This is a genomic window from Pseudomonas sp. BN414, from assembly GCF_029871275.1.
GTDB classification, from domain to species: domain Bacteria; phylum Pseudomonadota; class Gammaproteobacteria; order Pseudomonadales; family Pseudomonadaceae; genus Metapseudomonas; species Metapseudomonas resinovorans_C.
Genome location: NZ_SSOL01000067.1, coordinates 1 through 55,186 on the forward strand (window position 1 = coordinate 1; position 55,186 = coordinate 55,186).

The 55,186-nt window shown below is 64.8% G+C and carries 56 protein-coding genes (1 of these 56 cut by a window edge); 28 read left to right on the forward strand and 28 right to left on the reverse strand.

The window, feature by feature from the left end; translation table 11 throughout:
• Position 1: 1 nt before the first annotated feature.
• A complete protein-coding gene (locus E8E95_RS15915) occupies positions 2 to 1,495 on the reverse strand; it encodes an aldehyde dehydrogenase (RefSeq protein ID WP_280351763.1) in 1,494 nt (497 codons plus the stop codon).
• A gap of 229 nt (positions 1,496 to 1,724) precedes the next feature.
• On the opposite strand from E8E95_RS15915, the gene E8E95_RS15920 reads away from it, so the two are divergent.
• A complete protein-coding gene (locus E8E95_RS15920) occupies positions 1,725 to 3,065 on the forward strand; it encodes an aspartate aminotransferase family protein (RefSeq protein WP_280351766.1) in 1,341 nt (446 codons plus the stop codon).
• 14 nt (positions 3,066 to 3,079) lie between these two features.
• Entirely contained in the window at positions 3,080 to 3,445 is a 366-nt protein-coding gene (locus E8E95_RS15925) for a cupin domain-containing protein (RefSeq protein WP_280351768.1), read from the forward strand.
• 193 nt (positions 3,446 to 3,638) lie between these two features.
• Here the strand turns inward: E8E95_RS15925 and rpmG are convergent, their stop codons facing one another.
• Both rpmG and rpmB read right to left on the reverse strand, forming a co-directional pair.
• The gene (gene rpmG / locus E8E95_RS15930) at positions 3,639 to 3,794 is read right to left on the reverse strand and encodes a 50S ribosomal protein L33 (protein WP_003464575.1); all 156 of its coding nucleotides are present in this window, start codon (positions 3,792 to 3,794) and stop codon (positions 3,639 to 3,641) included.
• Positions 3,795 to 3,804: 10 nt separating this feature from the next.
• The gene (gene rpmB, locus E8E95_RS15935; RefSeq protein WP_077525540.1) at positions 3,805 to 4,041 is read right to left on the reverse strand and encodes a 50S ribosomal protein L28; all 237 of its coding nucleotides are present in this window, start codon (positions 4,039 to 4,041) and stop codon (positions 3,805 to 3,807) included.
• A gap of 358 nt (positions 4,042 to 4,399) precedes the next feature.
• Here rpmB and E8E95_RS15940 point away from each other — a divergent pair, with 358 nt between their 5' ends.
• Complete coding sequence (locus tag E8E95_RS15940; RefSeq protein WP_280351770.1) at positions 4,400 to 5,974, forward strand: ABC transporter substrate-binding protein; 1,575 nt, start codon at positions 4,400 to 4,402, stop codon at positions 5,972 to 5,974.
• On the opposite strand, the gene radC is transcribed toward E8E95_RS15940, so the two are convergent.
• Entirely contained in the window at positions 5,971 to 6,645 is a 675-nt protein-coding gene (gene radC / locus E8E95_RS15945; protein WP_280351772.1) for a DNA repair protein RadC, read from the reverse strand. The two genes, E8E95_RS15940 and radC, sit on opposite strands and share 4 nt — an antisense overlap.
• A gap of 135 nt (positions 6,646 to 6,780) precedes the next feature.
• Between radC and coaBC the strand changes: the two genes are divergently transcribed.
• The 5 genes from coaBC (at position 6,781) to E8E95_RS15970 (ending at position 12,514) form a co-directional block, all read left to right on the forward strand.
• Entirely contained in the window at positions 6,781 to 7,989 is a 1,209-nt protein-coding gene (coaBC, locus tag E8E95_RS15950) for a bifunctional phosphopantothenoylcysteine decarboxylase/phosphopantothenate--cysteine ligase CoaBC (protein WP_280351774.1), read from the forward strand.
• A gap of 6 nt (positions 7,990 to 7,995) precedes the next feature.
• The gene (gene dut, locus E8E95_RS15955) at positions 7,996 to 8,451 is read left to right on the forward strand and encodes a dUTP diphosphatase (protein WP_280351776.1); all 456 of its coding nucleotides are present in this window, start codon (positions 7,996 to 7,998) and stop codon (positions 8,449 to 8,451) included.
• A gap of 89 nt (positions 8,452 to 8,540) precedes the next feature.
• Positions 8,541 to 11,084 carry a phosphomannomutase/phosphoglucomutase gene (locus E8E95_RS30545; protein WP_348532580.1) on the forward strand — a complete coding sequence of 848 codons (2,544 nt, stop codon included), beginning with the start codon at positions 8,541 to 8,543 and terminating at the stop codon, positions 11,082 to 11,084.
• A gap of 21 nt (positions 11,085 to 11,105) precedes the next feature.
• Positions 11,106 to 12,011, forward strand: a complete 906-nt coding sequence (gene argB / locus E8E95_RS15965) for an acetylglutamate kinase (protein ID WP_028626893.1) — start codon at positions 11,106 to 11,108, stop codon at positions 12,009 to 12,011.
• A 59-nt stretch (positions 12,012 to 12,070) separates the two neighbouring features.
• The gene (locus E8E95_RS15970; RefSeq protein WP_280351778.1) at positions 12,071 to 12,514 is read left to right on the forward strand and encodes a thioesterase family protein; all 444 of its coding nucleotides are present in this window, start codon (positions 12,071 to 12,073) and stop codon (positions 12,512 to 12,514) included.
• Positions 12,515 to 12,520: 6 nt separating this feature from the next.
• Here the strand turns inward: E8E95_RS15970 and E8E95_RS15975 are convergent, their stop codons facing one another.
• Positions 12,521 to 13,114: a DUF4124 domain-containing protein gene (locus tag E8E95_RS15975; protein ID WP_280351780.1), complete on the reverse strand. Its 594-nt coding sequence runs from the start codon at positions 13,112 to 13,114 to the stop codon at positions 12,521 to 12,523.
• A gap of 22 nt (positions 13,115 to 13,136) precedes the next feature.
• Positions 13,137 to 13,778 carry an orotate phosphoribosyltransferase gene (gene pyrE, locus E8E95_RS15980; RefSeq protein ID WP_280351782.1) on the reverse strand — a complete coding sequence of 214 codons (642 nt, stop codon included), beginning with the start codon at positions 13,776 to 13,778 and terminating at the stop codon, positions 13,137 to 13,139.
• 80 nt (positions 13,779 to 13,858) lie between these two features.
• Here pyrE and E8E95_RS15985 point away from each other — a divergent pair, with 80 nt between their 5' ends.
• Entirely contained in the window at positions 13,859 to 14,638 is a 780-nt protein-coding gene (locus tag E8E95_RS15985; protein ID WP_069086259.1) for an exodeoxyribonuclease III, read from the forward strand.
• A gap of 55 nt (positions 14,639 to 14,693) precedes the next feature.
• Here E8E95_RS15985 and E8E95_RS15990 read toward each other — a convergent pair whose 3' ends face one another.
• Together E8E95_RS15990 and rph are read right to left on the reverse strand one after the other, a co-directional pair.
• Positions 14,694 to 15,059 carry a DUF4870 domain-containing protein gene (locus tag E8E95_RS15990; protein WP_028626898.1) on the reverse strand — a complete coding sequence of 122 codons (366 nt, stop codon included), beginning with the start codon at positions 15,057 to 15,059 and terminating at the stop codon, positions 14,694 to 14,696.
• A 28-nt stretch (positions 15,060 to 15,087) separates the two neighbouring features.
• Positions 15,088 to 15,807: a ribonuclease PH gene (rph, locus tag E8E95_RS15995; RefSeq protein ID WP_179061337.1), complete on the reverse strand. Its 720-nt coding sequence runs from the start codon at positions 15,805 to 15,807 to the stop codon at positions 15,088 to 15,090.
• 137 nt (positions 15,808 to 15,944) lie between these two features.
• Here rph and E8E95_RS16000 point away from each other — a divergent pair, with 137 nt between their 5' ends.
• From E8E95_RS16000 to E8E95_RS16025, 6 genes are all read left to right on the forward strand, one after another.
• Complete coding sequence (locus tag E8E95_RS16000; protein ID WP_280351788.1) at positions 15,945 to 16,808, forward strand: YicC/YloC family endoribonuclease; 864 nt, start codon at positions 15,945 to 15,947, stop codon at positions 16,806 to 16,808.
• 12 nt (positions 16,809 to 16,820) lie between these two features.
• Positions 16,821 to 17,441, forward strand: a complete 621-nt coding sequence (gmk, locus tag E8E95_RS16005) for a guanylate kinase (protein ID WP_077524921.1) — start codon at positions 16,821 to 16,823, stop codon at positions 17,439 to 17,441.
• 177 nt (positions 17,442 to 17,618) lie between these two features.
• Positions 17,619 to 17,882 carry a DNA-directed RNA polymerase subunit omega gene (gene rpoZ, locus E8E95_RS16010; protein WP_120653931.1) on the forward strand — a complete coding sequence of 88 codons (264 nt, stop codon included), beginning with the start codon at positions 17,619 to 17,621 and terminating at the stop codon, positions 17,880 to 17,882.
• A gap of 60 nt (positions 17,883 to 17,942) precedes the next feature.
• Complete coding sequence (spoT, locus tag E8E95_RS16015) at positions 17,943 to 20,051, forward strand: bifunctional GTP diphosphokinase/guanosine-3',5'-bis pyrophosphate 3'-pyrophosphohydrolase (RefSeq protein ID WP_179061340.1); 2,109 nt, start codon at positions 17,943 to 17,945, stop codon at positions 20,049 to 20,051.
• 28 nt (positions 20,052 to 20,079) lie between these two features.
• Positions 20,080 to 20,460, forward strand: coding sequence for a RidA family protein (locus E8E95_RS16020; protein WP_077524919.1), 381 nt, complete (start codon positions 20,080 to 20,082; stop codon positions 20,458 to 20,460).
• A gap of 57 nt (positions 20,461 to 20,517) precedes the next feature.
• A complete protein-coding gene (locus E8E95_RS16025; protein ID WP_280351793.1) occupies positions 20,518 to 21,252 on the forward strand; it encodes a hypothetical protein in 735 nt (244 codons plus the stop codon).
• Positions 21,253 to 21,330: 78 nt separating this feature from the next.
• On the opposite strand, the gene E8E95_RS16030 is transcribed toward E8E95_RS16025, so the two are convergent.
• The 3 genes from E8E95_RS16030 to E8E95_RS16040 form a co-directional block, all read right to left on the reverse strand.
• Entirely contained in the window at positions 21,331 to 21,945 is a 615-nt protein-coding gene (locus tag E8E95_RS16030; RefSeq protein ID WP_280351795.1) for a LysE family translocator, read from the reverse strand.
• 229 nt (positions 21,946 to 22,174) lie between these two features.
• Positions 22,175 to 22,975 (reverse strand): AraC family transcriptional regulator, encoded by an 801-nt coding sequence (locus tag E8E95_RS16035; protein ID WP_280351797.1) that lies wholly within the window; start codon positions 22,973 to 22,975, stop codon positions 22,175 to 22,177.
• Between the two features lie 2 nt (positions 22,976 to 22,977).
• Positions 22,978 to 23,829: an SDR family oxidoreductase gene (locus E8E95_RS16040; RefSeq protein ID WP_280351799.1), complete on the reverse strand. Its 852-nt coding sequence runs from the start codon at positions 23,827 to 23,829 to the stop codon at positions 22,978 to 22,980.
• Between the two features lie 213 nt (positions 23,830 to 24,042).
• On the opposite strand from E8E95_RS16040, the gene exbB reads away from it, so the two are divergent.
• From exbB to E8E95_RS16070, 6 genes are all read left to right on the forward strand, one after another.
• The gene (gene exbB / locus E8E95_RS16045; RefSeq protein ID WP_280351801.1) at positions 24,043 to 25,029 is read left to right on the forward strand and encodes a tonB-system energizer ExbB; all 987 of its coding nucleotides are present in this window, start codon (positions 24,043 to 24,045) and stop codon (positions 25,027 to 25,029) included.
• Between the two features lie 3 nt (positions 25,030 to 25,032).
• A complete protein-coding gene (exbD, locus tag E8E95_RS16050) occupies positions 25,033 to 25,458 on the forward strand; it encodes a TonB system transport protein ExbD (RefSeq protein ID WP_280351803.1) in 426 nt (141 codons plus the stop codon).
• Positions 25,455 to 26,189: a TonB family protein gene (locus E8E95_RS16055; RefSeq protein ID WP_280351805.1), complete on the forward strand. Its 735-nt coding sequence runs from the start codon at positions 25,455 to 25,457 to the stop codon at positions 26,187 to 26,189. Before exbD ends, E8E95_RS16055 begins: the two co-directional genes overlap by 4 nt.
• Positions 26,190 to 26,275: 86 nt before the next feature.
• A complete protein-coding gene (locus tag E8E95_RS16060) occupies positions 26,276 to 27,214 on the forward strand; it encodes a hydrogen peroxide-inducible genes activator (RefSeq protein ID WP_280351807.1) in 939 nt (312 codons plus the stop codon).
• A complete protein-coding gene (recG, locus tag E8E95_RS16065) occupies positions 27,211 to 29,286 on the forward strand; it encodes an ATP-dependent DNA helicase RecG (RefSeq protein ID WP_280351809.1) in 2,076 nt (691 codons plus the stop codon). The genes E8E95_RS16060 and recG overlap by 4 nt, the downstream gene beginning before the upstream one ends.
• Positions 29,287 to 29,376: 90 nt before the next feature.
• Positions 29,377 to 30,783 carry an aminoacyl-tRNA deacylase and HDOD domain-containing protein gene (locus E8E95_RS16070; protein ID WP_280351811.1) on the forward strand — a complete coding sequence of 469 codons (1,407 nt, stop codon included), beginning with the start codon at positions 29,377 to 29,379 and terminating at the stop codon, positions 30,781 to 30,783.
• 112 nt (positions 30,784 to 30,895) lie between these two features.
• On the opposite strand, the gene E8E95_RS16075 is transcribed toward E8E95_RS16070, so the two are convergent.
• From E8E95_RS16075 to E8E95_RS16095, 5 genes are all read right to left on the reverse strand, one after another.
• Positions 30,896 to 31,288 carry a helicase gene (locus E8E95_RS16075; protein WP_179061350.1) on the reverse strand — a complete coding sequence of 131 codons (393 nt, stop codon included), beginning with the start codon at positions 31,286 to 31,288 and terminating at the stop codon, positions 30,896 to 30,898.
• Between the two features lie 136 nt (positions 31,289 to 31,424).
• On the reverse strand, positions 31,425 to 31,793 hold the full coding sequence (locus tag E8E95_RS16080) for an HU family DNA-binding protein (RefSeq protein ID WP_280351814.1): 369 nt from the start codon (positions 31,791 to 31,793) through the stop codon (positions 31,425 to 31,427).
• 92 nt (positions 31,794 to 31,885) lie between these two features.
• Positions 31,886 to 33,034: an FAD-dependent oxidoreductase gene (locus E8E95_RS16085; RefSeq protein ID WP_280351816.1), complete on the reverse strand. Its 1,149-nt coding sequence runs from the start codon at positions 33,032 to 33,034 to the stop codon at positions 31,886 to 31,888.
• Between the two features lie 71 nt (positions 33,035 to 33,105).
• Positions 33,106 to 33,273, reverse strand: a complete 168-nt coding sequence (locus E8E95_RS16090) for a rubredoxin (RefSeq protein ID WP_077524853.1) — start codon at positions 33,271 to 33,273, stop codon at positions 33,106 to 33,108.
• A gap of 149 nt (positions 33,274 to 33,422) precedes the next feature.
• Complete coding sequence (locus E8E95_RS16095) at positions 33,423 to 33,590, reverse strand: rubredoxin (protein ID WP_077524852.1); 168 nt, start codon at positions 33,588 to 33,590, stop codon at positions 33,423 to 33,425.
• A gap of 167 nt (positions 33,591 to 33,757) precedes the next feature.
• Between E8E95_RS16095 and E8E95_RS16100 the strand changes: the two genes are divergently transcribed.
• Together E8E95_RS16100 and ubiA are read left to right on the forward strand one after the other, a co-directional pair.
• Entirely contained in the window at positions 33,758 to 34,312 is a 555-nt protein-coding gene (locus tag E8E95_RS16100; protein ID WP_280351819.1) for a chorismate lyase, read from the forward strand.
• Positions 34,313 to 34,347: 35 nt separating this feature from the next.
• Positions 34,348 to 35,238, forward strand: a complete 891-nt coding sequence (gene ubiA, locus E8E95_RS16105) for a 4-hydroxybenzoate octaprenyltransferase (protein ID WP_280351821.1) — start codon at positions 34,348 to 34,350, stop codon at positions 35,236 to 35,238.
• 63 nt (positions 35,239 to 35,301) lie between these two features.
• On the opposite strand, the gene E8E95_RS16110 is transcribed toward ubiA, so the two are convergent.
• Positions 35,302 to 35,688, reverse strand: coding sequence for a hypothetical protein (locus E8E95_RS16110; protein WP_077524849.1), 387 nt, complete (start codon positions 35,686 to 35,688; stop codon positions 35,302 to 35,304).
• A 318-nt stretch (positions 35,689 to 36,006) separates the two neighbouring features.
• Here E8E95_RS16110 and phoB point away from each other — a divergent pair, with 318 nt between their 5' ends.
• The 3 genes from phoB (at position 36,007) to E8E95_RS16125 (ending at position 39,446) form a co-directional block, all read left to right on the forward strand.
• Entirely contained in the window at positions 36,007 to 36,696 is a 690-nt protein-coding gene (phoB, locus tag E8E95_RS16115; RefSeq protein ID WP_077524848.1) for a phosphate regulon transcriptional regulator PhoB, read from the forward strand.
• A gap of 27 nt (positions 36,697 to 36,723) precedes the next feature.
• A complete protein-coding gene (phoR, locus tag E8E95_RS16120; RefSeq protein ID WP_280351824.1) occupies positions 36,724 to 38,028 on the forward strand; it encodes a phosphate regulon sensor histidine kinase PhoR in 1,305 nt (434 codons plus the stop codon).
• A gap of 77 nt (positions 38,029 to 38,105) precedes the next feature.
• The gene (locus E8E95_RS16125; protein WP_179061356.1) at positions 38,106 to 39,446 is read left to right on the forward strand and encodes a hemolysin family protein; all 1,341 of its coding nucleotides are present in this window, start codon (positions 38,106 to 38,108) and stop codon (positions 39,444 to 39,446) included.
• A gap of 330 nt (positions 39,447 to 39,776) precedes the next feature.
• Here E8E95_RS16125 and E8E95_RS16130 read toward each other — a convergent pair whose 3' ends face one another.
• The 7 genes from E8E95_RS16130 to E8E95_RS16160 all read right to left on the reverse strand — a co-directional run bounded on the left by E8E95_RS16130 (position 39,777) and on the right by E8E95_RS16160 (position 48,992).
• Positions 39,777 to 40,673 carry a peptidoglycan DD-metalloendopeptidase family protein gene (locus E8E95_RS16130; protein WP_280351827.1) on the reverse strand — a complete coding sequence of 299 codons (897 nt, stop codon included), beginning with the start codon at positions 40,671 to 40,673 and terminating at the stop codon, positions 39,777 to 39,779.
• Positions 40,674 to 40,778: 105 nt separating this feature from the next.
• The gene (locus tag E8E95_RS16135; protein WP_280351829.1) at positions 40,779 to 41,690 is read right to left on the reverse strand and encodes a response regulator; all 912 of its coding nucleotides are present in this window, start codon (positions 41,688 to 41,690) and stop codon (positions 40,779 to 40,781) included.
• Positions 41,691 to 41,851: 161 nt separating this feature from the next.
• On the reverse strand, positions 41,852 to 42,604 hold the full coding sequence (gene phoU, locus E8E95_RS16140) for a phosphate signaling complex protein PhoU (RefSeq protein WP_077527877.1): 753 nt from the start codon (positions 42,602 to 42,604) through the stop codon (positions 41,852 to 41,854).
• 145 nt (positions 42,605 to 42,749) lie between these two features.
• Entirely contained in the window at positions 42,750 to 43,583 is an 834-nt protein-coding gene (pstB, locus tag E8E95_RS16145; protein WP_280351832.1) for a phosphate ABC transporter ATP-binding protein PstB, read from the reverse strand.
• A 69-nt stretch (positions 43,584 to 43,652) separates the two neighbouring features.
• Positions 43,653 to 45,323 (reverse strand): phosphate ABC transporter permease PstA, encoded by a 1,671-nt coding sequence (gene pstA, locus E8E95_RS16150; protein ID WP_280351834.1) that lies wholly within the window; start codon positions 45,321 to 45,323, stop codon positions 43,653 to 43,655.
• A gap of 193 nt (positions 45,324 to 45,516) precedes the next feature.
• Positions 45,517 to 47,502 (reverse strand): ABC transporter permease subunit, encoded by a 1,986-nt coding sequence (locus E8E95_RS16155; RefSeq protein WP_280351879.1) that lies wholly within the window; start codon positions 47,500 to 47,502, stop codon positions 45,517 to 45,519.
• A gap of 518 nt (positions 47,503 to 48,020) precedes the next feature.
• On the reverse strand, positions 48,021 to 48,992 hold the full coding sequence (locus tag E8E95_RS16160; RefSeq protein WP_179061361.1) for a phosphate ABC transporter substrate-binding protein PstS family protein: 972 nt from the start codon (positions 48,990 to 48,992) through the stop codon (positions 48,021 to 48,023).
• Between the two features lie 159 nt (positions 48,993 to 49,151).
• Between E8E95_RS16160 and E8E95_RS16165 the strand changes: the two genes are divergently transcribed.
• Positions 49,152 to 50,456 carry a sorbosone dehydrogenase family protein gene (locus E8E95_RS16165; protein ID WP_179061362.1) on the forward strand — a complete coding sequence of 435 codons (1,305 nt, stop codon included), beginning with the start codon at positions 49,152 to 49,154 and terminating at the stop codon, positions 50,454 to 50,456.
• A 102-nt stretch (positions 50,457 to 50,558) separates the two neighbouring features.
• On the opposite strand, the gene E8E95_RS16170 is transcribed toward E8E95_RS16165, so the two are convergent.
• Positions 50,559 to 51,848 (reverse strand): MFS transporter, encoded by a 1,290-nt coding sequence (locus E8E95_RS16170; RefSeq protein ID WP_280351838.1) that lies wholly within the window; start codon positions 51,846 to 51,848, stop codon positions 50,559 to 50,561.
• 272 nt (positions 51,849 to 52,120) lie between these two features.
• Between E8E95_RS16170 and E8E95_RS16175 the strand changes: the two genes are divergently transcribed.
• On the forward strand, positions 52,121 to 52,531 hold the full coding sequence (locus E8E95_RS16175) for an acyl-CoA thioesterase (protein WP_179061364.1): 411 nt from the start codon (positions 52,121 to 52,123) through the stop codon (positions 52,529 to 52,531).
• Positions 52,532 to 52,690: 159 nt separating this feature from the next.
• Here the strand turns inward: E8E95_RS16175 and E8E95_RS16180 are convergent, their stop codons facing one another.
• The 3 genes in view from E8E95_RS16180 to E8E95_RS16190 are tightly spaced (each overlapping or abutting the next) and all read right to left on the reverse strand, a layout consistent with a single transcriptional unit that may run on beyond the window.
• Positions 52,691 to 53,887: an ABC transporter permease gene (locus E8E95_RS16180; RefSeq protein WP_280351841.1), complete on the reverse strand. Its 1,197-nt coding sequence runs from the start codon at positions 53,885 to 53,887 to the stop codon at positions 52,691 to 52,693.
• A complete protein-coding gene (locus tag E8E95_RS16185; RefSeq protein WP_280351843.1) occupies positions 53,887 to 55,098 on the reverse strand; it encodes an ABC transporter permease in 1,212 nt (403 codons plus the stop codon). The genes E8E95_RS16180 and E8E95_RS16185 overlap by 1 nt, the downstream gene beginning before the upstream one ends.
• Positions 55,098 to 55,186, reverse strand: partial view of an ABC transporter ATP-binding protein gene (locus tag E8E95_RS16190; RefSeq protein ID WP_179061578.1) — the 3' portion only. The gene runs 589 nt beyond the window's last position; the window shows 89 of its 678 coding nt (coding positions 590-678); the start codon falls outside the window, past its right edge — the gene reads right to left on this strand; its stop codon occupies positions 55,098 to 55,100. The genes E8E95_RS16185 and E8E95_RS16190 overlap by 1 nt, the downstream gene beginning before the upstream one ends.

The following is a 55,186-nucleotide window of genomic DNA, read 5'->3' on the forward strand; positions in this document are numbered from 1 at the left end:
GTCAGAGCTTGATCCAGGTGGCTTTCAGCTCGGTGTACTTGTCGAAGGCATGCAGCGACTTGTCGCGGCCGTTGCCGGACTGCTTGAAGCCGCCGAAGGGCGCGGTCATGTCGCCGCCGTCGTACTGGTTGATCCACACGCTGCCGGCGCGCAGGGCCTTGCCGATCAGGTGAGCGCGGGACAGATTGCTGGTCCATACCGCTGCGGCCAGGCCATAGATGGTGTCGTTGGCGATGGCGACGGCTTCTTCTTCGCTGTCGAAGGCGATGACCGAGAGCACCGGGCCGAAGATCTCTTCCTTGGCGATGCGCATGGCGTTGCTCACGCCGTCGAAGATGGTCGGCTCGACGTAGGTGCCGCCGGTCTCTTCCAGCACGCGCTTGCCACCGGCCACCAGCTTGGCGCCGTCGTCATGGCCAGCCTGGATGTAGGACAGAACGTTGTTCATCTGGGTGGTATCCACCAGGGCACCGACGTTGGTCGCCGGGTCCAGCGGGTTGCCCGGTTTCCAGGCCTTGATCGCCTCGACCACCATGGGCACGAACGTGTCCTTGATGGAGCGCTCCACCAGCAGGCGCGAACCTGCGGTGCAGACTTCACCCTGGTTGAAGGCGATGGCGCCAGCAGCGGCTTCGGCCGCGGCCTGCAGGTCAGGGGCGTCGGCGAAGACGATGTTCGGGCTCTTGCCGCCGGCTTCCAGCCAGACGCGCTTCATGTTGGATTCGCCGGCGTAGATCATCAGTTGCTTGGCGATCTTGGTGGAGCCGGTGAACACCAGGGTGTCGACATCCATGTGCAGGGCCAGGGCCTTGCCCACGGTGTGGCCGAAGCCCGGCAGTACGTTCAGCACGCCCGCCGGGATACCGGCTTCGATGGCCAGCTGGGCCAGGCGAATGGCGGTCAGCGGCGACTTCTCGGAGGGTTTCAGCACCAGCGAGTTGCCGGTGGACAGCGCCGGGCCGAGTTTCCAGCAGGTCATCAGCAGCGGGAAGTTCCACGGCACGATGGCCGCGACAACGCCTACCGGCTCGCGGGTCACCAGGCCCAGTTCGTTGTGGGGGGTGGCCGCCACTTCGTCGTAGATCTTGTCGATGGCCTCGCCGCTCCAACGGATGGCGCGGGATGCGGACGGGACGTCGACGCTCAGGGAGTCACTGATCGGCTTGCCCATGTCCAGGGTTTCCAGCAGGGCCAGCTCTTCGGCGTGGGCGTCGATCAGGTCGGCGAAACGAATCATCACTTCTTTGCGCTTGACCGGCGCCAGGCGCGACCACACACCGGACTCGAACACGGCGCGGGCATCCTTCACTGCCAGCTCGGCGTCGGCGAGATCGCAGCTGGCGACCTTGCCCAGCAGACGACCATCGACCGGGCTGATGCAATCGAAGGTCTCGCCGGAAACGGCGTTGGTGTATTCGCCATGGATAAAGGCGCGGGTCTCGATCTGCACGGACTTGGCGCGTTGTTCCCAGTCTGCACGGGTCAGGGTGGTCATCGGAGCTTTCCTCTTATTAGAAGAGTGCCGCCAGCTCAGGCATGCACTGTCAAAAATTCTGCAAGGCCGACCTACATCTGGCCATCCTCGCAACCCTAAACCAGGGAGACTGGCCTTTTCAATATATTTTACAGTTGCCGGCCAAACGACCTTGTCATGTTCGTTATATTAAACATAGACTCCGCCAAAATCACTACAACACCTCACCTCGCCTTCCCTGGTGGTCACAATGACAAACGCCGTCGCACCTCAACCGGGCAGAATATCCAACAGCCTGGACGACTTCTGGATGCCCTTCACCGCCAACCGCCAGTTCAAGGCCAAACCGCGCCTGCTGGAAAGTGCCGAAGGGATGTACTTCACCAGCACCGATGGCCACCAGGTCCTTGATGGTACCGCCGGGCTCTGGTGCTGCAACGCCGGTCACGGTCGCCGCGAGATCACCGAGGCGGTGAGCAAGCAGATCGCCAAGCTGGATTTCGCACCGACCTTCCAGATGGGGCATCCCCTGCCCTTCGAGCTGGCAGAACGCCTGGCCGACATCGCCCCCAAAGGTCTCAACAAGGTGTTCTTCACCAACTCCGGTTCGGAGTCGGCGGATACGGCGCTGAAGATCGCCCTCGCCTACCAGCGCGCCATCGGCCAGGGCACCCGCACCCGCCTGATCGGCCGCGAGCTGGGTTACCACGGCGTAGGATTCGGCGGCATTTCGGTGGGTGGCATGGTCAACAACCGCAAGGCGTTCCCCGCCCTGCTGCCTAATATCGATCACCTGCCGCACACCCTGGACATCCAGCGCAATGCCTTCAGCCGCGGCCTGCCGGAGTTCGGCATCGAGAAGGCCGACGAACTGGAACGCCTGGTGACCCTGCATGGCGCCGAGAACATCGCCGCCGTGATCGTCGAGCCCATGTCCGGCTCGGCTGGCGTGATCCTGCCCCCGGTGGGCTACCTGCAGCGGCTGCGTGACATCACCCGCAAGCACGGCATCCTGTTGATCTTCGACGAAGTCATCACCGGCTTCGGCCGCGTCGGCCAAGCCTTCGCCGCCCAGCGCTGGGGCGTCACCCCGGACATCATCACCTGCGCCAAAGGCCTGACCAACGGCGCCATTCCCATGGGCGCAGTGTTCGTCGCCGAGGAGATTTACCAGGCCTTCATGCACGGCCCGGAAAGTGCCATCGAGTTCTTCCACGGCTATACCTACTCCGGCCACCCGGTGGCTTGCGCCGCCGCCCTGGCAACCCTGGACATCTACCAGGGTGAGCGCCTGTTCGAGCGCACCGTCGAGCTAGAGAGCTACTGGCAGGACGCGCTGCTCAGCCTGCGCGACCTGCCCAACGTGATCGACATTCGCGCCGTCGGCCTGGTCGGCGGCGTCCAGCTTGCACCGAGCGCCGAAGGCGTCGGCAAACGCGGCTTCCAGGTATTCGAACAATGCTTCCATGACGGCGTGATGGTGCGCGTCACCGGCGACACCATCGCCATGTCGCCGCCGCTGATCGTGGAAAAGGAACAGATCGACATTCTCGTCGGCAAGCTCGCCGACTCCATCCGCAAGGCCGTCTGAACAAGGACCGCACAATGAACATCCAGCAGATCGTCGACTTCGCCCAGGCCACCACCGCACCGGAGCATTACCGCCCGGCCCCCGAGAAGATCCTCAAGGGCGATCCCGAGCAGAGCGTGCGCAACCACTACGGCAGCCCCTGTGGCCAGTTCAACGTAGGGATCTGGGAAGGCGCCGCCGGCCACTGGACCGTGAGCTACAGCGAGCACGAATACTGCGAGATTCTCCAGGGCGTGTCGGTCATCCGCGATGCGGACGGCAACGCCAAGACCGTGCGGGCCGGCGATCGCTTCGTCATCCCGGCCGGCTTCTCGGGCACCTGGGAGGTGCTCGAGCCTTGCCGCAAGGTCTATGTGATCTTCGAGCAGGCTGCCGGCTAAGCCTGCCCTGCCCTGCCCTGCCCAATGCTTGTCACCCTTCAGCCCGCCATTGGCGGGCTTTTTTATGGGCAAAACCGAAGGGCTGCTTTTTCTCCACAAGGCAAGTCCGTAGCCCGGGACCATCAATCGGCAGAAAATCGCAGACATGAAAAAGCCCGCACTAGGCGGGCTTTCTCGACAAGGGCCGGATCAATTACTTGATCTTGGCTTCCTTGTACATCACATGCTTACGCACGACCGGATCGAATTTCTTGATTTCGATCTTGTCGGGAGTGGTGCGCTTGTTCTTGTCGGTGGTGTAGAAGTGGCCGGTACCGGCACTGGACACCAAACGGATCAGTTCACGCATGATTAGCTCCTTAAACCTTTTCGCCGCGAGCGCGCAGTTCAGACAGAACTACGTCGATGCCGCGCTTGTCGATGACACGCATACCCTTGGCGGAAACGCGCAGACGTACAAAGCGCTTCTCGGACTCGACCCAGAAGCGATGGTGCTGCAGGTTCGGCAGGAAACGACGACGGGTTTTGTTGTTTGCGTGGGAAATGTTGTTCCCAGTAGCCGGACCCTTACCGGTTACTTGACAGACTCTCGACATGACTCAGCCCTCTAAACCACATGCCCAACCCGGCATGGGTTGGCCGCTTGAACTCTCACATTTTTGGGCGCTTGAACGCCCGTCTCGTCGGGGTCTTACCGGCCGCATTGTGACTGCGAAAGACCGGGCCCCCAGAAAAGAGCGCTGCTTTATATCAGAAAGGCCCTAGTGCAGCAAGGGACGTAGCGTTTTACCCACAGGCCCCGAGAAGCCGCAATCATACCCGCGCCGCCGCACCAAGGGGGCTCCGGAGAGGTAACCGCTCGTCGCCCTCGCGCATTGTCCGCCGCCCTGGCTTGGTCTAGGGTAAGGCCTTTGGCCCGCCGCGGGCCCGCCCTCCCATGCAAAGGAGCTTGCCATGCGTTTCGCCGCCCTCCCGCTGCTGTTCGCCCCGCTATTTGCCCAGGCCGCCACATTGAGCGTCTGCACCGAGGCCAGCCCCGAGGGGTTCGACGTGGTGCAGTACAACTCCCTGACCACCACCAATGCCTCGGCCGATGTGCTGATGAACCGACTGGTGGAGTTCGACGCGCAGGCCAGCAAACTGGTGCCGGGGCTGGCTGAACGCTGGGATGTCTCCGCCGATGGACTGACTTACACCTTCCAGCTACGCCAGGGCGTGGCCTTCCATTCGACCGACTACTTCAAGCCGAGCCGCCCGCTGGCGGCTGACGACGTGGTGTTCAGCTTCCAGCGCATGCTCGACCCGGCCAACCCCTGGCACAAGGTTGCGCAAAGCGGGTTCCCCCATGCCCAATCCATGCAACTGCCCGGCCTCATCAAGAGCATCGACAAACTGGATGACCGGCAGGTGCGCTTCACCCTCAACAAGCCGGACTCCACCTTCCTCGCCACCCTGAGCATGGGCTTCGCTTCCATCTATTCGGCCGAATATGCCGACCAGCTGATGAAGGCAGGCACACCCGAGAAGCTCAATGCCCAGCCCATCGGCACCGGCCCGTTCGTCTTCCGTCGCTTCCAGAAGGACGCTGCTGTTCGCTACGCCGCCAACCCCGACTACTTCGGCGGCAAACCGGGCGTCGATGGCCTGGTTTTCGCCATCACCCCCGACGCCAATGTGCGCCTGCAGAAGCTGCGTCGCGGCGAATGCCAGGTCGCCCTGTCGCCCAAACCCCTGGATGTGCAGTCGGCAGCCAGCGACAAGAGCATCAAGGTGATCCAGACCCCCGCGTTCATGACTGCCTTCGTCGGCATCAACAGCCAGCATCCGCCGCTGGACAAGCCCGAAGTCCGCCAGGCGATCAACCTCGCCTTCGACAAGCCGAGCTACATCAAGGCCGTGTTCGAAGGCAGCGCCACCGCAGCCGACGGCCCGTACCCGCCGAACACCTGGAGCTACGCCAAGGACCTGCCGGCTTACCCGCACGACCTGCAGAAAGCCAAGGCCCTGCTTGCCCAGGCGGGCCTGAAGGACGGATTCAAGACCACCATCTGGACCCGCCCCTCCGGCAGCCTGCTCAACCCCAACCCGAGCCTGGGTGCCCAGCTCCTCCAGGCCGACCTGGCCAAGGTGGGCATTCAGGCCGAGATCCGCGTGATCGAGTGGGGCGAGCTGATCCGTCGCGCCAAGGCCGGCGAGCACGACCTGCTGTTCATGGGCTGGGCCGGCGACAACGGCGACCCGGATAACTTCCTCACCCCGCAGTTTTCCTGCGCCTCGGTGCAATCCGGGCTCAACTTCGCACGCTACTGCGACGCCGGGCTCGACAAGCTGATCGCCGACGGCAAGAGCCACACCGACCCGGCCGAGCGCACCAGCCTTTATACAAAGGCACAGCAGATCATCCGCGAGCAGGCACTCTGGCTGCCCCTGGCCCATCCCACGGCCTTCGCCCTGACCCGCTCGAACGTCGAGGGCTATCAGGTCAGCCCCTTCGGCCGCCAGGACTTCTCGAAGGTGAGGCTGAACTAGACCCAGCCCCGTTCGGCCATCGACAGCGGCTCACCATCCCCCACGATGAAGTGGTCAAGCACGCGCACGTCGATCAGCGCCAGCGCCTCCTTGAGACGCCGGGTCAGCTGACGATCGGCTTCGCTGGGCTCGGCGACCCCGGAAGGGTGGTTGTGGCTGAGGATCAGCGCCGCCGCGTTGTGCGCCAGCGAGCGCTTGACCACCTGGCGGGGATAGACGCTGGCGCCATCGATGGTGCCGTGGAACAGCACTTCGAAGGCCAGCACCCGGTGCTTGGCGTCGAGGAACAGGCACGCGAACTGCTCGTGGTGGGAATGGCGCAACTGCGCCTTGAGGAAATCACGCACCGCCTGGGGACTTTCCAGTGCCGAGTCACGGCGCAGCCCCTCGGCCAGGTGGCGACGTGACATTTCCAACACCGCCTGCAGCTGGGCGAACTTGGCCGGCCCGAGGCCCAGGTGCTGGCTGAACTCCTGCAATTCGGCCTCCAGCAATGCGCGCAGGCTACCGAAGTCGCTCAACAGGTGGCGCGCCAGGTCGACGGCGCTGCGGCCAGCCACCCCGGTGCGCAGGAAAATGGCGAGGAGCTCGGCGTCGCTCAAGGCCGCCGCCCCCAGTTCCAGAAGTTTCTCCCGCGGACGCTCCGCCGCGGGCCAATTGCGGATGCTCATGACACCTCCATGGTTGAGCCGCGCCGCTGTTCCAGTGCGGGCGCTGTGCTATCTTAACCCACCTTTTTTGCGCGACGATCGGCCTGGGGAGGCGCCTTCGCCGCAGCACATCTTCAACCTCATAAAGGCAGGCCTATGCAGCGGCTCTATCGGAAACGCATCCTTCTGGGCGTGGGCGGCGGCATTGCCGCCTACAAGAGCGCTGAACTGGTTCGCCGACTGCGCGACCAGGGCGCCGAGGTCCGCGTGGTAATGACCCAGGGCGGCCGCGAGTTCATCACCCCGCTGACCCTCCAGGCCCTCTCCGGGCATCCTGTTCACCTCGAACTGCTCGACTCCGCCGCCGAAGCGGCCATGGGTCATATCGAGCTGGCGCGCTGGGCCGACCTGGTGCTGATCGCGCCGGCCACGGCCGATCTGATGGCACGTCTGGCGCAAGGCATCGCGGATGACCTGCTGACCACCCTGGTGCTCGCCACCGATGCCCCGGTTGCCCTCGCTCCCGCGATGAACCAGGCCATGTGGCGCGATCCGGCCACCCAGGCCAATCTGGAGCTCCTCGCCAAACGCGGACTGCGCCTGTTCGGCCCGGCAGCCGGCAGCCAGGCCTGTGGCGACGTCGGCCTGGGCCGCATGCTCGAAGCCGAGGAACTGGCCCAACATGCTGCCGATTGCTTCGAGCACCGCGCACTCACCGGACGCCATGTGCTGATCACCGCCGGCCCGACCCAGGAAAACATCGACCCGGTGCGCTACATCACCAACCACAGCTCCGGCAAGATGGGCTTCGCCCTCGCCGAGGCTGCCGTTGAAGCCGGCGCCAAGGTGACCCTGATCACCGGCCCGGTTCACCTGCCCACGCCGGATCGGGTCAACCGCATCGACGTCGTCAGCGCCCGCGACATGCTCGCCGCCTGTGAAGCGGCCATGCCCTGCGACCTGTTGATCGCCGCCGCCGCTGTGGCTGATTACCGCCCGGAAGTGGTTGCACAGCACAAAATGAAGAAAGACCCGACCAGTGGCGAGGGCCTGCTACTGCAGCTGGTACGCAACCCCGATATCCTCGCGACGCTCGCCGGTCGCGTCGACCGCCCCTTCAGCGTGGGCTTCGCCGCCGAGACCGAGAACCTGCTCGAGTACGCTTCGCGCAAGCTCAAGGACAAGAACCTCGACCTTATCGTCGCCAATGACGTGGCCAACCCGAGCATTGGCTTCAACAGCGAGGAGAACGCCATCACCGTCATCGACCGTGACCTGGCCCAATCCAGCTTCGCCCAGACCAGCAAGGGCAAGATCGCCCGCCAGCTGATCGCCTTCATCGCCGACCGCCTCAACCAGGCCTGAGACTCCATGCACTCACTGCAAGCCAAGATCCTCGATTCCCGTCTCGGCAGCGAATTCCCGCTGCCGCAATACGCCACCCCAGGCTCCGCCGGCATCGACCTGCGTGCCATGCTCAAGGAAGAAGTCGTCCTCGAGCCGGGCCAGACCATCCTCATTCCCACCGGCCTGTCGATCCACATCGCCGACCCGAGCCTGGCCGCGCTGGTTCTGCCGCGTTCGGGCCTTGGCCACAAGCACGGCGTGGTCCTCGGGAACCTCGTGGGTCTGATCGACTCCGACTATCAGGGCGAGCTGATGGTGTCCTGCTGGAACCGCGGCCAGACCGCCTTCCGCATCGCCATTGGCGAACGTATCGCCCAACTGGTACTGGTGCCCGTGGTCCAGGCGCACTTCGAACTGGTCGACGAGTTCCACGAAAGCGAACGTGGTGCCGGCGGGTTCGGTCACACTGGCAGCCACTGACAGAACCACACCAGGACGAACCGCCCAGGAGACGTTCAGTGAAACTCTTCAAGCGCAGCAGCAAGGACGCCGCCACCAATGGAGCGGCCATCCGGCCGGCCGACTCCCGGGCCGTTCGCAAGGGCTCTGACGACCTGCTCCCCGGTGCGCTCGCCGCCCTCACGGGTGTCGCCGCAGCCGGTGCGCTGCTCTGGTTTGGTGTCCTCGGCCCTGCCGAGCAGGCCCGGATCGACCAGCTCGGCCAGGCCTGGGGCGGTAGTCAGGCCGCTACCCTGCGCCAGGCCATCGCCCAACTGCAGGCCGATACCAGTGCCGCCGCCCATGACCCCAGCCTGATCACCGCCCTCACCGGTGGCGACGCTGGCCAGTTGTTGGCGGCCGAACGTGGACTGGGTTATCGCGACGGCGTGGTCGATGCCCACCTCAACTTGCCCGGGCAGGCCCAGCAGAACACCCAGCGTGCCGCGCCGATGAACTTCGCTGCGCTCGACATGCTGCGGCGCCTGGAAAGTGGCCAGCAACCCAGCCCGGAAGCCTACAAGGTGGGAGAGCGCTGGCTGGTCTACAGCGCCGCGCCGCTGCGCCTGAATGAGCAGAGCGTCTCCCAGGGCACCCTGCTGATGGTGTTCGACCTGGATCGACTGCTGCGCAGCCTGCCGTCGGTATCGGCGGATATCGGCCAGTTGCAGCTGACCCAGCAATTCAGCAATGCCCCGATCCAGGTCCTCGCCCAGCGCGGCCAGGCTGGCGGCGCTGCACCCATCGCCCTGGACAGTGGCAATCCGAACTGGAAGCTCAGCTTCACGCCCGGCCAGGCCCTGACCCAGACCAACTTCTCGCCCCTGCTGCTGGCCCTGGCCGCCCTGCTCGCTCTTGGCGGTGCAGTGCTCGGTCTGAAACTCAGCCAGGGCGCCCTGCAACGCAAGTTGCGCGACGACGCCCAGCAGCTCAATCAACTATTGCAAGAACTCTCCAACGGCAAGAGCGTCAAAGCCTTCAGTCTGCGCCTGCCGGCGCTGGACAGCCTGGCCCAGGCGCTAGCCCGCCAACCCAGGCGCAAACCCGAGCCGGCGCCGGACAATGGCCTGGTCCAGGCGCAGGCCGGCAACCATGTTGCCCCGGCATCCGCCCGACCGACCGAATCGGCCGACCCGCTTTTCCAAGATACCGACATTCTCGATATCGACATCCTCGACGAAGACCAGGACCTCCTGGGATTGGAGCAAGCCCCCGCCATGACCAGCATCGAACAGATCGCTCCCCCCCTGCCCGCCAGCATTTTCCGCGCCTATGACATCCGCGGCGTGGTCGGCGATACCCTCACCACAGAAACCGCCTACTGGGTAGGTCGCGCCATCGGCTCCGAGAGCCTGGCTCGCGGCGAACCCTGCGTTTCGGTCGGCCGCGACGGTCGCCTGTCCGGCCCCGAGCTGGTCCAGGCGCTGATCCAGGGCCTGATGGATTGCGGCTGCCAGGTCACCGACGTCGGCATGGTGCCGACTCCGGCGCTCTACTACGCCGCCAACGTCCTGGCTGGCAAATCCGGCGTGATGCTCACCGGCAGCCACAACCCGCCGGACTACAACGGCTTCAAGATCATGGTCGCCGGCGAAACCCTGGCCAACGAACAGATCACCGCCCTGCACACCCGCATCCAGAACAACGACCTGGCCAGCGGCGTCGGCAGCATTGAAGCGGTCGACGTGCTGGACCGCTACTTCCGCGAAATCCGCGACGACATCGCCCTGGCCAAGCCCATGAAAGTGGTAGTGGACTGCGGCAACGGCGTCGCCGGCGTGATCGCCCCGCAGCTGATCGAAGCCCTGGGCTGCACCGTGATCCCGCTCTTCTGCGACGTTGACGGCACCTTCCCGAACCACCATCCGGACCCGGGCAAGCCGGAGAACCTGGAAGACCTGATCGCCAAGGTGCAAGAAGAGAAGGCCGACCTGGGCCTGGCCTTCGACGGCGACGGCGACCGTGTCGGCGTGGTGACCAACGAAGGCACCATCATCTACCCGGACCGCCTGCTGATGCTGTTCGCCAAGGACGTGGTATCGCGCAACCCGGGCGCCGACATCATCTTCGACGTCAAATGCACCCGCCGCCTGACCTCCCTCATCAGCGGCTACGGCGGCCGCCCGGTGATGTGGAAGACCGGTCACTCGCTGATCAAGAAGAAGATGAAGGAAACCGGCGCCCTGCTGGCTGGCGAAATGAGCGGCCACATCTTCTTCAAGGAGCGCTGGTACGGCTTCGACGACGGCATCTACAGCGCTGCGCGCCTGCTGGAAATCCTCAGCCAGGACAAGCGTGATGCCGAACATGTGTTCTCGGCCTTCCCGAAAGACGTCTCCACTCCGGAAATCAACATCACCGTCACCGACGAGACCAAGTTCCAACTGATCGAGCGCCTGCAGCGCGAGGCCAATTGGGGCGAAGCCAACCTCACTACCCTCGATGGCGTGCGCGTCGATTATCCGAAGGGCTGGGGCCTGTGCCGCGCCTCCAACACGACTCCCGTGCTGGTGCTGCGCTTCGAGGCCGACACCGAGGAAGAGCTGGAGCGCATCAAGCAGGTGTTCCGCAGCCAGCTCACCCTCATCGCCCCTGAACTCAACCTGCCGTTCTGATCCGTTTCACTGGAGCCCAGCATGACCCTCAGCCTTGACGCTGCTTCCCACGTCGCCCAGGTCCTGTCCGAAGCGCTGCCCTATATCCGCCGCTTCGTCGGCAAGACCCTGGTGGTCAAGTACGGCGGCAACGCCATGGAAAGCGACGAGCTGAAGGCCAGCTTCGCCCGCGACGTAGTGCTGATGAAGGCGGTCGGCATCAACCCCGTGGTGGTGCACGGCGGCGGCCCGCAGATCGGTGACCTGCTCAAGCGCCTGTCCATCGAAAGCCACTTCGTCGACGGCATGCGCGTGACCGACGCGCAGACCATGGATGTGGTGGAAATGGTCCTCGGCGGCCAGGTGAACAAGGACATCGTCAACCTGATCAACCGCCACGGCGGCAGCGCCATCGGCCTGACCGGCAAGGACGCTGAGCTGATTCGCGCGAAGAAGCTCACCGTCACCCGCCAGACCCCGGAGATGACCCAGCCGGAAATCATCGACATCGGCCACGTGGGCGAGGTCGCCAGCGTCAATACCGACCTGCTGAACATGCTGGTGAAGGGCGACTTCATTCCGGTGATCGCCCCGATCGGTGTCGGCGCCAATGGCGAGTCGTACAACATCAACGCCGACCTGGTGGCCGGCAAGGTGGCCGAGGCGCTGAAGGCCGAGAAGCTGATGCTGCTGACCAACATCGCCGGCCTGATGGACAAGCAGGGCCAGGTCCTCACCGGCCTGTCCACCGAGCAGGTCAACGACCTGATCGCCGATGGCACCATCTACGGCGGCATGCTGCCGAAGATCCGCTGCGCCCTGGATGCGGTGCAGGGCGGCGTGAATGCCGCGCACATCATCGACGGTCGCGTGCCCCATGCGGTACTGCTGGAGATCTTCACCGACAGCGGTGTCGGCACCCTGATCACCAACCGCAAGCGTCACTGAGCGGAGCGAAACCCAGACAGGCCGGAGTGATCCGGCCTGTTCTTTTTCAAGGAGCAGAAATGGCCAAGCTGTCCCGTGAGAGTTTCAGTTTCTTCCACCCCCTGCGTGTGCGCTGGGCCGAAGTCGACCCGCAAGGCATCGTCTTCAATGGCAACTACCTGACCTACGCCGACGTCGCCATCACCGAGTATTTCCGAAGCGTGGAAGTCGCCTACCCGGCCGACCTGCTGAAGGATGGCGGCGACTTTTTCGCGGTGAAGACGCTGCTCGAATACCTGGCGCCGGCGCGCTTCGACGACCTGCTGGATATCGGCGTGCGGGTCAGCCGCCTGGGTGGCGCGAGCATGGCCTTCGAACTGGGAATCTGGCGTGGAAACGAACAGCTCACCTCGGGCGAGGTGGTCTACGTGCATGCCGACGCCGGCAATCGCAAGAGCCTGCGCTTGCCGGACTGGCTGAGGGAAAGGGTGCGGGGTTTCGAGCGAGTCGCACCGGCCAACTGAGCCGCGTCAGCGAACTCCGCCGAGCAATTCGGCCAGCCGTGCACGATCGGCAGCGAATGCGGCCTTGGCCGACTCGCGGCTCTTCTCGTAGCGGGCGATATCCGTATCAAGGCCTTTCTGCTGGTCGCGCAGGTTGTTGATCTGCTCCACCAAGTGGGCCGGCACTTCACGTCCGGCCCGCTCGCTTTCCGCGGCCTGGCTCTGCAGGTTGGACTGCTGGGTGCGCAGCGACTGCTGGTTGCCCCGAGCAACGCCGATCATCCCATCCAGCTCGGCGAGCTTGCGTCCCAGGGCGCGGTCGACGTCCTCGACGCTGGTGTAGAGACGCAGCAACTGGGCATCGGAACTGGCGCGGGCCTTGGCGTCGAGCTGACGCTGCATTTCCTCACGGCTCGGCGCAGGCGGGATCACGCGAATGACCCGGCCCTGCTCGTTGAGCACTTCATAGCCCTTGCCGATGTATTCCGGCGGAACGCCCTGACGATCCAGGACGGTCACGCCTTTGTCATCGACGTAGCGATACAGCTCGGCCGCGCCGGCCAGCGCCGGCAGCAGCAGAACCAACGCCAGGCTGTGGCGGAATGCAGGCGACTTCAGCATGAGGACTCCCGGCCCCGAATGGTCAGATACCGAAGTTGGTGCGATAGGTTTCCACGGCTGGCAGGTGCTTCTTCAGCTCCGCGTCACCGGCCAGGTACTCCAGTACCTGCTCCAGGGATACGATGCTGATGACCGGCATGCCGAAGTCGCGCTCTACTTCCTGTATAGCCGAGAGTTCGCCCTGACCGCGTTCCTGGCGATTCAGTGCGATCAGCACACCGGCTGCCTGGGCGTCCTGGGCCTGGATGATCTGCATGACTTCGCGGATCGCCGTGCCGGCGGTAATCACGTCATCGATGATCAGCACGCGACCGGAAAGGGGGGCGCCGACCAGGGTGCCGCCTTCGCCATGATCCTTGGCTTCCTTGCGATTGAAGCACCACGGGGTGTCGATCTGGTGATGCTCGGCCAGCGCCACGGCAGTAGCCGCAGCCAGCGGAATGCCCTTGTAGGCCGGGCCGAACAGCACATCGAAAGGAATGCCGCTGTCGACCACCGCAGCCGCATAGAATCGGCCGAGCTGGGCAAGCGCCAGGCCGCTGTTGAACAGGCCGGCGTTGAAGAAGTAAGGGCTGGTACGACCAGATTTGAGAGTGAACTCACCGAAACGCAGAACTCCGCGCTCGATGGCAAAGCGAATGAAATCGCGCTGATACGCCTGCATGAAAAGCCTCGGACGGCACGGATTTAGCTAAATAGAAAGAGCTCGGGTATCATACACGCACGTGTTTTTGGGGGCCATTTATGCGGATCATCAGTGTGAACGTGAATGGTATTCAAGCGGCAGCCGAGCGAGGTCTCCTCAGCTGGCTGCAAGCTCAGAATGCCGACGTGATCTGCCTGCAAGACACCCGTGCCTCCGCCTTCGACCTGGACGACCCTGCCTTCCAACTGGATGGTTATTTCCTCTATGCCGGCGATGCCGAAGTGCCAGCCCAAGGTGGCGTGGCGCTCTATTCGCGGTTGCAACCCAAGGCGGTTATCTGGGGACTCGGTTTCGAGTCCTGCGATCGGTACGGACGCTACCTGCAGGCAGATTTCGACAAAGTGAGCATCGCCACCCTGCTGCTGCCATCCGGGCAAGGCGGGGACGAGAACCTGAACCACAAGTTCAAGTTCATGGACGACCTCACCCATTACCTCAACAAGCAGCGCCGCAAGCGTCGCGAGTACATCTACTGCGGCTCGCTGTACGTCGCTCATCAGAAGCTGGATGTGAAGAACTGGCGCGATTGCCAGCAGATCCCCGGCTTCCTCGCGCCCGAGCGTGCGTGGATGGACGAGGTGTTCGGCAACATGGGTTATGTCGATGCCCTGCGCGAGGTCAGCCGCGAAGGTGACCAGTTCAGCTGGTGGCCGGACAGCGAACAGGCCGAGATGCTCAACCTCGGCTGGCGCTTCGATTACCAGGTGCTGACCCCGGGCCTGCGTCGTTTCGTGCGCAGCGCCAAGCTGCCGCGCCAACCGCGCTTCTCGCAGCATGCGCCGCTGATCGTTGATTACGACTGGCTGCTGAGCGTGTGATCCAGACAGAAAAAAGCCGGCTTTCGAGCCGGCTTTTTCTTGTCCGCGATTCGGCCTATTTCACCAGGCGCCAGCAGAAGGGGTAGCGATACGCCTGACCTTCGTTGGCCTTGATCCCGGCGATGATGGTCAGCACCAGCGCACCGATACTCACCAGGCCGAGCAGCGGGAAGCCGATCACCACCAGCATCAGCAGGAAGCACAGCACAACGGCCAGTGCCACGGTGATCTGGAAGTTCAGCGCTTCCTTGCCCTGGGCGTCGACGAAAGGATCGAGGTCCTTCTTGATCTGCCAGACGATCAGGGGCCCCAGCAGGTTGCCGAAGGGAAACACGAGGCCGAGGAAGGCGGAGAAATGGCAGAACATCGCCCATTGCCGTACTTCCCGGTTCGGCTCCTGATACTGAGTAGGTTCGTCCATTCCCACGTCTCCTCGTGCGGATTTGCTGTCAGTCGGCCAGCGCGGCGCGCTGCAGCTCGAACAGCTCGTTCAGGCCCTTGCGCGCCAGGTCGAGCATGGCGGTCAGCTCTTCCGGCTGGAACGGAGCACCTTCGGCGGTGCCCTGGACTTCGATGAAGCCGCCGGCATCGGTCATGACCACGTTGAGGTCGGTCTCGGCGGCAGCGTCTTCCAGGTAATCCAGGTCCAGCACCGGCTCGCCCTGGTAGATGCCCACGGATACGGCGGCGACCATCTGCTTCAGCGGGTCGCCTTTCAGTGCGCCGCGCTTCTTCAGCACCTTCAGCGCATCGACCAGGGCCACCATGGCACCGGTGATGGAGGCGGTGCGGGTGCCACCGTCGGCCTGGATCACATCGCAATCCAGATAGATGGTGTTCTCGCCCAGCTTGGTCATGTCCAGCGCGGCGCGCAGCGAGCGGCCGATCAGACGCTGGATCTCCAGGGTGCGGCCACCCTGCTTGCCACGGCTGGCCTCGCGCTGGTTACGCTCGCCGGTAGCGCGCGGCAGCATGCCGTACTCGGCGGTCAGCCAACCCTGGCCCTGGCCCTTGAGGAAGCGCGGCACGCCGGACTCGACGCTGGCCGTGCAGATCACCTTGGTATCCCCGAACTCCACCAGCACCGAGCCTTCGGCGTGCTTGGTGTAGTTGCGGGTGATGCGGATCGGACGCAGCTGTTCGGCCGCGCGGCCACTGGGACGTTTCATTCGGGCTTACCTGTTCGGGAGAAATCTGCCCGCCATTATAGAGGCCCTCGGGCATGGGCGACATCGCCGCGTTGGGAGGCACAGGCCGCCTGGGCTACAATCCCCTCCTTTGATCGTCGAAACCGAGAGGAAACCCCATGGTGCACAGCATGACCGCCTTCGCCCGCGTTGAACGGGCCGGCTCCCACGGCACCCTGAGCTGGGAACTGCGCTCGGTCAATCACCGTTACCTCGAACCCCATCTGCGCCTGCCGGAAGCCTTCCGAGACCTCGAAGGGCCGGTTCGCGATGCCCTGCGCCAGGGCTTGTCGCGCGGCAAGGTGGAATGCACCCTGCGCCTGGCCGAAGAGAGCGCCGGCAAGCCGCTGCAGGTCGACCGCGAACGTGCCGGCCAGCTGATCAAGGCTGCCGAAAGCGTCGCCGCGCTGATCCAGCAACCCGCTCCGCTCAACCCTCTGGAAGTCCTCGCCTGGCCGGGCGTTCTGGTCGCCGATGCCGCGGACCCGCAGGCGCTCAACACTGCCGCCATGGAAGCGTTCGCCAACGCGCTCGATGAGCTGAAGAAAGGCCGTGCCCGCGAAGGGGCCGAGCTGGCTCGCTTGCTCAATGACCGCTTGGACGCCATGCAGGAAGACGTCACTGCGCTGCGCGCCCTGGTCCCGCAGATGCTCGCCGCCCAACGGCAGAAGATCCTCGACCGTTTCGCCGAGATGAAAGCCGAGCTCGATCCGCAACGATTGGAGCAGGAGCTGGTCCTACTGGCACAGAAGAGCGACGTCGCCGAAGAGCTGGACCGCCTCGGCACCCACATCAGCGAAGTCCGCCGCGTGCTCAAGGCTGGCGGTGCGGCAGGCCGCCGTCTGGATTTCCTGATGCAGGAACTCAACCGCGAAGCCAACACCCTGGGCTCCAAGGCCTTCGACCCGCGCAGCACCCAGGCTGCGGTCAACCTCAAGGTGTTGATCGAGCAGATGCGCGAACAAGTCCAGAATATCGAGTAAGAGACTGCCCCCATGACCGCCACTCCCGGCACCCTATACATCGTTTCCGCCCCCTCCGGCGCCGGCAAGACCAGCCTGGTCAAGGCGCTGATCGACGCCGAGCCCAACATCCGCGTTTCGGTTTCCCACACCACCCGCGGCATGCGTCCGGGCGAGGTAGACAGCGTCAACTACAACTTCGTGAGCCGCGAAGAGTTCGTGCAGATGCTCGAGCACGGCGACTTCCTGGAGCACGCTGAAGTCTTCGGCAACCTCTACGGCACGTCCCAGCGCTGGGTTCAGCAGACGCTGGCCGAAGGCCATGACCTGATCCTCGAGATCGACTGGCAAGGCGCCCAGCAGGTCCGTCGCCTGATGCCCCAGGCCAAGTCCATATTCATCCTGCCGCCGAGCCAGGAAGCCCTGCGCCAGCGCCTCGACAACCGCGGCCAGGACAGCGAAGAGATCATCGAGCGCCGCATGCGCGAGGCGGTCAGCGAGATGAGCCATTACGTCGAGTACGACTACCTGGTGATCAACGACGACTTCGCCACTGCCCTGGAAGACCTCAAGGCCATCTTCCGCGCGAACCAGCTGCGCCACGACTCGCAACAGGTCCGCCACGGCGCCCTGCTGGCCCGCCTGCTCGACTAGCCGCACGCGTCTCTATCGCCGCCATAGCTGGCTCCCGCACCTGCCTTGAGCCACACTCCACCCGCAAAGCGCCGAAAATCGGCGCTTCCCTAATTGCTGGCGATTTTTTAGACTATCCAGTCCGCTCGCCCAATTGGGCAAAGCATCAGCCATTCATTTCGTGCTACGAGGAACACCATGGCCCGCGTTACCGTTGAAGATTGCCTGGACAACGTCGATAACCGCTTCGAGCTGGTCATGCTCGCCACCAAGCGTTCCCGTCAGCTGGCCACCGGCGGCAAAGAGCCGAAGGTAGCCTGGGAAAACGACAAGCCGACCGTAGTCGCCCTGCGCGAAATCGCTGCCGGCCTGGTCGACTATGAAGTCGTCGCCCAGGAAGACATCGTTGAAGAAGAGCCGCTGTTTGCCGCATTCGAGGACGAGGCCAACGAGGCCCTCTGATTCCATGCCTGGTCGACGTCGCACGGCGCAGGGTAACCAAGGCCGGCAAGGAGAAATATCTTGCCGAGCATAGACGCCCTTGCCGAACGACTTTCGACCTACCTCGGCGCCGACCAGGTCAACCTGGTGCGCCGAGCCTACTTCTATGCCGAGCAGGCCCACGACGGCCAGCGCCGTCGCAGCGGTGAAGCCTACGTCACCCACCCGCTCGCCGTAGCCAGTATCCTCGCCGACATGCACATGGACCATCAGAGCCTGATGGCCGCGATGCTGCATGACGTGATCGAGGACACCGGCATCGCCAAGGAAGCCCTTTGCGCGCAATTCGGCGAGACCGTCGCCGAGCTGGTGGATGGGGTCAGCAAGCTGACCCAGATGAATTTCGAGTCCAAGGCCGAAGCCCAGGCCGAGAACTTCCAGAAGATGGCCATGGCCATGGCGCGCGACATCCGCGTGATCCTGGTCAAGCTGGCCGACCGCCTGCACAACATGCGCACGCTGGAAGTGCTATCCGGTGAGAAGCGCCGGCGCATCGCCAAGGAAACCCTGGAAATCTACGCCCCCATCGCCAACCGGCTGGGCATGCACAGCATGCGCGTGGAATTCGAGGACCTCGGCTTCAAGGCCATGCACCCGATGCGCTCGGAGCGTATTCGCGCCGCTGTGCGCCGCGCCCGCGGCAACCGCAAGGAAATCGTCAACAAGATCGAGGAATCGGTGACCAACTGCCTGCGCCGCGAAGGCATGGAAGGCGAAGTCATCGGTCGCGAGAAGCACCTCTACAGCATCTACAAGAAGATGCGCGGCAAGCGCCGGGCGTTCAATGAAATCATGGACGTCTACGCCTTCCGGATCATCGTCGACAAGGTCGACACCTGCTACCGCGTGCTCGGCGCCGTGCACAACCTGTACAAGCCGCTGCCGGGCCGCTTCAAGGACTACATCGCGATTCCCAAGGCCAACGGCTACCAGTCGTTGCATACCACCCTGTTCGGCATGCATGGCGTGCCCATCGAAATCCAGATCCGCACCCGCGAAATGGAAGAGATGGCCAACAACGGCATCGCCGCGCACTGGCTGTACAAGTCCACCGAGGACGACCAGCCCAAGGGCACCCATGCCCGGGCTCGCCAGTGGGTCAAGGGCATCCTGGAACTGCAGCAACGCGCCGGTAACTCGCTGGAGTTCATCGAGAGCGTGAAGATCGACCTCTTCCCCGACGAGGTCTACGTGTTCACGCCCAAGGGTCGCATCATGGAGCTGCCAAAAGGCTCCACAGCAGTCGACTTCGCCTACGCGGTGCACACCGACGTCGGCAACACCTGCATCGCCTGCCGTATCAACCGCCGCCTGGCGCCCCTCTCGGAGCCGCTGCAGAGCGGTGAAACCGTGGAAATCGTCACGGCACCCGGCGCGCGGCCGAACCCCGCCTGGCTCAACTTCGTCGTGACCGGCAAGGCGCGCACCCATATTCGCCACGCCCTCAAGCAGCAGCGCCGCTCCGAATCCATCAGCCTCGGCGAGCGCCTGCTGAACAAGGCCCTGGCCGGCTTCGAAAGCCATCTGGACAAGATCAGCCCCGAGCGCATCCAGGCCGTCCTCGGCGAGTACCGCCTGGACGTGATCGAAGACCTGCTGGAAGACGTCGGCCTCGGCAACCGCATGGCCTATGTAGTCGCCCGTCGCCTGCTGGCCAGCGACGGTGAGCAGTTGCCGAACCCCGAAGGTCCGCTGGCCATCCGCGGCACCGAGGGCCTGGTGCTGAGCTATGCCAAGTGCTGCACGCCGATTCCGGGCGACCCCATCGTCGGCCACCTTTCCGCTGGCAAGGGCATGGTGGTGCACCTGGAAAACTGCAAGAACATCAGCGAAATCCGGCACAACCCGGAGAAATGCATCCAGCTGTCGTGGGCCAAGGACGTTGCCGGCGAGTTCAACGTCGAGCTGCGCGTCGAGCTGGAGCACCAGCGCGGCCTGATCGCCCTGCTGGCCAGCAGCGTCAATGCCGCCGACGGCAATATCGAGAAGATCAGCATGGACGAGCGCGATGGTCGCATCAGCGTGGTCCAGCTGGTGGTCAGCGTGCACGACCGTGTGCACCTGGCGCGAGTGATCAAGAAGCTGCGCGCGCTCAAAGGGGTGATCCGTATCACCCGCGTGCGGGCGTAGCTGATCCCAAGAGCCCCAAGGAGTTCTCATGAGCAAGACCGTCATCAGCAGCGACAAGGCACCTGCCGCCATCGGCACTTACTCTCAGGCCATCAAGGCCGGCAACACCGTCTACATGTCCGGCCAGATCCCGCTGGACCCGAAAACCATGGAACTGGTCGAAGGCTTCGAAGCCCAGACCGTTCAGGTGTTCGAAAACCTGAAGGCCGTGGCCGAAGCCGCTGGCGGCTCCTTCAAGGACATCGTCAAACTGAACATCTTCCTGACCGACCTGTCCCACTTCGCCAAGGTCAACGAAGTCATGGGCCGCTACTTCGAACAGCCCTACCCGGCTCGCGCAGCCATCGGCGTTGCCGCCCTGCCGCGTGGTTCCCAGGTGGAAATGGACGCCATCCTGGTCCTCGAATAAGTGCCTCCCTGCCACGGGCCGTCCGGCCCGTGGCTATCGTTCCGGAAGGAATCCGTCATGCGTCACACCCTCCCCCTGCTGCTCTGCGCGGCCATTCTTGGCGGCTGCTCCAGCGCCCCGTCTGACCCCAGCGGCATCTGGATCAACCAGGCAGCCATCAATGCCGCAGCCAAAGAAGGCAAGCTGCGCGAGTCTCTGCTCGCCTACGGCCCGAACCTGGAGTGGCAGATCGACCAGAAGACAGGCGAAGCCCACTACAGCAATGGTTTCGAGCTGGGCGAAGGACGCCTCGCAGCCCAGGAAGATGGCGCCTGGCGAGTGGATTTCTACGGCGACTACCACGAAGAGCTCGAAGTGGACGGCCCGGAACTGGTGCAGAAAGCCAGCGAAAACCTCCCCGAGCAACGCTTCGTCCACCCGGACAAGTCTCCCGTAGACGGCGCACCGCCCGGCAGTGCATTCGAGCACGCGCTCTACACCGCCTACCTCGGTGGCACCTGGACAATCGTCGACGGCCAGGGCCAGGGCGGTGTGGTCAAGTTCAACCCCGATGGCAGCCTCGAAGGCTTCCCGGGCGCTGATCGCTATGCACTCTGCCTCGCTGGTGATTGCGCAGCCATGAGTGGCGAGAACGACAGCATCTGGCTGCAGAACGGCAACCAGGGCGCGGCATGGATCTTCGTCCACGACGGTGATGAGCTGGAAATCCTCGAAGCGCGTAACGGCGCGCATATCGACGAGATGCCCGAATACTCCCCCGGCAAGCGCGCCTGGCTGCTGGAGCGTGACTGAGCCTCTCCCGCAGATAACGTAGGAGCGAGCTCTGCTCGCGAAGCTCCCTACCGAGCCAATCGCGAGCAGAGCTCGCTCCTACACCCCTGCCACCAGCCATACCCCCAGCGCCAGCAGCAACGCACCGCAAAGCCTATCCAGCACCCTGACCCGCAATTGCAGCCAGTCGCGCCAGCGCGGATGGCCCAGCAACCGCACAAGGGCCATGTCCCAGACCAGCACCACCAGGGTCATCCAGCCCATGCTGAAGGCCAGGCCCCAGGCAGGCATGGACGCCGCGCGCAGCACTCCGAACAGTCCGGCATAAAAGATCGGCAGCTTGGGGTTCAGGCTGCTGGCCAGCAGGCCTTCGACGAATCCGCTCCGCCAACGCCCTTGCTCCCGGGCATCACCTTCCGGCAGCGCCAGGTCCCGCTGCGCTAGCAGCGCCCTGCTACCGATCCAGACGAAATAGCCTCCCCCTGCCAATTGCAGCAACTGCCAGACCGGCCCACCTGATTCGGGCAACAGGCTCAGCGCCAGCAACACCACCAGCATCGACAAGAGGTTGGCCAGGGCGATCCCGGCCGCTACGCCGTCGGCATGGCGCAATCCCTTGACCAGCCCGGCGCGGAGCAGCAGGAAGAAATCCGGACCTGGCGACAGCAGCGCGGCGAAATGAGTACTGGCGACCAACAGGAACAACGCGAGCATGGCTTTCGGACCTCCGTGAAATACGGCGGTCAGTGTCGAGGCGCTTTGGTCAGGTGGTCTTGGAGAAAACTCAGAGTCTGATCACGGTTTCGCGAGCTAGAGCCATGCAAGGCAAAAGGAGGCGAGGAAGCGGAGTTTACGAGTTGTAAATGAGCATTCCGACCGGGCTGGCGCTCCAGCCTGCTTTTAACGCGGCAGGGCCGACGCGCAGCAAATCGTGAGCGGGCTCTCAGGTGCGTGCAGCGCGGCGGAAGTGCCCCGGCGTCACGCCGGTGAAGCGCTTGAAGGTGCCGGAGAAATGCGCCTGATCGTAGAAGCCGAGGCTTAGCGCCACGTCCAGCGGTGGCTGCCCAACCAGCAACAGGCGCTTGGCCTCGCGTACCCGCCGCTGCAGCAGGTAGGTGTGCGGCGGCACGCCGTAGGCGCGGCGGAAGGCGTCGATCAGGTGACGCGGATGCCGCTGCACCAGCCCGGCCAAGTGTTCGAGGCTTACAGCATCGGCGTAGTGAGCCTCCAGATAGTCGCGCAGGAAACGCGTCACGCCACCATCCCGGGATGCGGGTGCCGCTGCACGCAGGCCGCCGTGACGGACGAACGCCCGTTCCAGCACGTCCAGCAATTCGCTCTCCAGCGCCAGCGCATCGCCGCGTTCGAACTCCGCCGCCAGGCGAGCCAGACCGGCCGCTACCTGCCCGTCATCGACCGGATTCAGCTCGCGGAACCCATCAGGCAAGCGCTTGCGCCCTAGCAGAGCGGGCAGGCGCGACTCTTCGACATAGAGCATGCGATAGATCAGCCGCTCGGACTCGGCATGTCCGGTATGGGGCTCCTCGGGGTTCATCAGCGACAGCGTGCCCGCCGGCAGCGCATGGCGTTCGCCCCGACACTGATAACCGCCTACGCCCTGCAGGATGGCGCCGATGGCGAAGGCGTCGTGGCTGTGGCGACCAAAGGGCTGTCCGGAAAAATCCGCATGAAACAGTTCCACCCCCGGTAGCCAGGGGCGCGCCAGCATGCGGTTGGCGTCCACGTTCAGGCGTCGCCGAGGATCGCCGCGTAGCCTTCGCGGTAGCTCGGGTAACGCGGAGCCCAGCCCAGGGCTCGGGCACGGGCGTTGCTGCAGCGCTTGCTTCCGGAGCGGCGCACAGTCGATTCGTCGGCCCACTCGGTGACGCCCATCTGCTGGCGCAACCAGCCGACCACCTCGTGCAGCGGCGCCGGCGCATCGTCGACACCGATGTAGCAATCGTCCAGCGCCACGCCGTCGGCATCAGCCTTGAGCAGGTGTGCCAGCAAGCCAGCGCAGTCGTCGACATGGATACGATTGGCATAGAGGGGCGGCTCGCTGACCACGCGATAGCCCATGCGCACCTGCTTGAGCAGCCATTCGCGGCCAGGCCCGTAGATGCCGGTCAGGCGCACGCAGGTAGCGGGAAGACTGCTTTGCAGGACCAGGCGCTCGGCTTCCAGCATCACCTGGCCGGAGAAACCTTCGGCCTCGGCAGGGGATGTCTCGTCGATCCACTCGCCGTCTCGCTGGCCATAGACCCCACTGCTGGAGACGAACAGGACGCGCCGTGGTACCTGTCCATGCTGGGCCAGCCAGGCAAGCACGTGGCGCAGGCCTTCGACGTAGGCCGAGCGGTAGCCCGCCTCATCGTGCTGATTGGCCGCCGCGCTGTAGACCAGGTAGTCCAGCGACCCCTGGGGCCAGTCTGGCGGGCACTCGGCACGCTCCAGGTCGCCGGCTACCGGCAGAACGCCCGTTGGCAAGGCCGACACCTGGCGCCGAAGCCCATGGACCGTCCAGCCGGCCTGCACCATTTCGGTGGCCAGGCGGCTGCCAACATCGCCGCAGCCGGCAATCAGGAGGGAAGCGGACATCGAGAGAACTCCGAAAAAGTCATCAGGATAGGGCCACGGCAGACAATCGCCAATCGCTCGCGCCGAGCCATTGAATCGCCAAACGGCAGTGGTATCGATACATAGTCACTTTTACAAACAAGAATTACTTGCAATAATGCAAGCCCTTCGGTCCAGGCTGATACCCCAATGCCGATGGACGAAACCGCTTTCATTCCTTCAGGTCCGGCCAGCATGAAACCCAACGCTCGCAACGTACAGCCCAACATTGCCTCTCGCCCGCCACGCCTGCTGGCGGCCCTGCTGATCAGCATGATGCTGGTGCCCGGCGCCTCCTTCGCCGAGGAGCCGACCGCCCAGAGCGCTCCGGCCACCGCCAGCCAGCCCGCCACTGCTCCGGCTAATGCCGCCACCCCGGCTGCGAACGGCAGCGCAGTACCGGCCGATGCTGCCGCACTGGACCCGAATGCCATTCCGACCGACCCGCTGGCCGCCGAGGCTGAAGGCGAGCTGATGCTGGCCCACGACCTGTCTCCCTGGGGCATGTACCAGAACGCCGATATCGTGGTGAAGGCCGTGATGATCGGCCTGGCCCTGGCCTCTGTCCTGACCTGGACCGTATGGATCGCCAAGGGCTTCGAGCTGGTCGCCGCCAAGCGCCGCCTGCGCCGCGAACTGGGCACCCTGAAATCCGCTCGCACCCTGATCGAGGCTGGCGAGAAGGTCAGCAACGGCAGCTGCGTCTCCCACCAACTGGTGCAGGACGCCCAGGAAGAGGTGAAGCTCTCCGCCAACACCCGTGAGAAAGAAGGCATCAAGGAACGCGTCAGCTTCCGCCTCGAGCGCCTGGTCGCCGCCAGCGGTCGCCAGATGAGCCAGGGCACCGGCGTGCTCGCCACCATCGGTTCCACCGCGCCCTTCGTCGGCCTGTTCGGCACCGTCTGGGGCATCATGAACAGCTTCATCGGCATCGCCAAATCCCAGACCACCAACCTCGCGGTGGTCGCCCCCGGCATCGCCGAAGCCCTGCTGGCCACCGCCCTGGGCCTGGTCGCCGCGATCCCGGCCGTGGTCATCTACAACGTCTTCGCCCGCTCCATCGCCGGCTACAAGGCGCAGGTGTCCGATGCTTCGGCCCAGGTCCTGCTGCTGGTCAGCCGCGACCTCGACCACCAGCCGGCCGACCGTGGCCAGTCTCCTCAAATGGCGAAAGTAGGCTGAGTCATGGGAATCCATCTGAACGATGGTGGCGATGATCTCCAGGAAACCCACGAGATCAACGTCACCCCCTTCATCGACGTAATGCTGGTGCTGCTCATCATCTTCATGGTGGCGGCCCCCCTGGCGACGGTCGACATCAAGGTCGACCTGCCCGCCTCCACCGCCAAGCCCGCGCCCAGGCCGGACAAGCCGATCTACCTGAGCATCAAGGAAGACAAGAGCCTGTACCTGGACAACGAGCAGGTCTCCGAGGAGCAACTGGCTGGCGTACTGGACAAGCTGACCAAGGCCGACAAGGAAAAGACCATCTTCGTGCGCGGCGACAAGATCGTCGAATACGGTCGCCTGATGGAAGTCATGGATGCCCTGCGCAACGCCGGCTATCTGAAGATCGGCCTGGTTGGACTCGAGACGGTCGGGACTAAATGAGCCAAGGCAAACGCAAGCTGTCGCAATGGGGCGTCAGCCTGGTGGTCGTGCTCGGCCTGCACATCGGCCTCGGCCTCTGGGCGCTCTACTGGCGCCCCCACGCCGAGCCGATCGAGCTGCCGCCCGCCGCCATGATGGTGGAGCTGGAGCCATTACCGGCCCCCGCGCCCTTGCCGGCACCACCGCCGCCGCCCCAGGTCGAGCCAGAACCCGAACCGCTGCCCAAGCTGGTGGAAGTGCCGAAGCCGAAGATCGCCATCGCGCCCAAGCCGAAACCCAAGCCCAAGCCGCCGAAGCCGAAACCGCCGGAACCCAAGCCTGAGAAGCCGCAGGAAACCGAGAGCGTGAAGGAAGCCGTCGCCGCGCCGACCACAGCTCCGAGCGACACCAAGCCCGCTGCCCAGCAGCAGGCCGCTTCCAGCGCACCGTCGGACGCCAAGCCGACCTGGCAGAGCAAGCTGCTCGCGCACCTGGCGCGCTACAAGCGTTACCCGGACGACGCCCGCCGCCGCGGCTTCGAAGGGGTCAACCGCCTGCGCTTCGTGGTCGATGGTGAAGGCAAGGTGATCTCCTACACCCTGGTCGGCAAGTCCGGCAGCGCCTCGCTGGACCGCGCCACTTTGGAGATGATCCGGCGCGCCCAGCCGCTACCGCCGCCCCCGCCGGAGCTGCTCAACAACGGCTCCCTCGAAGTGGTCGCACCCTTCGTCTACTCGCTGGACCGCCGCTGACTTCCGAGCGCCTGCGCACCTCGCGCAGGCGCTTGGTTCCATTGACTCCAGCCGCTATGCTTGCCGGACCTCAATGGATAAATGCTATGACCCTCACCGAACTGCGCTACATCGTCACCCTCGCCCAGGAACAGCATTTCGGCCGTGCCGCCGAGCGCTGCCACGTGAGCCAGCCGACCCTGTCGGTGGGGGTGAAGAAACTGGAAGACGAGCTCGGTGTGCTCATCTTCGAGCGCAGCAAGAGCGCGGTGCGCCTGACCCCGGTCGGCGAGGGCATCGTTACCCAGGCGCAGAAAGTGCTGGAGCAGGCCCAAGGCATCCGCGAGATGGCCCAGGCCGGCAAGAACCAGCTCGCCGCACCGCTCAAGGTGGGCGCCATCTATACCGTTGGTCCCTACCTCTTCCCGCACCTGATTCCGCAGCTGCACCGGGTCGCGCCGCAGATGCCGCTGTACATCGAAGAGAACTTCACCCACATCCTGCGTGACAAGCTGCGCACCGGCGAACTCGACGCGATCATCATCGCCCTGCCGTTCGCCGAAGCCGATGTGCTGACCAAGCCGCTCTACGACGAACCCTTCTACGTGTTGCTGCCGTTCGGGCATCCGTGGAGCGAGCGCGAATCCATCGACAGCGAGATGCTCAACGACAAGAGCCTGCTGCTACTGGGCGAGGGCCACTGCTTCCGCGACCAGGTGCTGGAAGCCTGCCCGAGCCTGCGCAAGGGCGGTGAGGACAGCGCCAAGCACACCACGGTGGAATCCAGTTCCCTGGAAACCATCCGCCACATGGTCGCCTCCGGCCTCGGCGTGTCGATCCTGCCGTTCTCGGCTGTCGACAGCCACCACTACGCCCCCGGCGTCATCGAGATCCGTCCGCTGACGCCGCCCGTGCCCTTCCGCACCGTGGCCATCGCCTGGCGCGCCAGTTTCCCGCGCCCGCGCGCCATCGAAGTCCTGGCGGACTCGATCCGCCTCTGCTCCGTGGCCCACCCGAAAACCCAGGGCGAACCGCAGCCGGCATGACCGAGCTGGCGCAAGTCCCGGTCACCGCGCTCAAGGGCGTAGGTGCCGCCCTGGCGGAAAAGCTCGCCAAGGTCGGCCTGGAAAACCTGCAGGACATCCTTTTCCACCTGCCCACGCGCTACCAGGACCGTACCCGCATCACCCCGATTGGCGAACTGCGCCCGGGCCAGGATGCGGTCGTGGAAGGCATCGTTGGTGGCGCCGACGTCGTCATGGGCCGCCGCCGCAGCCTGCTGGTACGCCTGCAGGACGGCACCGGCACCCTCTCCTTGCGCTTCTTCCACTTCAGCCAGGCGCAGAAGGAAGGCCTCAAGCGCGGCACCCAGTTGCGCTGCTACGGCGAAGTCCGCCCAGGCTCCACGGGACTGGAGATCTACCACCCGGAGTACCGCTCCCTCAGCGGCGATGAAGCACCGCCGGTGGAGCAGACCCTGACCCCGATCTACCCCACCACCGAGGGCCTGACCCAACAGCGCCTGCGCAGCCTCAGCCAGCTCGCCCTGGCCCGCCTCGGCCCACATAGCCTGCCGGACTGGTTGCCGAAGGAATTGGCGCGTGATTACCACCTGGGTTCGCTGGATGAAGCGATTCGCTACCTCCACCGCCCGCCGCCGGATGCCGACCTCGAAGAACTCGCCGAGGGCCAGCACTGGGCGCAGCAGCGCCTGGCCTTCGAAGAGCTGCTGACCCATCAGCTGTCCCTGCAGCGCCTGCGTGAAAGCCTGCGCGCCCAGCACGCACCGCAATTGCCGCCGGCGCGCAAATTGCCCGGACAATACCTGCGCAACCTCGGCTTCCAGCCCACCGGCGCCCAACAGCGCGTCGGCGCCGAAATCGCCTACGACCTGGCCCAGCAGGAACCCATGCTGCGCCTGGTGCAGGGGGATGTCGGCGCCGGCAAGACGGTGGTCGCCGCGCTGGCCGCGTTGCAGGCCCTGGAGGCCGGATACCAGGTGGCACTGATGGCCCCCACGGAAATCCTCGCCGAACAGCACTACGTCAATTTCACCAAGTGGCTGCAACCGCTCGGCCTCGAAGTCGCCTGGCTTGCCGGCAAGCTCAAGGGCAAGGCCCGCGCCGCCGCTTTGGAGCAGATCGCCGGTGGCACGCCGATGATCGTCGGCACCCACGCGCTGTTCCAGGATGAGGTGAAATTCAAGCGCCTGGCCCTGGTGATCATCGACGAGCAGCACCGCTTCGGCGTCCAGCAACGCCTGGCGCTGCGCCAGAAAGGCGTGGACGGACGCCTCTGCCCGCACCAGCTGATCATGACCGCCACGCCGATCCCGCGAACGCTGGCGATGAGTGCCTACGCCGACCTGGACACCTCCATCCTCGACGAGCTACCGCCCGGCCGGACTCCGGTGAACACCGTGCTGGTGGCCGACAGCCGCCGCATCGAAGTGATCGAGCGCGTCCGTGCAGCGTGCCACGAAGGGCGCCAGGCCTATTGGGTCTGCACCCTGATCGAGGAATCCGAGGAGCTGACCTGCCAGGCGGCGGAGACGACGTTCGAAGAGCTTTCTTCGGCCCTCGGCGAACTTCGTGTTGGCCTGATCCATGGACGCATGAAACCCGCCGAAAAGGCTGCGGTGATGGCCGAGTTCAAGGCCGGCGCCTTGCAACTGCTGGTGGCCACCACGGTGATCGAGGTCGGCGTGGACGTGCCCAACGCCAGCCTGATGATCATCGAGAACCCCGAGCGGCTCGGCCTTGCCCAGTTGCACCAGCTGCGCGGCCGCGTTGGCCGGGGCAGTGCCGCCAGCCATTGCGTGCTGCTCTACCACGCGCCACTGTCACAGCTCGGCCGCGAACGCCTGGCGATCATGCGCGAAACCTGCGACGGCTTCGTCATCGCCGAGAAGGACCTGGAACTGCGTGGTCCCGGCGAAATGCTCGGCACCCGCCAGACCGGCCTGTTGCAGTTCAAGGTAGCCGACCTCATGCGCGATGCCGACCTCCTACCCGCCGTACGTGACGCGGCACAAGCCCTGCTGGCCCATTGGCCTCAGCACGTCAGTCCACTATTGGAGCGCTGGCTGCGTCACGGTCAACAGTACGGCCAAGTGTGATGCAGTTCACAGCTCAATCGTCGCCTCGCCCCGACCTCTTCCGACCTGCTCGTTATACTCCGGGCAGAAAAATCAAAGCTGGATGCTGCCATGACTGAAGTCGCCCTCGTCCCGGATTCCTCGCCACAACCGCCCGAAGTGATAGTGCAGCTGCTCGAGAAACTCGGGCTGGCGTTCCAGGTTCGCCTGGAGCATCCGGGGCTGTCCGCTGCGCAGCGGGTCCAGTCGGTGTTGCTGGAAGACGCCGTCGGCGCCCTGCTGGTGCTTTTCCCGCGCAGCCAGTTGCTCGACCTCAATCGTCTCGCCGAACTCACTGGCCGCAAGCTGGTGGCGGTCAAGCCCGAGCGCCTCGATCGCATGCTCGGCAAACACCAGCTGGGCGCCCTGCCCGGCCTGCCGCCGCTGACCAGCTCGCCTTGCCTGTATGACGAGCGCCTGCTGCAGGAGCCACGCGTGCTGGTGGAATCCGGACAACCCGGCGTGCTGCTGGAACTGGCCAGCGAGGACTACCGAGGTCTGCTGAGCAAGGCCAGCGCCGCGCGCTTCGGCGAGCCCCTGGCGAGCATCCGCCCAAACCTCGACCGCCCGGCCGACGACCGCGCCGAGATCACCCAAGCCGTGCAGGCCTTCACCGCGCGCCGCATCCAGCAGCGCCTGGAAGAAACCATCGAGATCCCGCCGCTGGCGGAGTCCGCGCAGAAGATCATCAAGCTGCGGGTCGATCCCAATGCCACCGTGGAAGACATCACCGGCGTCGTGGAAACCGACCCGGCCCTGGCCGCGCAAGTGGTGAGCTGGGCGGCCTCGCCCTATTACGCCGCCCCCGGCAAGATTCGCTCGGTGGAAGACGCCATCGTGCGCGTGCTGGGCTTCGACCTGGTGATCAACCTTGCCCTCGGCCTCGCCCTGGGCAAGTCCCTGAGCCTGCCCAAGGACCAGCCGCAGCAAGCCACACCGTACTGGCAGCAAGCGATCTATACCGCCGCGGTCATCGAGGGCCTGACCCGTGCCATGCCACGTGCCCAGCGCCCCGAAACCGGCCTGACCTACCTCGCCGGCCTGCTGCACAACTTCGGCTACCTGGTCCTGGCACATGTCTTCCCGCCGCATTTCTCGCTGATCTGCCGGCACCTGGAGGTCAACCCGCACCTCTCCCACAGCTACATCGAGCAGCACCTGCTTGGCATTACCCGCGAGCAGATCGGCAGCTGGCTGATGCGCTTCTGGGACATGCCGGAAGAGCTCTACACCGCCCTGCGTTTCCAGCACGACCCCGACTACCAGCACGACAATGCCGCGTACCCCAACCTGGTATGCCTGGCGGTCAGCCTGCTGCGTAACCGCGGAATCGGCTCCGGCCCGGAAGTCGAGATTCCGGACGACCTGTTCGACGCCCTGGGGATTAGCCGCGAGAAGGCGGATGACGCGGTGAACAAGGTGCTCCAGGCGGAAGCCGCGCTGCGCGAACTGGCTTCCCAGTTCAACGGTCCGCACTGATCCTGCGGGCATGAAAAAGGGGCGCCAGTGGCGCCCCTTTTTTCATTCTCTTTCCGCACGCTGTGGGAGCGATTTCAATCGCGATGAATTCGCTCCTACAGGGGAAACGAGGTCAGGCGGCTTTCTTCTCGACGGCCTTCTTCTTTGGCACCAGGTGCTTGGTCAGCCCCTGGAACCAGATCACCAGCGCCGGGTTGCCCTGGATCTGGATGTCCTTGTTCTGGATGCCCTGCATGAAGGCCAGCTGCTTGTTCTTCGCACTCATGGTGGCGAAGCCGTAGGCACCGTCCTTGAAGCCGATGGCGAAGGCCGGCGAGTTGGCGGGGCCGCGCTTGCTGATGACGCGCTGTTCGCGAACGATGAAATGACGGGCGATCTTGCCGTCCAGGGTATGCAGCTGGAACACCAGGTCCTTGCCCGCCAGCTGCTGCTGGAACTCGGCATTATCACGGCTGGCCTTGGCCATCAGGCGGCCCAGCATCCAGAGAAGAAAGCGGAATTTCATGCGCGCACGGCCTCGAAGGATGGAGAAAGCGGCGCATTGTAGCGGTTTGCCGGCAGGACTACAGCCAGCTAAAGGAGGGTATTGCGAGGGTGCGGGTGAACTGCCCGGAACCTCCCCGGTTCCGGGCAGAAGAAGCTTAGTTCACGGCTTCTTTCAGCGATTTGCCCGGTTTGAAGGCGACAGTATTGCTGGCCTTGATCTTGACCGGCTGACCCGTCTGCGGGTTCTTGCCAGTGCGGGCACCACGATGACGTTGCAGGAAGGTGCCGAAGCCCACCAGCGTTACGCTGTCCTTGCGGTTCAGCGCGTTGGTGATTTCTTCCAGCACCGCATTGAGTACGCGATTGGCCTGATCCTTGGTGAGATCGGCCTTTTCGGCGATGGCGGCGGCGAGTTCCGGTTTACGCATAGATGCCTCATTGACGGTTTGTTGTTTTTGTGTCCGTGCTGTTCGTCCAGAACAGCGCCCAAGGCGCCGCAACGGCTCTGCGCTGCGGCAGACCACGGGGAGGATGGCACGCCGATTGGCACTCCGCCAGTGTCGTCAGCGGGAATTCCGAAAGAACAGAAGGATTAATCCGACAGAAGGGCTGCCATTTATGCCAGAAGCGGCGGCAGCTCCCGGTTCAGGGCCAGTTTCTCCTGCACCGCGGCCCCGGTGAGGGCATAGCCGAGCAGGCTTCCAGCCGCATCGCGGTAAAGCGCCTTGATGTCCGCCCCGGAGCCTTCAACCGTCCAGCTGCCATCCGTGCCACGAGGCGGCGGCGACACCACCAGCGGGCAGACCGGGGTCTTCACCGTGACCGGCATCGCGCCGTATGCCACCGCAGTAGGCGTGCCCGCCAGGGTCTGTGCCAGCGCGCGGGCGCAGGCCATCAAGGGCATCACGTAAAGCAGGTTGAGGCCATCCACCTCGGCGCAGTCGCCCAGGGCGTAGATGTTCGCGTGGGACGTGCGCAGCTGGCGGTCCACCGCCACGCCCCGGTTTACCGCGAGCCCGGCGGCGGCGGCCAGCTCGGTGCGCGGGCGCAAGCCAACGGCGGACACCACCAGGTCGCAGGCGATCTGGGTGCCATCGGAGAGCAGCGCCTCCAGGCCGTTCTCGCCGCGATCCAGACGGGCCAGCACCGGCCCGAGGTGGAAGCGCGCGCCGAGGCTTTCCAGCCCGGCTTGCACCGCAGACGCGGCAGCCGAATGCAGCAGACCCGGCATCACCTGCTCGCAGGGCGCGACCAGCTCCACTTCCAGGCCACCCAGGCTGAGGTCGTTGGCGAACTCGCAACCGATCAGGCCAGCGCCGAGGATCAATACCCGGCGCTTGCCGGCCGCAGCGGTGCGGAAGCGCGCATAGTCTTCCAGGTCGTTGATTGGGAAGATCGCGTCCTGGGCATCGCCCTCGACCGGCACGCGGATGGTGTCCGCTCCCCAGGCGAGCACGAGGTCGCGATAGGGCACGGCTTCCTCGCCTATCCACAGGCGCTGGTGACCCGGGTCGATGCCGGTGATGCGCGTGTGGGTGCGGATTTCCGCCTTGAGCTGCTCGGCCATGGCGCCGGCCTCGGCCATGGCCAGGCCATCGGCGTCCTTGTTCTTGCCGAAGCCCGTGGACAGCATCGGCTTGGAGTAGGAGCGGCCATCGTCGGCACTGATCAGGAGCAGAGGGGTTTCGCTGTCCAGCTTGCGAAACTCCTTGGCCAGGTTGTAACCGGCCAGGCCGGTGCCGACTATCACCACGGGTGCACTCATTGCTCACTCCTGCTCGCGAAACGACGCGACGGCCCCGAGGCCGTCGCTTGAATGGGGGTTGAATGGCGGGATCAGGCGATCTCGATCATCTCGAAATCGATCTTGCCGACGCCGCAATCGGGGCAGACCCAGTCCGGCGGAATGTCTTCCCAGCGCGTGCCCGGTGCGATGCCCTCTTCGGGCAGCCCCTCGGCTTCGTCGTAGATGAAACCGCAGACAACGCATTGCCACTTGCGCATGACCACCTCCGCCGGCGCGGAAAGCCGTACTGAACCTACTCCAATCGACCGGCGACCGCCAAGCGCCACCGGACCAGTCCAGACAGAGGATAGGCTCTTATTTCGGACACAAATAAGCCGGCTCATGGCCGGCTTATTCGGTGCGGAGATCAGTTGATTTCGATCATCTCGAAATCCAGCTTGCCCACGCCGCAGTCGGGGCAGATCCAGTCCTGCGGAACGTCCTCCCAGCGGGTGCCGGCGGCGATGCCGTCATCCGGCCAGCCCTGGGATTCGTCGTAGACCAGGCCACATACCACGCATTGCCACTTCTTCATCACTCAGCTCTCCGCACAATCAGGTGTTCTCGAACCGCAGCCTCTGGCGGGCATTTCGGTCACTTCAGGGGCGCTTTTTACTGGTTTATCCCACTCCCGGGCAAGAGGCAGCCGACAGGCACCGACCGTGCTAATCTGCGCCGTCTTCCATCGCCCAAGCCCCGTCCGTGCCCCACGCAGCCCTCGTCCATCCGCCCCGCTGGCTCACCGCCACCCAGCTCCATCCCGCTCCGGCCGCCAGCGTCCGCGACTGGCTGTTCGACCAGGGTTCGCTGACCCGCCGTCTGACCGCACTTTCCGATAACGCCTTCAGCGTCACGCCGCTGGAAGAAGGCTGGCAGACCCTGCGCACCGACGAATGCGCTGCCCTTGGCATTCCCGCCGGCAGCCAGGGCTGGGTGCGCGAGGTGTACCTGCGCGGCCACGGCGAGATCTGGGTGTTCGCCCGCAGCGTGGCGGCCCGCGCCGCCCTGGAAGGCTCCGGACTGGACCTGCATCAGCTCGGCAGCCGCTCCCTCGGCGAGTTGTTGTTCAGCGACCGCGCCTTCGACCGCGGCGCCATCGAAGTCACCCGGTATCCGGCCGCCCTGCTGCCGGTGGCCGTGCGCGCCGAACGCCTGTGGGGCCGCCGATCCTGTTTTTCGCGGGGTGCACTGGGGGTGCTGGTGGCGGAGATCTTCCTCCCTGCACTGTGGCGCCAGGCGGGCATCGAGGCCTTATAATCCGGCGCTTCGACGGGAGAGCCGGAGAGCCACCTGTGTACCTGACCCTGCTGCAATCGCTGAACCGCCTGCATCCCCGCGCGATGGATTTCATCCAGCTGACCCGGCTGGACAAGCCCATTGGTATCTACCTGCTACTCTGGCCCACGCTCTGGGCCCTGTGGATTGCCGGTGAGGGCAGCCCCAGTGTGGCCAATCTGCTGATTTTCGTCCTCGGCGTGAACCTGATGCGCGCCGCCGGCTGCGTGATCAACGACTACGCGGACCGCAACTTCGACGGCCACGTCACCCGCACCCGGGCGCGCCCCATGGCCAGCGGCCGGGTGAGCCCGCGCGAGGCGCTGGTGTTCTTCTTCATCCTGGTGGCCATCAGCTTCGTTCTGGTGCTGTTCACCAACACCACCACCATCTGGCTGTCTTTCGGCGGCCTGGCACTCGCCGCCTGCTACCCCTTCATGAAGCGCTACACCTACTACCCGCAGGTAGTCCTGGGCGCGGCTTTCTCCTGGGGCATGCCAATGGCCTTCACCGCGGAAACCGGTGAGCTGCCGGCCGCAGCCTGGCTGCTGTATATCGCCAACCTGCTGTGGACCGTGGCCTACGACACCTACTACGCCATGACGGATCGCGAGGACGACCTGAAGATCGGGGTCAAATCCACCGCGATCCTCTTCGGCGACGCCGATCGCCTGATCATCGCCACACTGCAGGGCCTGGCGCTGTTCTGCCTGGTACTGGCGGGGAACCGCTTCGAGCTGGGGGCGAGTTTCTACGTCGGCCTGATGGTGGCAGCCGCGTGCTTCGCCTGGGAGCTCTACAGCACCCGCACGCGTGATCCACAGGCCTGCTTCAAGGCCTTCCTGCACAACCACTGGGCCGGCCTGGCCATCTTCGCCGGCATCGTCGCCGACTACGCGCTGCGCTGAGGCGCAGCGCGCAGGTCACCTGCTCAACCAACCGGTTGAGAACCCCGGATCGATTGCCGGCGACTAGTAAGCTTCAGGCTTGGCGACGTGCCACACCCCCATCTTGCCGTCGCCGGTGACCTCTCCGGCTTTCTTGTCCATGACGAAGGTGTATAGCGGCTTGCCGTCGTACGCCCACTGCATGGAGCCGTCGTCGCGCTTGACCACGCTCCACTCGCCATCGGCCTTGGCGCTGGCATCGGCCATCAGCGGCGGCCAGTTTTCTGCGCACTGGCCGTTGCAGGCGGACTTGCCGTCTGAGTCCTTGTCGTAGGTGTAAAGCGTCATGCCCTTGGCATCCACCAGCATGCCGTCCTTCTCCATCGCCGGCTCGGCCGCCAGGCCCAACAGGGGCCAGCTCAGCAGCGCGCCGGCAAGCAGCGGAACGACTCGGGGGAACATTCTTCTCATTTTTCTAGCCTCTCCTCGGAATGAACAGCGAAAGCCTGGCGGCAGCTGGATCACGGCTTGAGGTCACAGCAGCACAGGACAGATGGAGCCACGAACACCCATCAGGGCGATGGGGTCCTGTGCCAGGCTCCAGGCCGCCCCAGGTTAGTGGCGGCCTCAATCAGAATAGACGAGGCCCATTCCACCGAGTTCCCTGCAAATGGTGGATCGGCAAGGGCTCTCCAAGGTCCTAACACTCACGTGTCACATCCCTGCAATAATTCCGTTATCTAATGCGGCGCAATCAGTCAAACACGCGACCTTTCTTGAGGCTTGAACATGGTTGGCAAGAACATCCTGATAGTCGACGACGAAGCGCCGATCCGCGAGATGATCGCCGTCGCCCTGGAGATGGCCGGCTACGACTGCCTGGAAGCCGAAAACACCCAGCAGGCGCACGCCGTCATCGTCGATCGCAAACCCGATCTGATCCTCCTCGACTGGATGCTGCCCGGCACGTCCGGCATCGAGCTGGCTCGCCGCCTCAAGCGCGACGACCTGACCAGCGACATCCCGATCATCATGCTCACGGCCAAGGGCGAAGAGGACAACAAGATCCAGGGCCTGGAAGTCGGCGCTGACGACTACATCACCAAGCCCTTCTCCCCGCGTGAGCTGGTGGCCCGCCTGAAGGCCGTACTGCGCCGTGCCGGCCCCAGCGACAGCGAAGCGCCGATCGCCATCGGCGGCCTCCTGCTGGACCCGATCAGCCACCGCGTGACCATCGACGGCAAGCCTGCCGAGATGGGTCCCACCGAATACCGTCTGCTGCAGTTCTTCATGACCCACCAGGAGCGCGCCTACACCCGCGGCCAGCTGCTGGACCAGGTATGGGGCGGCAACGTCTACGTCGAGGAGCGCACCGTCGACGTGCACATCCGGCGCCTGCGCAAGGCCCTCGGCGAGGTATACGAAAATCTGGTTCAGACCGTTCGCGGCACCGGCTATCGTTTCTCCACGAAAAGCTGACCCCGCCCTCCCACAAGGACGCGATAGGTGAATCAAGACTGGCGCGGCGTCGTTATCCGCCGCCTGCTTCTGCTGATCGGTGCCTGCCTGCTGGTGGGGCTGGTCACCGGCCACTATGCCTGGGCCCTGGTAGTCGGCCTTGGCGCCTACCTCGGCTGGACCCTGGCGCAACTGCTGCGCCTGTACAAATGGCTCAAGGAACACAAGCCCGATGAACCCCCGCCGGACGGCTACGGCTTGTGGGGCGAGGTGTTCGACAGCATCTACCACCTCCAGCGCCGCGACCAGCGCGTGCGTGGCCGCCTGCAGGCGGTGATCGACCGCGTGCAGGAGTCCACCGCCGCGCTGAAGGACGCCGTGGTGATGCTCGACAGCGACGGCAACCTCGACTGGTGGAACCGCGCTGCAGAAACCCTGCTGGGCCTGAAGACGCCCCAGGACAGCGGCCAGCCGGCGACCAACCTGATTCGCCATCCGCGCTTCAAGGAATATTTCGAGCAGGGCAAGTACAACGAACCCCTGGACCTGCCCTCGCCCGTCAATGACCGCCTGCGCCTGCAGTTCCACATCACCAAGTACGGCAACAGCGAGCACCTGATGCTGGTGCGCGACGTCACCCGCCTCCACCAGCTCGAGCAGATGCGCAAGGACTTCGTTGCCAACGTCTCCCACGAGCTGCGCACACCGCTGACGGTGATCGCCGGCTACCTGGAAACCCTGCTGGACAACGTCGAGGACGTGAACCCGCGCTGGACCCGCGCGCTGCAGCAGATGAGCCAACAGGGCAAGCGCATGCAGAACCTGCTCAACGACCTGCTGCTGCTGGCCAAGCTGGAAGCCACGGACTACCCCTCGGACAACCAGCCCGTGGCGGTGGACCTGATGCTGCTGCAGATCAAGGCCGACGCCGTCGCCCTGTCCGGCAACCGCCACCACCGCGTCAACCTGGAAGCCGACCACAACTACAAGCTCCGCGGCAGCGAGGCGGAACTGCGCAGCGCCTTCTCCAACCTGGTGTTCAACGCGGTGAAGTACACGCCCGACGAAGGTGAGATCCGTATCCGCTGGTGGGGCGACGAAGCCGGCGCGCACCTGTCCGTGCAGGACAGTGGCATCGGCATCGAGACCAAGCACCTGCCGCGCCTGACCGAACGCTTCTACCGCGTCGACTCCAGCCGCAACAGCAGCACCGGGGGCACCGGTCTGGGCCTGGCTATCGTCAAGCATGTGCTGATCCGCCATCGCGGCCGCCTCGACATCAGCTCGGTGCTCAACCACGGCAGTACCTTCACCTGCCATTTCCCCAGCAGCCAGGTGGTCCGGCGCAGCTGAATGCCCCTGTGCCCCGACTTGCAAACTCGGGGTGCAGCATTCAACCTTAGCCGTTCCTTCGTCAGCAAAAGCCCTCCATGGACCCTTCCCCTAGTAGTAACTTCCTCAGTTACTTTGCCGATTTCGGCCTGATTCTCTTTGCGCTTTTCCTCGTGGTGCTCAACGGCTTCTTCGTTGCCGCCGAATTCGCCATGGTCAAGCTGCGCTCCACCCGCGTCGAATCCATCGCCGACAAGCACGGCTGGCGGGGTCGCATCCTGCGCACCGTACACAACCAGCTGGACGCCTACCTGTCGGCCTGCCAGCTGGGCATCACCCTGGCCTCGCTGGGCCTCGGCTGGGTCGGCGAACCGGCCTTCGCCCACCTGCTCGGTCCGGTGCTGGAGTACGCCGGCATCGATTCGCCGAAGCTGCTCCACGGCATCGCCTTCTTCACCGCCTTCTTCATCATTTCGTACCTGCACATCGTGGTCGGCGAGCTCGCACCCAAATCCTGGGCCATCCGCAAGCCGGAGCTGCTGTCGCTGTGGACTGCCGTACCGCTCTACCTCTTCTACTGGCTGATGTACCCGGCCATCTGGCTGCTCAACGCCAGCGCCAACACCATCCTGCGCATTGCAGGGCAAGGCGAGCCCGGCCCGCACCACGAACATCACTACAGCCGCGACGAGCTGAAACTGATCCTGCACTCCAGCCGCGCCCGCGACCCCAGCGACCAGGACATGCGCGTACTGGCCTCGGCCGTGGAGCTGGGTGAACTGGAAGTGGTGGACTGGGCCAACTCGCGCGAAGACCTGATCTTCCTCGAGCACGACGCACCGCTGGCGGACATCCTCAGCGTGATCCGCCGCCACAAGTACAGCCGCTATCCGGTGCATGACGATCAGAAAGGCGAGTTCATCGGCGTCCTGCACATCAAGGACCTGCTGCTGGCGCTGTCAGCGCTGGACAGCCTGCCGGAGAGTTTCGACCTCGCCGAACTCACCCATCCGCTGGAGCGCGTCACCAAGCACATGCCGCTGTCGCGCCTGCTGGAGCAATTCCGCCAGGGCGGCGCTCACTTCGCCGTGGTCGAGGAAGCCGATGGCAAGGTGGTGGGCTTCCTGACCATGGAAGACGTGCTGGAAGTGCTGGTGGGCGATATCCAGGACGAACACCGCAAGACCGAACGCGGCGTGCTGGCCTACCAGCCGGGCAAGCTGCTGGTGCGCGGCGACACCCCGCTGTTCAAGGTGGAACGTTTGCTCGGCATCGATCTCGATCACGTGGAAGCCGATACCCTCGCCGGCCTGATCTACGAGAGCCTGAACCGCGTGCCGGAAGAGGAAGAAGTGCTGGAGACCGACGGCCTGCGCATCATCGTGAAGAAGATGAAAGGCCCGAAGATCGTCCTCGCCAAGGTGCTCAAGCTCGACTGATCACCTTGCTCCCGACCTTGCGAAATCATCGAAACACTCGTACAACAACGGTGTGTCCGGTGGACTGCGATGTTGGGCTTCGCATAGCTCAGCCACAACCTACGGTGACCACTGGCTGCGCGAAACCGACTAGGTACTCGTAGGTTGGGCAGAGCGCAGCGAAGCCCAACGACGGTGTATTCGGCGGAGGCCGATGTTGGGCTTCGCGTAGCTCAGCCACAACCTACGGTGACCACTGGCTGCGCGAAACCGACTAGGTACTTGTAGGTTGGGCAGAGCGCAGCGAAGCCCAACGATGGTGTATCCGGCGGAGTCCGATGTTGGGCTTCGCTACTCCCCGCCCACCGCGAAGTTCGGCAGCGTATCCACCGGCTGAGCGAAATCGAATGGGATGGACTCCAGCGCCAGACCCAAATTGCGCTGGATGACGAAGTGGAGGTGCGGGCCGGTGCTGTTGCCGGTGTTGCCGGAGCGGGCGATGCGCTCGCCAATGGACACCGCCTGACCTTCGCGTACCTGCACCGAGCCCCGCATCAAGTGCAGGTAGACGCCCATGGTGCCGTCGTCATGCAGGATGCGCACGAAGTTGCCGGACGGGTTGTTGCCCCGGCCGCTCTGGTCGTTCTCGATCTTCACCACCATGCCCGGCCGCGCCGCGACGATCGGCGTGCCTTCGGGCATGGCGATGTCCAGGGCATAGCGCCCCTTGGGGGTGAAATGGCTGTAGCGGCCATTGGCGCCTTGGGTCAAACGGAAGGGGCCGCCCTGCCAGGGCAGCGGGTAGCGATACACCACCGGCTGCACGCGCGGATCGCCCATGGCGTAGCGCAATTTGGGCTTGTAGCGCATGGGTCGGCTCGGGTCAGCCGGAGCCAGGGTGGCCATCCGCATGCTGCTGCGCGGCGCCAGCACCCAGCGTATCGGCTGGTCCGGGGCACCGGAGACGTTGTCGGCCTGGTCGATGCGCAACTCCACTTCCACCGGCGCGAACAGCTCATTGCGCAGCAGCAGGGTTTCGCCTGCTGCGTGCTTTTTGGTTTCCAGCTTCACCGACAGGTCCAGGCGCTCCACCATGCGGTCGCGGAAGACGAACACCTGGGCACCGGACACGGCCTTGTCGGTGTAGGTCACCACACCGTTGGCGTCGGTGTACTTGTAGATGGTCAATGCCGCCGCAGGCAGGCTTGCGCCCAGCAGCAGCACTAGAGAAAGGAATCGCCCCAGCATGTCGGCCCGTTTGTTCTTCTGTGCTCCGTGTTGCCGAAGACTAGCAGCGCGAATCTCGCCGGGCGAGACGTTGCCCGTCGGGCTGTGACGGGGTTGGCTGGACAGTCAGGCGCCGGGGACGAAATGCTTTTGGGCGGTGCCGCGGGCGATCAGGCGGGACAGGTAATCGAGTTTTTGCGGATCGCGGTCGACGAAGCGGAAACTCAGCAGCAGCCATTCGCTGTCGGGCCTGGGCTCCAGCGCTGCGACCGAGTGCAGGTAGCCATTGAGTCGCGCCACTTCGCCGCCCTCGCCCTGCTCCAGATCGAGCACCGCGCTTTCGAGAACCTGAGGCAGCGGATCGCCAGCGCGCACGACGAGTTGCGCGTCCTTCAGGCTCAAGGCCTTGATCACGCAGGCCAGCACACCAGCCGGCAGGCGCAGCTGGGCCTGTCCGCGCCCGCCAGGCGCCTGGGCAGCGGATTTGGCCGACGGTGCCGGCACGGCGGGCTTGGCCACGGGCGCAGCCGCTGCCGGCGCGGCAGCCGGGCGGACCACTTCGGCCTTGCCGCCGGTGAGGGCGGCCAGGGAATCGTTGGCGAAACCGCCGGCGTTGGGCAGCTTGACCGGCGCGCTGGACATCAGCGCCTCGAGCTTGCCGCTGCGGCTCAGGGCCCTCTTCACCTTGGTGACCAGCTGATCGTTGGAGAAGGGCTTGCCGATGTAGTCGGTAACGCCGGCCTGGATGGCCTGGATGACGTTTTCCTTGTCGCCGCGGCTGGTGACCATGATGAAAGGCGTGGCCTTCAGGTGGTCCTGCTCACGGCACCAGGTGAGCAGCTCAAGGCCGGACATCTCGGGCATTTCCCAGTCGCAGAGGATCAGGTCGATTGTCGTGCGGGCGAGCATCTGCTGGGCCTTGCGCCCATTGATCGCTTCTTCGATCTGGGTGCCGGGAAAGTTGTCGCGCAGTCCCTTTTTCACCAGGTCGCGAATAAAGGACGCATCGTCCACCACCAGCACATTGACCTTGCCCATCGACTACTCCTTGGAATCGGGGCTAAGAATAGCCTTGGCTGATAGCCAATTGCCAAGCCTGTTTACGACCCGCCGCCTGCCAGTGACCGACGGGTCACTCACGCGACCGGAAAGCAAAACGCCCGGCACGAAGCCGGGCGTTTCTGGCACAGACGGCAGGATCAGCTCTTGGAGGCGCCGTCGCCCGCACCCGCGCCATTGCCCTTCACTTCCTCGGCCATGCGCGCCAGGCCCAGGTGACGTACGTCGGTGCCGCGCACCAGGTAGATCACCAGTTCGGAAATGTTGCGCGCGTGGTCACCGATGCGCTCCAGGGAACGCAGGGCCCAGATGACGTTGAGCACACGGCTGATGGCACGCGGGTCTTCCATCATGTAGGTGACCAGCTCACGCAGGGCGGTCTTGTATTCGCGGTCGATGTTCTTGTCGTACTGGGCCACCGACAGAGCCAGATCGGCGTCGAAACGGGCGAAGGCATCCAGGGCTTCCTGGACCATCTTGCGCACCTGGTCGCCGATGTGGCGCACCTCGACGTAGCCGCGCGGGGCCACGCCCTCTTCGCACAGCTGGATGGCGCGACGGGCGATCTTCGACGCTTCGTCGCCAATGCGCTCGAGGTCGATCACCGACTTGGAGATGCTGATGATCAGGCGCAGGTCGGAAGCCGCCGGCTGGCGACGGGCGAGGATGCGCACGCACTCTTCGTCGATGTTGCGTTCCATCTGGTTGATCTGGTCATCGATCTCGCGCACTTGCTGGGCAAGGCCGGAGTCGGCGTCGATCAGCGCAGTGACCGCGTCATTGACCTGCTTTTCGACCAGGCCACCCATCGCCAGGAGGTGGCTGCGCACTTCCTCCAGTTCGGCGTTGAACTGCTGGGAGATGTGATGGGTAAGGCTGTCTTTGTCGATCATTTTGATGTCCTAGGGAAGGCGTCTTTCCCCCCTCTCCCCTGGGAGAGGGGGCGGGGCGGGCCGCATTCGGATGAGGGAAGTCCGGCCTAGCTCGAAGCTACCCTCACCCTAACCCTCTCCCAGAGGGAGAGGGGACGATCCGGCGTTAGCCATAGCGACCGGTGATGTAGTCTTCGGTCTGCTTCTTGTCCGGGTTGGTGAACAGGGTATCGGTATCGCCGAACTCGATCAGCTTGCCCATGTACATGAACGCTGTGTAGTCGGAAACGCGCGCTGCCTGCTGCATGTTGTGGGTCACGATGACGATGGTGTACTTGCTCTTGAGCTCATAGATCAGCTCTTCCACCTTCAGGGTGGAGATCGGGTCCAGGGCCGAGCAGGGTTCGTCGAGCAGCAGTACCTCGGGCTCCACGGCGATGGTGCGGGCGATCACCAGGCGCTGCTGCTGACCACCGGACAGGCCGAGTGCGGATTCGTGCAGGCGGTCCTTCACCTCATCCCACAGCGCGGCGCCCTTCAGCGCCCACTCCACGGCTTCGTCCAGCACGCGCTTCTTGTTGATGCCCTGGATGCGCAGGCCGTAGACCACGTTCTCGTAGATGCTCTTGGGGAACGGATTCGGCTTCTGGAACACCATGCCCACGCGGCGACGCAGTTCGGCGACATCTTCGCCCTTGCGGTAGATGTTGGTGCCGTCGAGGCGGATCTCACCTTCGACGCGGCAACCGTCCACCAGGTCGTTCATGCGGTTGAAGCAGCGCAGCAGGGTCGACTTGCCGCAGCCGGACGGGCCGATAAAGGCGGTCACGCGCTGCTTCGGGATATTCATGCTGACGTCGTGCAGCGCCTGCTTCTCGCCATAGAACAGGGAGAGGCCGGGCACTTCGAGGGCGACGGTTTCCTTATCCAGGCGCAGGTTCTGCTTGTCGCGGCCAAGGGCGGAAATGTTGACGCCGTGGCTGTGGGATTCGTGTTGCATGTGTTCACTCCGTTCGTAGCTTCGAGCTACAAGCTGTAAGCCTCAGGCAATGCGGTTCGCGGCGGACGATCAGCTGTCCAGCGCCTTGTATTTCTCGCGCAAGTGGTTGCGGATGGCGACGGCCGAGAAGTTCAGCAGGGCGATCACCAGTACCAGCAGCAGCGCAGTGGCGTAAACCAGCGGCCGCGCGGCCTCGACGTTCGGGCTCTGGAAGCCGACGTCATAGATGTGGAAGCCCAGGTGCATGATCTTCTGGTCCAGATGCAGGTACGGGTAGTTGCCGTCCACCGGCAGGCTCGGCGCCAGTTTCACCACACCCACCAGCATCAGCGGCGCCACTTCACCCGCGGCACGGGCCACGGCGAGGATCAGGCCGGTCATCATGGCTGGGCTGGCCATGGGCAGGACCACCTTCCACAGGGTTTCGGCCTTGGTCGCACCCAGGGCCAGGGAGCCTTCACGCACGGCACGCGGGATACGCGCCAGGCCTTCTTCGGTGGCAACGATCACCACCGGCACGGCGAGGATCGCCAGGGTCAGGGACGCCCAGAGCAGACCCGGGGTACCGAAGGTCGGCGCCGGGGCGGATTCGGGGAAGAACAGGCGGTCCAGGGAACCACCCAGTACGTAGACGAAGAAGCCCAGGCCGAACACGCCGTAGACGATCGCCGGAACGCCCGCCAGGTTGTTCACCGCGATGCGGATGACACGGGTCAGCGGGCCCTGCTTGGCGTACTCGCGCAGGTAGATGGCGGCGATCACACCAAAGGGGGTGACGATCACGGCCATGATCAGGGTCATCATCACGGTGCCGAAGATGGCCGGGAAGATACCGCCTTCGGTGTTGGCTTCACGCGGGTCGTCGGCGAGGAATTCCCAGAGCTTGGCGAAGTAGAAGCCGAGCTTGGCGCCCACGCCCATGGCGTTGGGCTGATAGGCATGGACCACGTTGCCGAGGCTGATTTCCTGCTCCTGGCCACCGGCTTCACGAACCACGACGCTGTCGCGGTTGAACTCCTTGTGCAGGCCCATCAGCTGCTCTTCCAGGCCCTTGTAGCGCTGTTCCAGCTCGGCGCGCTGGGCGGCGATGTCGGCCTGGGCCTCAGCGGTCAAGGCATCATTCAGCTCCAGCTTGCGGGTCTGCAGGCGCAGGCGCTCCAGGCCGTGGTTGATGCCGCCGATGTCCTTCTTCTCAAGCTGGTAGAGCTTGTCGTAAAGGGCATTCACACGTTCCAGGCGCTTCACCAGCTCGGCCATCGCGGCCTCGCCTTCGGCCACCACCTGGCCGTTTTCCTTCACCGATACGACGCGGCCGTAGAAGTTGCCCCACTCGCGGCGCTCCAGCGCCACCAGCTCAGTCGGGTACTTCTGGTCCCGCAGCCAGTCACCTACGACCCAGGTGAAGTCGCTGCCGTAGACGTCACGGTTGCCCACCTTGAGCAGTTCGCGGGTCATGAACTCCGGGCCGCTCTCCGGTACCGGCAGGCCGGCACCTTGCAGGCGCGCTCGGGAAACTTCCTCGATCTGCACCGCCTCGCCGATCACCGGCTTGGCGGCCTGGCCCGGTACGGAGTACTGCGCCTCTATCAGATCGGCCGGCCAGAAGTGGGCGAGGCCACGCACGGCGATCACCGAGAGCAGGCCGATGGTCATGATGACCGCGATGGAAACCGCGCCACCGCTTATCCAGACGCCCGGTGCGCCACTTTTGAACCAGTCTTTCAGGGAAACCTTTTTCACGGATTTCTCCACCGCTTGAGTCTTTCAGTTCCTCCCGCCAGGGGCCGGAGGTTTCGTGTATTTACTCCCTCTCCCCTACGGGGAGAGGGCTGGGGAGAGGGGGTTGCACGAGGCACCACCCTCTCCCGCCCTTCGGGCACCCTCTCCCTGAAGGGAGAGGGTCATCAGATGCGACGCCGGAGGCGTCGCGTTTTTAAAGAGACGCGTACTTCTTGCGCAGCCGCTGGCGGATCAGCTCGGCCAGGGTGTTCATGACGAAGGTGAAGGTCAGCAGCACCAGCGCCGAGAGGAACAGCACGCGGTAGTGGCTACCACCGACTTCCGACTCCGGCATTTCCACGGCCACGTTGGCAGCCAGGGTGCGCATGCCTTCGAAGATGTTCACTTCCATCACCGGGGTGTTGCCGGTGGCCATCAGCACGATCATGGTCTCGCCCACGGCCCGGCCGAGGCCGATCATCAGGGCGGAGAAGATGCCGGGGCTGGCGGTCAGCAGCACGACGCGGGTCATGGTCTGCCAGGGCGTGGCGCCGAGGGCCAGGGAGCCGTAGGTGAGGCTGCGGGGCACGCTGAACACGGCGTCTTCGGCGATGGAGAAGATGTTCGGGATCACCGCGAAGCCCATGGCCAGGCCGACGATCAGGGCGTTGCGCTGGTCGTAGGTGATGCCCAGGTCATTGCTGATCCACAGGCGCATGTCACCGCCGAAGAACCAGTTTTCCAGCAGCGGGCTCATGCCCAGGGCGAACCAGGCGGTGAGGCCTACGACCGGGATCAGGATGGCCGCTTCCCAGCCGTCCGGCACACGCAGGCGGATGGACTCCGGCAGGCGGCTCCAGGTGTAACCGGCCAGCAGGATGCCGAAGGGTGTCAGCAGCAGCAGGCTGAAGATGCCCGGCAGGTGGCCTTCCACGTAGGGCGCCAGGAACAGGCCGGCGAAGAAGCCGAGGATCACCGTCGGCAGCGCTTCCATCAGCTCGATCACCGGCTTGACCTTTCGGCGCATGGACGGCGCCATGAAGTAGGCGGTGTAGATCGCAGCGGCGATGGCCAGCGGGGCGGCCAGCAGCATGGCGTAGAAGGCCGCCTTGAGGGTGCCCCAGGTCAGCGGCGCCAGGCTCAGCTTGGGTTCGAAGTCGGTGTTGGCCGCGGTCGACTGCCAGACGTACTTCGGTTCGTCGTAGCTCTCGTACCAGACCTTGCTCCACAGCGCGCTCCAGGAGACTTCCGGGTGCGGGTTGCTGAGACGGAACGGCAGCAGCTTGCCGCCCTCTTCGACCACGATGCGGTTGGCGCGCGGCGACAGGGCGAGCATGCCGGCGCTGTCGGCAACCGGTTCCACCAGCAGGGTGCGGTGCGCGGTGCTGTGGAACACGCCGAGGTGGCCGGTGGCGTCGAGGGCGACGAAGCCCTTGCGGCGTTCTTCGGCACTGATCTGCACCACCGGGCTGGTGCCCAGCTGGAAGTCACGGATGTGCTTCAGGCGCGACGAGCCGTCCGGGTCGCGGGCCATGAACCACTGGGCGATACCGCCCTTGGAGTCGCCCACCATCAGGGAAATGCCGCCCAGCAGCATGTTGCTGGCGGTGACCTCGCGCTCGCCGTCTTCCAGCAGCTTGTAGCGGCCGTTCAGGGCGTGCTCGCGCAGGCTGAAGACGTCGGCCTGGGCTCGGCCGTTGAGCACATAGAGCCACTGGTGGCGCGGGTCGATGTAGATCGCCTTGATCGGCTCGACCATCTGCGGCAGCTCGACGCGGCTCTGCTCCTGGGTGGTTTCGCCGGTCAGCATGTTCTCTTCGCTGACTACCTGCTGCACGTGCAACTGGTTGCCGGTGGAACCGGCGAGGATCAGCGTCTCGTCATTGATGCTGAGGGCGACGTGCTCGATCGCGCGGCCCTGGGCATCCAGCGCCATGGGGGTTTCGCCGTAGGGGAAGCTGACCTGCGGCTCGATGGTCTTGTGGTTGTCCGGGTAGGTGATCTTGTAGCTGTGCTTGAAGATCAGCGCCTGGCCGTTGGACAAACCCAGGACCACCAGCGGGCTGCCCGGCTGGTCCTGGCCGATGGAGACCACGCTGGCGCCCGTCGGCAGTGGCAGTTGCTGGCGCTTGAGCGCGCTGCCGTCCTTGCTCGAGAAGAACTGCACCTCACCCTTGTCGGAAACGCGCATGCCGACCATGTTCTGCTCTTCCAGGGCCAGCAGCAGGGGCTTGCCGGCATCCTGTTGCAGCCAGGCGGGGCTCTGCTCCTTGCGCGCGGTCAGTTCCGCGCCCTTGAACAGCGGCAGCACCACATAGGCCAGGTAGAAGAAGATCAGGGTAATGGCGCCCAGAACGGCGAGACCGCCCACCAGCACGTACCAGCGGGTCAGGCGATCCTTCAGCGCGCGCATCTTGCGCTTGCGCACCAGCGCAGGCGTATTGAAGTCGATGCGAGCGGGCGGGTTCTTCGGAGTATTCAGGGAGTTGGCCAGGTCAGTCATGGATTCGGGCTCTTGCCACAGTCAGCGCGCACAGGCTTTTACGATGGGGGCACAGACTACGGGCTTCGTGTGACAGAAAGATTACAGCGAGTTGACGTGGCGAAGCCCACCCGGAGGAGTCCTCGGGCGGGCTTCTGCGACGGGGGTCTCCCGTCGCCCTTTGCGTCCTTGCGGAGCGGCACGCATGAGGCGGCCGCTCCCTTATCCGGCCTGGTTTACAGGCCCAGATCTTTCAGCGCTTTCTCGGCAACCTTGGCCGGGACCGGGATGTAACCGTCCTTGACCACGACTTCCTGACCCTGCTTGGACAGGACCATCTTCACGAACTCGGCTTCCAGGGGAGCCAGCGGCTTGTTCGGCGCCTTGTTCACGTAGACGTAGAGGAAGCGGGACAGCGGGTAGCTGCCGTTCAGGGCGTTCTGCTCGTTGTCTTCAACGAACTCGCCACCTTCTTTCTTGGCCAGGGCGACAGTCTTCACGCTGGAAGTCTTGTAGCCGATGCCCGAGTAGCCGATGCCGTTGACGGACTGGCTGATGGACTGGACGACGGAAGCGGAGCCCGGTTGCTCGTTCACGTTCGGCTTGAAGTCGCCTTTGCACAGGGCTTCTTCCTTGAAGTAGCCGTAGGTGCCGGATACCGAGTTACGACCGAACAGCTGGATCGGCTTGGAAGCCAGGTCGCCAGTCACGCCCAGGTCACCCCAGGTCTTGATGTTGGCGGTGCCACCGCACAGGCGGTTGGCGGAGAAGATCGCGTCGACCTGCTGCATGGTCAGGCCTTTGATCGGGTTGTCCTTGTGCACGAAGATCGCCAGGGCATCCACGGCAACCGGAACAGCGGTCGGCTTGTAGCCGTACTTCTGCTCGAAGGCCTGCAGCTCGACGTCTTTCATCTTGCGGCTCATCGGGCCCAGGTTGGCGGTGCCTTCGGTCAGAGCCGGCGGCGCGGTGGAGGAACCGGCGGCCTGGATCTGGATGTTCACGTTCGGGTATTCGCGCTTGTAAGCCTCGGCCCACAGGGTCATCAGGTTGGCCAGGGTGTCGGAGCCAACGCTGGAAAGGTTGCCGGAAACACCAGTGGTCTTCTGGTAGGCCGGAATGGACGGGTCAACGGCAGCAACCGCGCTGGCGGTAGCAACGCCGGCGGCGACGAAGGTGAGGGCCGCCATCAAACGCTTCAGTTTCATGCCTTGCTCCTAAGCAGGACGAGGGGGTGAATTCAACGGGGGCCAGTATCGAGAGGCCGTATGACCACTCTATGAATTGATTGTGACAATTGGATGAAAGGCCATCACCCGCTGTCCAACGAAGAATCACGACCCGTGAATCGTCCGGAGACCCCATCCATGAAGCCCCACCCACTGCTGCCCATTGCACTTCTGGCCCTCTGCACCGCATGCGGCGAAACGGCAACCTTGCAGGTAGAAGACGGCACTGGCCCGAACCCGCAGCTGCCGCCGCCGAACAAGACGCTCATCCCGACCGTTCACGTGGCAACGGCCACCGGCTGGCCCGACGGCGCCATGCCCGAGGCCACCCAGGGCACGAAGGTCAATGCCTTCGCCGAAGGTCTGCAGCACCCGCGCTGGCTCTATGTGCTGCCCAACGGCGATGTGCTGGTGGCCGAAAGCGCGGCGCCCGGGACGGACAAACCGCCGAGCCTGAAGAGCCGGGTGGCGAGCATGTTCATGAAGAAAGCCGGTTCCCAGGTGCCCAGTGCCAATCGCATTTCGCTGCTGCGCGACATCAACGGCGATGGCGTTGCCGACCTGCGCAGCACCTTCCTCAGCGGCCTCTACTCGCCCTTCGGCATGGTGCTGGTGGGCAAGGACCTCTATGTCGCCAACGCCGATGCGCTGATGCGCTTCCCCTATGAAAAGGGCGCCACCGAGATCACTGATCCGGGTACCAAGGTCACTGATCTGCCCGCCGGACTGAATCACCACTGGACGAAGAACGTCATCGCCAGCCGTGATGGCCGCAAGCTCTACATAACCGTGGGCTCCAACAGCAACATCGGCGAGAACGGCATGGAATCCGAAGAAGGCCGCGCCGCCATCTGGGAACTGGACCGCGCCAGCGGCAACAAGCGCCTCTTCGCCACCGGCCTGCGCAACCCCAACGGCATGGCCTGGGAACCGCAGACCGGCAAGCTGTGGACCGCCGTGAACGAACGCGACGAACTGGGCAGCGACCTGGTGCCGGACTACATCACCTCGGTCAAGGACGGCGGCTTCTACGGCTGGCCCTACAGCTACTACGGCCAGCATGTGGACGAGCGCATCCAGCCCCAGCGTCCCGAGCTGGTGGCCAAGGCCCTGGTTCCCGACTACGCCCTGGGCCCGCACACCGCCTCACTGGGCATCACCTTCGCCAAGGGCAGCAAGCTGCCGGCGTTCCAGAATGGGTTGTTCGTCGGCCAGCACGGCTCCTGGAACCGCAATCCCCGCAGTGGCTACAAGGTGATCTACGTGCCGTTCAAGGGCGGCAAGCCCAACGGCCAGCCGGTGGACGTGCTGACCGGCTTCCTCGACGAACAAGGCAACGCCCAGGGCCGCCCGGTGGACGTCAAGCTCGACAGCAAGGGCGCCCTGCTGGTGACCGACGATGTGGGCAACAAGGTCTGGCGGGTGAGTGCGGCGAAGAAGTGAAACTCTCGTAGGATGGCGTAGAGCGGAGCGAAACCCATCACCGCGGAACGATGGGTTTCGCGGGCTCTACCCATCCTACGAAGTACAGACGGAGCGAGAAACTCAGCGCTTCTTCGCGATCAGGAACAGCCCGATCAACACCGCCACACCACACAACGCCGCCACGTAATAGGCCGGACCGAGGCTGTCCCACTTCAGCAGCAGCGACACCACCATAGGCGTCAGGCCGCCGAAGATGGCGTAGGCCAGGTTGTAGGAGAACGACAGCCCGGAGAAGCGCACCACCGGGGGAAATGCCTTGACCATCACATAGGGCACGGCGCCGATGGTGCCGACGAACAGACCGGTGATGGCGTAGAGCGGGAACAGCCAGTCCGGATGAGCCTTGAGGCTGGTGTAGAAGGTCCAGGAACTGATGGCCAGCAGCAGGCCACCCACCAGGAAGGTGCGTCCGGCTCCGATGCGATCGGCGATCGCGCCCGACAGCACGCAACCGATGGACAGCAGCACAATGGCCAGGCTGTTGGCCTTCAGCGCAGTGGCGGCCTCAAAGCCGTACACGGTCTGCAGCAGGGTCGGGGTCATCAGGATCACGACCACGATGCCGGCGGACAGCACCCAGGTCAGCAGCATGGACAGCACCACAGCACCGCGGTGCTCGCGCAGCACGGTCTTCAGCGGTACCTCCGCCGCCAGCGCCTTGCGTTGCTGCATCTCGGCGAAGACCGGGGTCTCGTGCAGCCAGCGGCGCAGGTACATGGCGAACAGGCCGAACACCCCGCCCACCAGGAACGGCAGGCGCCAGGCCCAATCCAGGACCTCGGCCGGGGTGTAGATGCTGTTGATCAGGGTGGCCATCAGCGAACCCAGCAGGATGCCGGCGGTCAGACCCGAAGTCAGGGTGCCGCAGGCGTAACCCACGTGGCGCGCAGGGACGTGCTCGGCAACGAACACCCAGGCGCCCGGAACTTCGCCACCAATGGCCGCGCCCTGCACCACACGCATCAACAGCAGCGCCAGGGGCGCCCAGATGCCGATCTGCTCGTAGGTGGGCAGCAGACCCATCACCAGGGTCGGGATCGCCATCAGGAAGATGCTCAGGGTGAACATGCGCTTGCGGCCCAGGAGGTCACCGAAGTGCGCCATCACGATGCCGCCCAGCGGGCGCGCCAGGTAACCGGCGGCAAAGATGCCGAACGTCTGCATCTGGCGCAGCCATTCCGGCATTTCGGCGGGGAAGAACAACTTGCCCACCACCGCGGCGAAGAACACAAAGATGATGAAGTCGTAGAACTCGAGGGCGCCGCCGAGGGCCGAAAGCGACAGGGTCTTGTAATCGCTGCGGGTCAGCGGGCGCGAGGCGGGCGCCTCGGGGGCGAGCACGGAAGACATGGGGTGGAATTCTCGTCTGGGGGTGCGGGACGCTCTCCGCTACTTGGGCGGAAAATCGCCTCGCAACATATCAAAAAGCGTCAAATGCACACAGTCTCAGCCAAAAAACCGCCGCTGAGCCGCCACAGCGGTCGTCTGGCGCCTCGGCATGGCTATATACTGCGCGCAGTTCAGCGCATGTCGGCATGCAGTGGGTCGGCGGCGCACAGGGAAGGAAAGGGCAAGTCCCTTCCAGGCATTGGCGCCACACACACGAAACAGGCTATTCCGGCATGATCGACATCGAAGAAGAAGAAGAGAACCTGACCCCGCAAGGCGACCTCGCCCTGCAGATCACCGCGCTCCCGCGTGAAACCAACGGCTTCGGCGACATCTACGGTGGCTGGCTGGTTTCCCAGATGGACCTGGCCGGCACGGCCATGGCCAGCAAGGTGGCCGCAGGCCGCGTGGCCACCGTGGCCATCGACCGCATGGCCTTCCTGGTTCCGGTAGCCGTGGGCGCCCAGCTCTCCTTCTATACCCAGACCCTGGAAATCGGCCGCAGCTCGATTCAGATGCTGGTAGAAGTCTGGAGCGATGACCCGCTTTCCAGCGAATGGCGCAAGGTCACCGAAGCGGTGTTCGTCTTCGTCGCCATTGACGGCAGCGGCCGCACCCGCCCGGTCCCGCCGCGTCGGGGCTGATGGAAACCGCAAAGGGCCGCAATCGCGGCCCTTTTTCATGGAACGGTTGTAGGGTGGATGGCGCTTTTTTCATCCACCAGCGGTGCTACGCCGGGCCTCGAATGGTGGACCGGTGAAGCGTGGTCCACCCTACGACTGACACCATCCTTTGGCCCGCCATCAGTCCAGCCGCAACGCATCCACCGGATGCAGCCGCGCCGCTCGCCTCGCGGGTGCCAGACCCGCTCCGATGCCGACCACGACGGACAGCAGCAACGCCAGCAGCACCAGCGACAGGTCCAGGCTCAGCGGTAGCCCTGGCACCGCCCAGTGCAGCATGCCCACCAATAGAAAGACCATCACCAGTCCCAGCAGGCCACCCAGCAGCGAAAGCAGGGTCGCTTCCGTGAGGAATAGCGCCAGCACCTGGCGCGGCGCCGCGCCGACGGCCCGCAACAGGCCGATTTCGGCCGTTCGTTCCTCGACTGTGGTGGTCATGATGGTGAGGATGCCCACCGCGCCCACCAGGAGGGATACGCCGCCAAGGGCCGCGATGCCCAGGGTCAGGGTGGCGAGGATGCGATTCAGGCTGCCCAGCAGGTCACCCTGGGACGTCATGCGGAAGTCTTCGCGGCCGTGGCGCTCCACCAGCAAGCGGCGCACATCATCGGCAAAGGCCTCAGCGGGGGCGCTGTCCTCGAACAGCACGTGAATCTTCACCAGCCCTTCGCGATTGAACAGGTATTCCGCCCAGTCCACCGGGATGTAGGCGATGTCATCGAGGTCGAAGCCCAACAAGTTGCCCTTGCTGCCCATGACCCCGACAACCCGGAAACTCATGCCGCCCACCCGCACCCGCTGGCCGACCGGTGCGGCGCTGCCGAACAGCTCTGTCGCCAGTTTCGCCCCCAGCACCAGATAGGGCGGCGTGCGGCCATCCCGCGAGGGCGGCAGGAATTTTCCCGCTGCCATCTGCACCCGCCAGGCATCCGCCAACTGCGACCCCGTACCGAGGATATCCACACGCCGCTGCCGACCGGCCGCCTGGATATCGCCGTTGCCCTGGATGATGGGTACCACGGCTTCGGCATGGGGCAACCGCCCCAGGGCATCCGCGTCGGCAATGGTCAAGGGTCGGGCGCTGGCGAGAATCCCGCCGATACCGCCGGTGGGCAAGGTGCCGGGACGCACGGTGACGACCCGCGTGCCGAACTGCGCAAAGCTGTCCAGCACGCGAGTGCGCAAACCCTCCCCCATGGCGGTGAGCAGCGCCACGGCGGCGATGCCGATGGCCACGCCGAGAAGGGTCAGCAGACTGCGCAGGGGCTGGCAGGACAGGGACGAGCTGCACAGGCCAAGGCCATCGCGCCAGCGCATCAGTGGCTGCCTTGCGGGCGCAACGCCTGCACCGGCACCTGCGCCGCCGCGTGACTGGCTGGCAGCCAGGCGAACAGCAGGGCAGCCACCAGCGCCAGGGACGGCGCCCCCAGCCGCGCCCACCAGGGCGCATACAGCGGCAGGTCACTGGCCAGGCGGCCGATCCACAACAGCAACTCGCCAAGGCCCAACCCCACTGCGGCGCCCAGCAGCGCCAGCAGGGCCGCTTCGCCGAGGAACAGCAGACGCACCTGATCGGAACTGGCGCCCACCGCCTTGAGCAGGCCGATCTCAGCGGTTCTTTGCAGGACAGCGATCCAGGTGACATTCATGATCAGGATGCCGGCGACCAGCAGGCTGATAGCGGCGATGCCCGCCAGCGCCAGGGTCAGGCCGTTGAGGATGCTGTCGAAGGCGGCGAGCATGGAGTCCTGGCTGAGCAGGGTGACGTCTTCCTCTCCCTGGTGACGTTCGGTGAGGGTCGCCAGCACCTGGCGCCGCGCGCTGTCGAGGTAGCTGGGGCCACGGGCCTCGACGAAGACGCGGAACAACCCTTCCCGGTCGAACAGCGCCTCGGCGCTGGACACCGGCACGATCAGCGCCTCGGAAAAGTCCATCCCGAGGGATTCGCCGCGCTCGTCCAGCACCCCGATCACCCGGAAACGCCGGTCGCCCGCCCGCAGCCACTGCCCCAGCGCCGGCGCAGTGCCGAACAGCGCGGTGCGCAGGCGACTGCCGATCACGCACACCTCGTCGGCCTGCCCCGGCTCCAGTTCGGGCAGCGCCACGCCCTGGGCAAGGCGCAACTGGCGAATGGCGAAGAACGCGCGGGTGGTCCCTAAGGTGAGGGCTTCGCGGTTGCGGTTGTCACGGCTGACTTCCAGTTGCCCGGCATGCAGCGGCGCCACCTGGCGTATCGCCGGCAGGCGCTGCAGGGCGGCAGCATCCGCCTGGGTCAGCGGACGGGGTGCCATCCCGGTGATGGGCGGCATGCCGCCGGTGGTTTCATTGCGCCCCGGCAAGACGATGAGGATGTCCCGCCCGAGCAGCGAGAACTCGCCCAGCACATAGGTCCGCGCACCCTCGCCCAGCCCACCCAGCAAGGTCACGAAGAAGACGCCCACCGCCATCGCCAGCAACAACATGACACTGCGCGAGCCGTGGCCGCGCATGGCGCCCAGCCAGAATCGGCAGGCGTCCAGCGGGTCCATCAGGCGGGCGCTCCCTGGTGCCGGTCGCTGAGGATGCAGCCGTCACGCATCTGGATCTGGCGATGGGCGCGGGCGGCGTGCTGGGCGT

Excerpts from the sequence above, each read along its gene's own strand:
- radC (WP_280351772.1), bottom strand. The coding sequence starts at position 6,645 with ATGAGCATCCGCAATTGGCCCGCGGCGGAGCGTCCGCGGGAGAAACTT.
- E8E95_RS16165 (WP_179061362.1), top strand. The coding sequence starts at position 49,152 with ATGAAGCCCCACCCACTGCTGCCCATTGCACTTCTGGCCCTCTGCACC.
- E8E95_RS15985 (WP_069086259.1), top strand. The coding sequence starts at position 13,859 with ATGCGGATCATCAGTGTGAACGTGAATGGTATTCAAGCGGCAGCCGAG.
- exbB (WP_280351801.1), top strand. The coding sequence starts at position 24,043 with ATGAAACCCAACGCTCGCAACGTACAGCCCAACATTGCCTCTCGCCCG.
- E8E95_RS16110 (WP_077524849.1), bottom strand. The coding sequence starts at position 35,688 with ATGAGAAGAATGTTCCCCCGAGTCGTTCCGCTGCTTGCCGGCGCGCTG.
- E8E95_RS16185 (WP_280351843.1), bottom strand. The coding sequence starts at position 55,098 with ATGGACCCGCTGGACGCCTGCCGATTCTGGCTGGGCGCCATGCGCGGC.
- E8E95_RS16090 (WP_077524853.1), bottom strand. The coding sequence starts at position 33,273 with ATGCGCAAGTGGCAATGCGTTGTCTGCGGTTTCATCTACGACGAAGCC.
- E8E95_RS16175 (WP_179061364.1), top strand. The coding sequence starts at position 52,121 with ATGATCGACATCGAAGAAGAAGAAGAGAACCTGACCCCGCAAGGCGAC.
- E8E95_RS16135 (WP_280351829.1), bottom strand. The coding sequence starts at position 41,690 with ATGGGCAAGGTCAATGTGCTGGTGGTGGACGATGCGTCCTTTATTCGC.
- E8E95_RS16155 (WP_280351879.1), bottom strand. The coding sequence starts at position 47,502 with ATGGTCGGCATGCGCGTTTCCGACAAGGGTGAGGTGCAGTTCTTCTCG.
- E8E95_RS16095 (WP_077524852.1), bottom strand. The coding sequence starts at position 33,590 with ATGAAGAAGTGGCAATGCGTGGTATGTGGCCTGGTCTACGACGAATCC.
- E8E95_RS15920 (WP_280351766.1), top strand. The coding sequence starts at position 1,725 with ATGACAAACGCCGTCGCACCTCAACCGGGCAGAATATCCAACAGCCTG.
- E8E95_RS16030 (WP_280351795.1), bottom strand. The coding sequence starts at position 21,945 with ATGCTCGCGTTGTTCCTGTTGGTCGCCAGTACTCATTTCGCCGCGCTG.
- E8E95_RS15990 (WP_028626898.1), bottom strand. The coding sequence starts at position 15,059 with ATGGACGAACCTACTCAGTATCAGGAGCCGAACCGGGAAGTACGGCAA.
- argB (WP_028626893.1), top strand. The coding sequence starts at position 11,106 with ATGACCCTCAGCCTTGACGCTGCTTCCCACGTCGCCCAGGTCCTGTCC.
- rpmB (WP_077525540.1), bottom strand. The coding sequence starts at position 4,041 with ATGTCGAGAGTCTGTCAAGTAACCGGTAAGGGTCCGGCTACTGGGAAC.
- E8E95_RS16025 (WP_280351793.1), top strand. The coding sequence starts at position 20,518 with ATGCGTCACACCCTCCCCCTGCTGCTCTGCGCGGCCATTCTTGGCGGC.
- rpmG (WP_003464575.1), bottom strand. The coding sequence starts at position 3,794 with ATGCGTGAACTGATCCGTTTGGTGTCCAGTGCCGGTACCGGCCACTTC.
- E8E95_RS16040 (WP_280351799.1), bottom strand. The coding sequence starts at position 23,829 with ATGTCCGCTTCCCTCCTGATTGCCGGCTGCGGCGATGTTGGCAGCCGC.
- rph (WP_179061337.1), bottom strand. The coding sequence starts at position 15,807 with ATGAAACGTCCCAGTGGCCGCGCGGCCGAACAGCTGCGTCCGATCCGC.
- E8E95_RS16070 (WP_280351811.1), top strand. The coding sequence starts at position 29,377 with ATGACTGAAGTCGCCCTCGTCCCGGATTCCTCGCCACAACCGCCCGAA.
- E8E95_RS16170 (WP_280351838.1), bottom strand. The coding sequence starts at position 51,848 with ATGTCTTCCGTGCTCGCCCCCGAGGCGCCCGCCTCGCGCCCGCTGACC.
- E8E95_RS16060 (WP_280351807.1), top strand. The coding sequence starts at position 26,276 with ATGACCCTCACCGAACTGCGCTACATCGTCACCCTCGCCCAGGAACAG.
- E8E95_RS15925 (WP_280351768.1), top strand. The coding sequence starts at position 3,080 with ATGAACATCCAGCAGATCGTCGACTTCGCCCAGGCCACCACCGCACCG.
- coaBC (WP_280351774.1), top strand. The coding sequence starts at position 6,781 with ATGCAGCGGCTCTATCGGAAACGCATCCTTCTGGGCGTGGGCGGCGGC.
- rpoZ (WP_120653931.1), top strand. The coding sequence starts at position 17,619 with ATGGCCCGCGTTACCGTTGAAGATTGCCTGGACAACGTCGATAACCGC.
- E8E95_RS16085 (WP_280351816.1), bottom strand. The coding sequence starts at position 33,034 with ATGAGTGCACCCGTGGTGATAGTCGGCACCGGCCTGGCCGGTTACAAC.
- E8E95_RS16055 (WP_280351805.1), top strand. The coding sequence starts at position 25,455 with ATGAGCCAAGGCAAACGCAAGCTGTCGCAATGGGGCGTCAGCCTGGTG.
- dut (WP_280351776.1), top strand. The coding sequence starts at position 7,996 with ATGCACTCACTGCAAGCCAAGATCCTCGATTCCCGTCTCGGCAGCGAA.
- phoU (WP_077527877.1), bottom strand. The coding sequence starts at position 42,604 with ATGATCGACAAAGACAGCCTTACCCATCACATCTCCCAGCAGTTCAAC.
- gmk (WP_077524921.1), top strand. The coding sequence starts at position 16,821 with ATGACCGCCACTCCCGGCACCCTATACATCGTTTCCGCCCCCTCCGGC.
- E8E95_RS16130 (WP_280351827.1), bottom strand. The coding sequence starts at position 40,673 with ATGCTGGGGCGATTCCTTTCTCTAGTGCTGCTGCTGGGCGCAAGCCTG.
- E8E95_RS15975 (WP_280351780.1), bottom strand. The coding sequence starts at position 13,114 with ATGCTGAAGTCGCCTGCATTCCGCCACAGCCTGGCGTTGGTTCTGCTG.
- E8E95_RS16075 (WP_179061350.1), bottom strand. The coding sequence starts at position 31,288 with ATGAAATTCCGCTTTCTTCTCTGGATGCTGGGCCGCCTGATGGCCAAG.
- pstB (WP_280351832.1), bottom strand. The coding sequence starts at position 43,583 with ATGCAACACGAATCCCACAGCCACGGCGTCAACATTTCCGCCCTTGGC.
- recG (WP_280351809.1), top strand. The coding sequence starts at position 27,211 with ATGACCGAGCTGGCGCAAGTCCCGGTCACCGCGCTCAAGGGCGTAGGT.
- E8E95_RS16000 (WP_280351788.1), top strand. The coding sequence starts at position 15,945 with ATGGTGCACAGCATGACCGCCTTCGCCCGCGTTGAACGGGCCGGCTCC.
- pyrE (WP_280351782.1), bottom strand. The coding sequence starts at position 13,778 with ATGCAGGCGTATCAGCGCGATTTCATTCGCTTTGCCATCGAGCGCGGA.
- exbD (WP_280351803.1), top strand. The coding sequence starts at position 25,033 with ATGGGAATCCATCTGAACGATGGTGGCGATGATCTCCAGGAAACCCAC.
- E8E95_RS16160 (WP_179061361.1), bottom strand. The coding sequence starts at position 48,992 with ATGAAACTGAAGCGTTTGATGGCGGCCCTCACCTTCGTCGCCGCCGGC.
- E8E95_RS16020 (WP_077524919.1), top strand. The coding sequence starts at position 20,080 with ATGAGCAAGACCGTCATCAGCAGCGACAAGGCACCTGCCGCCATCGGC.
- E8E95_RS15915 (WP_280351763.1), bottom strand. The coding sequence starts at position 1,495 with ATGACCACCCTGACCCGTGCAGACTGGGAACAACGCGCCAAGTCCGTG.
- E8E95_RS15940 (WP_280351770.1), top strand. The coding sequence starts at position 4,400 with ATGCGTTTCGCCGCCCTCCCGCTGCTGTTCGCCCCGCTATTTGCCCAG.
- E8E95_RS15970 (WP_280351778.1), top strand. The coding sequence starts at position 12,071 with ATGGCCAAGCTGTCCCGTGAGAGTTTCAGTTTCTTCCACCCCCTGCGT.
- E8E95_RS16125 (WP_179061356.1), top strand. The coding sequence starts at position 38,106 with ATGGACCCTTCCCCTAGTAGTAACTTCCTCAGTTACTTTGCCGATTTC.
- phoB (WP_077524848.1), top strand. The coding sequence starts at position 36,007 with ATGGTTGGCAAGAACATCCTGATAGTCGACGACGAAGCGCCGATCCGC.
- E8E95_RS16180 (WP_280351841.1), bottom strand. The coding sequence starts at position 53,887 with ATGCGCTGGCGCGATGGCCTTGGCCTGTGCAGCTCGTCCCTGTCCTGC.